Origin of the sequence: Streptomyces sp. NPDC058469, from assembly GCF_042721125.1 — a bacterium.
Classification (GTDB): domain Bacteria; phylum Actinomycetota; class Actinomycetes; order Streptomycetales; family Streptomycetaceae; genus Streptomyces.
The window spans coordinates 53538-111208 of sequence record NZ_JBHXME010000004.1 but is presented as its reverse complement, the minus strand read 5'-3'; the positions used below and the strand labels follow the sequence as shown (position 1 = coordinate 111208).

Sequence of the window (57671 nt, the reverse complement as noted above, 5' to 3'; positions counted from 1 at the left end):
CCCCGGAAGCATGACAGTTGTGCCAATGCGTCAGACCGGGCGTCGTGATGCAGCAGACTCATCCTCACGGCCTTCGTTCTGAATGTGTGTGTTCCTTGGTCGGAGCACATGTTCAGACGAAGGCCGCTTCCACGTACGGCAGTTACCGGACCGAGTGATCAAGTTCGACCTGCCATTCGACGCCGAACGTTAAAGATCAAGCTAGGGCACATGCCCAGCCGGGGCGGCATGACCGTTCGGCACTCCGAAGGGCAGCATCATCCACGAACTGGCGGAGCGGCACCCGCGCACAACCGACGTCCGTGAGCTGCAGGTCGCCGCTTTCAGGCCTTGTCTGCCCAGTACTCGGCCAACATCTCGCCAGGCCAAGCAGGCTCGTGAAGCGCGCCCCGCGGCCCCATCTCCTCGAAGTACGGCGACACGTCATAGATCTTCGTGCCGACCACGGCGTCCAGATCGGTGACGCGCAGCCTGAGCCCTTCGACCCCGAGCAACCGGGGGAAGCTCTGTGCCAGTTGGTTGGGGCGTCGATGGTTGCGATGCGCGAACGTGCCCGTCGCCGGCCACTGGGCGTTTCCGCGCGGGCTGCGGGCGTGGTACTCGACGTCACTGGGTGAGGCCAGATTGAAGTGCCACACCACCACCAGGTGGGAGAACTCCTCCAAGCCTTGCACGGAGTCGACGGGGAACTCGGATTCATCGAGCTGGATCACCGACTCGACCCCGCCCCAGTAGTCGTCGGCGACCTCGGGACGGCCTTCGACGACTTCTCCGATCGGGTTGATCTCCAACGCCATGCCCAGCCCTTCGTCTCCGCCTAAACGACGTCTGTGGTCAATCTACTTGTGCCAGGTACGAGGCCGCGCGAGCGTCGAGGATGCCTACTGTGGGTATGCCACGCCGTCGGTAGGGCGAGAGCAGTTGCCGCATGTCGACGACTGTCTGACGAGCCCGTCCTGAATAGATTCCGTCCTCCATCGCGTCCAAGACCTTGGTCCAGGTCGCACAGGCCTCTTCAACGCCACCGTGCGCGATCTGCGTCGCCCCCATGTATCCAAGGGTGACTGCGTGTGTACGCCGGAATGCCGCCCCGCGCGTACGCACCGAGCGCCGGAACTCCTTGACCGCTCGTTGATGGTCTCCGAGATCCCGCAGGGTGCAAGCGGTCTCGTGCGCCAGGGAGGCTTCGCCGAAGAAGAAGGTTCTGTCCGGCTCCCTGATCCCGTCGTGGGCATTCGACAGGTCGTCCTCAGCACGCAGCAGGGCGCGCGCTGCCTCCGACCTGTGGTCGTTCGCGGCGAGGGTACGTGCGTGCACCACACCAAGAAGCGCTCGTTCGCGGGGAGTCGCCGCATCGTACCGAGCGCCGTGCACCGAAGCCTGCGCGATCTGGAGAGCCTCGCGTCGAAACCCCAGGTCGAGTGCTTGATGCGCCATAGCGCGCAGGATGTGCCCGCTCAGCGGCGCGTCGCCCGATCTGGCAGCCAACTTCACCGCGGTGTTGAAGCGGCTGAGCGCAACGGCATGCTCACCGTTGTCGAAAGCCATCCAGGCCGACACGTAAGCCAGTTCCGCTGTTGCCGAGAACATCGCACGTCGCGTCTCGTCGTTGGTGAACCGACCCCGAAGGAAGCCAAGGGCTTCGTGTTTCAGGTACTCGTCGACCGCTCGTCGTCCATGTCCGCCCCCACGCCGCTGATCCATTCGGGAGAACGCGAGAGTCAGCTCTTGTACCGTTTCGACGTCTCCGCGGCCGACGCGTTTGCCGGTCGGGGGCTCCGGGACCGGCGACTGCGACATGGCGTCCCACCACGTCACGTCGGGCAGTATCAGGGCGGCTGCGGAGTACACCCCGCCTGTCAGTAGACGACGCCGGTCTGCGTCCACGCCACTCCCCAGGTCGCTCAGCGCGATCAACGGATCGACGCGCCAGTCCAGCGCCCCCTGCGCTGATGAGGTGGAAACTGTGAACCCAGCTTCCTGCGGCGTGATTTCACGCTTCAATCGACGGGACAGCGCCTGGCACAAGATAGCTGGCGCAATTCCAGTCGGTTGGGTGCCCCCCACCCACATGCTCACGTGGGAGCGTCCGATCTTGGAGTTTTCCCGAACTTCGCCGTTCAGCGTCTCAGTGGCGACCCGGTTGTACGCTGCGGCCGTCATGGCTCGGGACCAGCGAGCTTCCAACAACAGCGCGTCTAGACGTTCGTTCCTCTCGCGCGCCATCCTGCGCCCCCGCGACTGAAAGTGATCTTTGATCGGGTTGACCGATCTGCCGTTGTCTGCGTCCGGGATCAGTCAGTTGCTTCACGGTAGTGCTCAACTTCCCTCGCTTGCAGCCGAGGTGGCGAAATATCACCCTCAGCGTCCGTCGAGAGGCGCCGAGACGGACATCGTCGTGTACCGGGCGATGGCGTCGAATCACCGATCGCCGGCGGTCTCTCAGAGCTCAGGGAGCCGGTAGCACAAGCAACTCCCCTTGAGATATGGGGACTTGTTCTTTGCCCTCAACTGCGCCGTCTCTCAAGGCTCATGTAGCGCTGACCGCGACTTCCCTTGGCGATCTTTGACCACCTTGACCACCTCCAAGCCCTTGACCCCATGCCCATAACTCTGATTCCGCGGTTCGCTCAGTAGGCCCGACACCCGACGAGCGGGAGCACCCCCACATGAGTTCCTCTACTGGCAGTGCCGTCGTCACGCGCGATGTACGTTTGGGCGGCGTCGACTTGCAGCCGCGCAGCTCGATCGGCCTGCGATGAGTCCCGCCACGACCGTCGCCACGGTCTCTACAGAACTCGTGCAGCGGACCACCCAGGTCTTCGCGGTAACTTTCGCCCCCGACTACGCCCGTGTCCGCCCCATCCGCCAGATCACTACGGGCTACCTGCAGCTGTGGAAGGTACCCGAGTCGATCGAGGAGGACATCGCGCTCGCCGTCTCCGAACTCGTCACCAACGCGATCAAGCACGGCCGCGGAGACATCGGCCTGAAGGTCCTCTACGCCGCCGGAGAAGTACGAGTCGAGGTCACCGACGGAAACCCGACACCGGCGCAGCTCACCACTGCGGACGACGATGATGTCTCCGGCCGCGGCCTTCTCCTCGTCGCCGCTCTCGCGTGGAAATGGGGCGTCAGCGACAAGGGCAAGACAACGTGGTGCGTCTTCCAAATCCCTGCCTGGAGATCGTGATGGTCACCGTCACATGTGACGCTGCCACGGTGTCGAGTCAGCGGTACTCAACCGAAGATGCCACCGTGGGCACACTCCTCGTTGGCCTGCGCCGCTTCCTCGCAAACGAGGCGATCGACGACGAGTTGTGGGACGACCTGGATGCCGTACTCGGTGAGTTCACGCCCCCCGCCTCACACGAGATCGCAGCCATCACGGCGCGATTTCGCAGGGCAACCACCACGCTCGTGGAGATCGTGCCATCCCTCGTACGCCCCTACCCGCTCTGGCCGCTCCAACGTCTGATCTTTCTGAGCGCCGAACACCCTTCTCCTGAGTACGCCCGAGGACATCTCAACCGACTCGCCATGGGCATTCTCGACCTCCTGGAGCTGATGGGAGACGACGCTGTATGACGCGCACTCCCCTCGAAGAAGATGAGGGCAAGATCCTGGCCCTCGTCACGACAGCCCTGTCCTGGGACCCGCATGGCCCCGACCTCGGCCTTCCGGCCGTCGACGTCGCTCTGGACATGGCCAAGCAGTTCGCCCAACGCGGCAGGATCCTCGCCGACGATCTGTGCACCCGGTTCCTCAACATCCCCGCCGACTCGTGGGCCGGGGTCGGCGCACAGGCCACCCTTGGCGAAGCCGCCCGGCGCCTCAGCCTGAGGCCTTTGGTCCAGAGCGCCGCCCCGCGGTCGGCCGCGCACCGCGCACAGAATCTCGCACGCCTCGTCCAGGCGCTGTTCCGCGCGATAGATCAAGTAACCGATGAGCGGGCCCGGTCCACCCTTGTACGGACGTCGCTCCGGAGATGACGCTCCAGGGCGGGACTACGAGGTCGTCGATTTGGACGATCTTGCGCCCGCCGCTAGACGGCCGCCGGCGGTCTTGATCGCAGATCGGACCGCCGAGCGACGCTCCGCCGGCGCCCGAACCCTCATGCGCCGTCCGCCACGTCACCGTCGGCCCCGGGCGAGTCGACGAGAAGGGAGCCCGTCCGCCGATAGCCTCCCGGCCCGCCAGCACGTTCATGCCGGCCTCCGTCCCCAAAACACGTACGACCGAAGGAAGTTCATGACCAACGCGACCGTCGAGCCCGACGAGGCGACCCGTCTGCGGAACAGAGTGGTGAACGAGCTGTGCGCGGACGGCACGATCTCTTCTCCCGAGATCGAAGCCGTGCTGCGCAGGGTGCCGCGCCACGAGTTCACCCCGGACGCGACGCTGGAGAAGGCGTACGACACGTACGCCGCAGTGATCACCAAGACGGACGAGCACGGCATGCAGCTCAGTTCCGTCTCTGCCCCGCAGATCCAGGCCATGATGCTGGAGCAGGCTCGGCTGCTGCCTGGGATGAAGGTGCTGGAGATCGGCTCGGGCGGTCTGAACGCGGCCTACCTCGCCGAACTCGTGGGTCAGGACGGCGAAGTCGTCACGGTGGACATCGATCCCATCGTCACCGGACGCGCTCGTCGCCTCCTGGACGAGCACGGCTACGACCAGGTGCGCGTCGTCACCGCCGACGCGGCCGCGCCGATCCCGGACCTCTGCGCGGTGGATGTCGTCCTGGTGACGGTCGGAGCCTGGGACATCCCCCCGACCTGGATCTCGCAGCTCAAGCGGGGCGGCCGGCTCGTGGTGCCGCTCCGGATGCGAGGCCTGACCCGCTCCGTCGCCTTCACCCAGGTCACGGGCGAACACGGCGACTACCTGGAAAGCGAGTCGGCGCGCATCTGCGGCTTCGTCGCGATGCAGGGCTCGGCCGCCCACCGGGAAGAACTCCTGCTGGTCAACGGCACCCCGGAGATCGGCCTGAAGTTCGATGACGGCCTGCCGGCCGACCCGCACCGGCTGGACAACGCCGTCACGCATCCGCGCCATGAGCTGTGGACCGGCGTCACCGTCCGCCTCCAGGAACTCCTCGACACCCTCCAGATGACGATGGCGATCAGTCTGCCGGGCTTCTGCACGATGGCCGTCGACGAAGACCTGGACACGGGCCTGGTCGCTCCGACGAACAAGCGGTTCACCCTCGCTGCCGTCGAGGACGACACCTTCTGCTACCTCGTCACCCGCCGCACCGAGGACAACAAGCACGTCGAGTACGGCGTGCACGCTCTCGGTCCGAACGCGAAGCAGCTCGTCCACAAGGTCGCCGACGTGCTGCACGACTGGGAGGGCAACCGGCGCGGTGGCCCCAGCCCGGTCATCCGGGTCTATCCGGCCGGCACCTCCGACGACCGAATCCGGGCAGACCGGGTCATCGACAAGGTGCACAGCCGGATCTCGCTCTCCTGGCCCACGGCGTAACGCCAAGAGCCAGGCCGTCCCGCACCACCCGACGTAGAAGGAAGGGCACCATCATGACGAGCGCCACACTGGACCCGCCCGCCCCGCTGGCGGGCCTGGACGACGACTTCGCGCCCCTGAACGTGAAGGTCGTCGTCTCCGAGCACTCACTCGGCAAGCTCATGTGCGCCACCGGCGACGGCTGCGGAACCACCTGCGCGACGGGCGCCTCCGCCTGCAACTCCTTCGTGGAGGACCCTGCCTGATCCAGGCCAGTCTCTCGCCGGGGGTCGGGCGCATCACCGTGCCCGGCCCCCGGCCCTCCCCGTTCCGCGCGTCGCCTGAAGGAAGGGACCATGGCTCCCCGAGCAGTCGCCAACTACCAGTGGCAGGGCGCCGCGATGCTGCGCGCCACCACCAGCCCCGGACCGGCAGACGTACCCCGCACCCTCGACCTGGACGACGTGACCGTCACCCGCGGGTGGCTGAACCGCATCTGGCAGCGCGAAGAGGCGCGCAGCGCACTGGAGTTGGCCACCCCCGTCCTGTCTGCCGCCGTCGAGGCCGTCATCCAGGGCAAGCAGAGCGATCCCCGCCAGGTCCGTCGTACCGCGCTGTCGACCGCCTCCTACCTCCTGCGGTGGCAGCACCGTCCCACGCCGCTCGGCCTGTTCGCCGGCACCGCTCCTCTGACGGTCGGGCGCCGGGCGAGCGTGCGATGGCGAGACAAGCACCGTGTGGCGATCCGGCCCGACGCGGAGTGGGTCACCGACATCGTCCTGCGCCTCCAGCGCAGCCCTGAACTGATGAAGCGGATACCGCTGATCGCCAACAACGCCGCCCACGTTCGCGGCGACCGGCTTGTGGCGCCGGGCCCGCCGGCCGACGGCTACGCCCAACTCCTGGCCCCGGTCGAGATATCCGTGCGCAACGCCCGGCCGGTGGCCGCCGCCATGGACGCGGCCCGTACCCCCATCGCCTACCTCGTCCTCCACACCCACCTGCGCGACCGCTTCCCGCAGGCCACCGCAGATCGGATCGACGCGCTCCTCGGCAGCCTGATCGAACAGCAACTCCTCATCAGCAGCCTGTGGGCCCCGATGACCACGGTGGACGCCTTCCAGCACCTGTGTCGTGAGCTGGAGAAGTACGAGGCGGACACGGTGCCGGACATCCGGGACCTGGTCCATGCGCTGAACACGGTGCGCGAGGACGTTTCCGCCCACCAGCCCGTGCATTCGGGCCCCGGTGCGAGCGCCGTGGCAGCGCGGATGCGCGACCTCTCCCCGGTCACGCCGACGCCTCTGCTCATCGACACGGCCCTCGACTGCGAGGTGCAGCTCCCGCAGGCCGTGGTGGCGGAGGTGCAAGCGGCCGTCGCGGGCCTGTACCGGACCACGCCGCAGCCCTACGGCTACCAGCACTGGCGTGACTACCACCGTCGCTTCCGGGCTAGGTACGGAGTCGGTGCCCTGGTGCCGGTGATGGAGCTGGTGGCAGACAGCGGACTCGGGCTGCCCGCCGGGTACATCGGTTCCGACCGCGGCTCCGCTCCGAAGCTGCTCACCGACCGCGACGAGGTACTGCTCGGCATGGTGCAGCAGGTTCTCATGGACGGCCGGGACGAACTCCGGCTCACCGACGCGATGATCGATGCCTTGGAGAAGGCCGCCGGAAGTGACGAGCGGCAGTTCGTGCCTCGGGTGGAAGTCGCCTTCGAAGTACACGCGCCCAGCACCACGGCGCTCGCCCGCGGCGACTTCGACGTACTGCTGACCTCAGTCCCGCGCCCCGGCAGCAGCATGGCCGGCCGGTTCGCCCACGTACTGCCGCCCTTGCAGCAGGACGCACTCGCCACCACCTACCACGGTGCCCCTGGCGCGCTCCCCGCTCAGCTCGTTTTCCCTCCACTCCGCCGCCGCAACGAGAACGTCACCCGCACACCGCGGCTGCTGCCCCACGTGATCGAGCTGTCCGGCCACCAGACGACCGACGAGACGACGATCCCGCTCGCGGACATCGCCGTCACCGCCGACGCCCGCTCCTTCCACCTCGTGCAGATCTCCACCGGCAGCCATATCGACGTACGGGTTCTGCACGCCCTCGAAGGCGGCACTCAAACCCCGCCGCTGGCCCGCTTCCTCGCAGAGGTGGCCACCGCGCGGTACGCCGCCTACAAGCCGTTCCACTTCGGCGCCGCCGCCCGACTGCCCTTCCTGCCCCGGGTCCGCTACCGCCGCACCATCCTCACCCAGGCCCGCTGGCTGCTGACCGCCGACGACCTGCCCGGCCGGGCAGCCTCGACGGAGCAGTGGGACCAAGCCTTCGACGCCTGGCGAGACCGCCTCCGCGTCCCGGACCGCATCGCCATGATGGAGTACGACCAACGCCTCCCCCTGGACCTGACCCACTCGGTTCACCGCCGTGTGCTGCGCGCCGCTCTCGACAACCTCCGGCGTCTGGAACTCCGCGAGGTTCCCAACGGCGGCGCCCACGGCTGGATCGGACGGGCCCATGAGATATGGCTCTCCCTCGACCTACCCCAGCCCGAGAACACCGACGTGTCCCGACCGCGCCCCGCCACACCGACGGCAACCGGCCGGCATCTTCCCGGCGCCGGTGACGTTCTCCACGCGCAGCTCCACGCCCATGCGCGCCGCTACGACGAGATCCTGCACCGGTACCTGCCCCGGCTGCTCGCTGCATTCGGCGACACCCCGCCGACATGGTGGTTCACCCGGCACCGGGAGATGGCCCGCCCGGACGCCGACCAGCACCTCGATCTCACGCTGCACCTTCCGCAGAACGCGTACGGCACCGCGGCCGAACACGTCCACACGTGGGCGGAGACTCTTCACCAACTCGGCCTGGCGTCCGGGCTCGTCCTGGCCACCTACCAACCGCAGACCGGTCGCTTCGGCCATGGCGCGGCGATGGACGCCGCGCACCAGGTGTTCGCCGCGGACTCGGCCGCCGCTCTCGCGCAACTCCAACTCGCGGAGCGTACCGACGCCTTCGCCCCACAAGCGCTCGCAGCAGCCAGCTCCCTGAACCTCGTCACCCAGCTCACGCCTAGCGCCGCCGAAGCCGAGGAGTGGCTGGTACGCAACCTTCCCCAGGGCGAGGGACGGCTGGACCGGGCAATGCGCACACAAGTGCTCGAACTCGCCACATCTGAAGGGGAGTTCGCGCTCGCGGCCCTTCCCGGAGGCCGCCAGGTTGCCGAAGCGTGGTCGGCCCGCGCCGTCGCCCTGGACGTGTACCGGAACACCTTGGCGCAGGAGCGTGACCCGCTCACCGTCGCTCGATCACTGCTGCACCAGCATCATGTCCGCGCTCTGGGCATCAGCCCGAGCATCGAAGCGACGACGCTGCGACTCGTACGCAGCGCTGCCCTTCAGCACCGGATGGCAAGCCGATGACCGCGCCCACCGCGAGCGCCGTATCGCTCCTGGAGCAGTACGCCGACCATCTTGCAGACCCCTCTCCCTCGTCACCGGACGAGCCCTGGGCGGTGCAGTCCCTCGCCGACGGAGCCGCCGGGATCAGCCTGTTCCACATTGAGATGGCCGGCCGGTTCGGCGCCTCCTGGCACCCCGCCCACCGGTGGATCACCGCCGCTGCCTCCGGGCACATCACCGCGGCCGACACCACCGGCCTGTTCCTCGGCGCACCGGCCGTCGGCTTCCTCCTCACCACTGTCCCGCCAGCCTTTCAGCACCTGTACGCCCCAGCGCGCGGGACCCTCCACCAGCACATCACCGCGCTCACCCACCGCCGCGTGGATGCGGCACTTGCCCGGATCAGCAGCGGCGATCTGCCGACCTTCGCGGAGTACGACCTCTTCTACGGCCTCACCGGCATCGGGGCCTACCTCCTGCGTACCGATCCCGAGAGCGCTGCGCTGGAACGAGTCCTGGGGTATCTCGTCGCCCTAACTCGCCCACTCTCGCTGGGGCGCGGTGGCCTGCCCGGCTGGTGGGTTCGTCATGACCCGGCCCGCGGCAAATCGCCCCATTTCCCAGGCGGTCACGGCAACTTCGGGGCCGCGCACGGCATCACAGGGCCGCTCCTCCTCCTGACCCAAGCACTGCGCCACGGCATCATCGTCGACGGCCACCGGGAAGCCGTGCTGAGTATCTGCGACCACCTGGACACCTGGTGCCAGCACTCACCCTCCGGCCCGTGGTGGCCCGAGCACATCTCTCGCCGCGACTTCGAACTCGGACGCCCTCACCACGATGCCCCCGCACGGCCGAGTTGGTGCTACGGCACGGCAGGCATCGCGAGGGCCGGACAACTCGCCGGCATCGCCCAGCCCGCTCCTGACCTTCAGGCGTTCTACGAGGACGCCCTGTACCAGGCCATGACCGACCCCGTGCAACTCCGGCAGGTCACCGACACCGGACTGTGCCATGGGTGGGCAGGCATCTACCAAACCGCCGTCCGGGCTGCCTCCGACGCCCTTGACCTCCGCCTTCAGTCCCTCCCGCAACGCCTCGGTGACACCCTCGCCGCGCAAGCCCGGCCCGGCGACCTCCCGACGGCCGGCCTGATCAACGGCGATGCCGGCACCGCGCTCGCCCTCACGACCTTCGCCTCACAACAGGCGCCGAGCACTGGATGGGACGCATGTCTCTTGATCAACTGATTCACGCCGCCCCGAGCCCGACCCAGCGCGCGGTCCTCGCCGTCCTCACCGGCCAGCCGCTCACCGACGCCGCCACCCACTACCGGATCGACCCTGCGATCCTGTCCGACGCCGTCGTGGTCTACGACCAGGCCGGCCAGGAGGCCCTGGCCCGGCACGCCTCCATCACCGACTGGTGGCAGCTCTACCTCCACTTCACCGACTGGGCGAACGCCGACACCACCTTCACCACGTACGTCCTGCCCGTCCTGCAGGAGGCGCAGGCCGCGGGCACCATCGACGGCTGGTGGTACACCAGGAAGCATCCCTGCTGGCGCATGCGCCTTCACGTGCGCCCCGCGATCGGGACCAAGCTGGCCCTCGGCGACTGCTTCGCCCGCCTCGTCGCCGACGGGCACCTGCAACGCTGGTGGCCCGGCATCTATGAGCCGGAGACGGCAGCGTTCGGGGGTGAGGTCAGCATGACGGTCGCCCACGCTCTGTTCGTCACCGACAGCCGGGAGGCCCAACAGTTGCGGTACCGCAACTTGGCTGTAGGCCCAAGGGAGTTGTCCGTCCTGCTGTGCACGATCATGATGCGTGCCGCCGGCCTGGAGTGGTACGAGCAAGGAGACGTCTGGCATCGCGTCATCACTCACGAACACCGCTCAACCGTCAGCGATGTCCCGGCCGATCACCTCAGCGGCCGCGCTCAGGAGATCCGCCAGCTACTGCTCACAGACAGCGACGCCCTCCTACTCCGCGGCGGACTGCTGGAGCCGGTAGCCGAGTGGGCTTCCGCCTTCAGCGACACCGGCCGGGCGCTCGGCCGCGCCGTCCAGGACGGAACCCTCGACCGGGGGTTGCGGCAGATACTCGGTTACCACGTCATCTTCCACTGGAACCGGCTCGGCCTGTCTATGCGCGGGCAGAGCGTTCTGGCGTGGGCTGCAAGGTCCGCGATCCTGCATACCGACAGCGCCGTGTAGAGCGGCTAGAGGAACGACAACCGTCATCACAGCCGCGGCTCAGCCCGACTGGCTCCTACGGCTCTGTCAGTAGCTGATGCTTTCCTCGGAACGTCAATCGACGTTCCGAGGAGGCTCTTCCGTGACCGCTGGTTCCGCATCCGCCCCGACTCCGGCCCGCCGTCTCCGCCCACGCCTGTGGATCGGAACGGCCTGCGTGGCCGCGGGAGTTGTCCTCACAGCAGCAGCCCGCGTCTACGATGCAGGTGCCTTGATCATCCCGTCCGGACTGCTGATGGGGAGCGCCTACGTCGTAGCGAAGCCGTGGTTCGTAGCTCGGTCTGAGATCTGGCACCGAGTGATCACCTTCGTGCCCATGGTCCTGTATGTGCTGCTGCTCGGCGGAGTTGTGATCCTGGCAGCCGATGGACTGCCTGACGACCCGGTACCGGCAGGACTGGCCCTTCTGGGCGTGTGGATCTTCCATGTGTTCTGCGGTGTGCCAGAGCCGGCGGAGTTCGCCTACGAACGGCTGGCGGGACGCCTTACGTGGGCAGTGGTGCTCCAGGTGTTCTCGATGGCCTGCGGCACGGCCGGCATCGCTCTCTGTCTCACTCGCGGCCTGCCGGTCCCTGACCGTTTCGAACCGGTGGTCGTCGGTACGTCTCTGGGGCTGATCGTCGCGCTGTGCACCGCTTCGCTGAAGGTGTTCTCCCGAGGCCGCAGGCTCGCGACGCGCCTGGCGGGCGACGCTCGGGGAATGGCTCGGTGTCTGGAGAGGGTGTCGCGTGGTGGAGCTGCGGAAATGAGCAGTCGTCAGGAGGCGGCTGAAGACGCCTGGGACGCATTGGAGTTGACCCTGCGCAGCAAGATCGAGACCGGTTTTCATCTCTCCGGGACCTTCGTGATCCCCAACGAAGAGCGCCGGTCGCTGGAAGCCGCTGTGGTGGAAGCCATCGCTTCCCCGGGTTCCCGGTCGTACAAAGAGGCGATCGCAAAGCTGACCATGCTGCGGACGGCATGCCACGACAAGATCGACACGGCCGCGTGAATGTCCGAGGACCGGGATGAGACTCGGCCCACATCTTGCCGATAGTCCTTCGGGCGATTTCGCCGACGGACGCACGCGTGGCAGTTCAGCCTGGCCGATTGCGCTTCAGATCTCTGACTTTTGGAGGCAGCGGATCCCGTAGGCTTACGCCTGTGGGCCACCATCGCTTCCCAGCACAACCACCAGCGACGTTCGCGACGTTGGTGGACAGCGCGATGGGTATCGTTCGTCTGCACTTCCCCCAGCACACGCGAGCGTCTTCGACAGGGAAGACACCAGTCGTCTGGCACACCGCACTGAGGGAACAGCGCTTGGTGCTGACAAACAGCTACCGCGGCGCCGTTCTCGCCATCAACTCGTGGCTCCGCCGAGATTTTCTCCACGCTGGTGACTGGGCGACACCTGGAGATCCGGCAAGAGAACTGACTCTCTCACTGCTGAGGACAGCGGAAAACACAAACGGTCGGCCGTCCATTACGGGAGGGCTGCACTACGGATTGAAGACCCAGCCCTCGTCGGGCTCAACCTGGTTCGTTGACGGGCAGCACCGACTGTCCGCGCTGAGAGAGAGCCGTCACCCGGGCGAAGGGAAGACGGCACACTTCTTGCGAATGGCCACCGACGGCCTGGCGCTGCAGCTCGATCGACTCGCACGAGCCACCGAGGCTTCCAACGCCGAAAAAGTCTCACGCATCATCCGCGACGCACGTGCGTTGGCAGATTTCCTGCTAGAGCTAACCCTGTATGTACTCAGCGGCTTCGCCCGCTACTTCGGCCATTTCGCCGCGCCGCCTCCTACCGACACTTCCCCATGTGGTGTCCTCCGGCTGACCGTGCCGGTCATCCCACGAGCTCCAGGGTCAGGGCCGTTCTTCAGCCCTACTGACTTCGCCCTCGTCGCGTAACAACTCGTCGCGGGGGGCGCCAAGACCCGCATGAGGTTGTTCGTGAACTCTGCCCTGCTGCTTGCGTACTTTGGCCTGACCCTTCCGGTACTGGCCTCGTGGTACTTCGACAAGGCGCGTCGCTCCATCCGTCGTCTTCGGTCGTGGACGGCCCAGCTCAAAGTGAGGCTCATGGCCGCGCTCCGCCGTCGACTCTGGCGGTTCCTCTCGGATCACCCCGCAGAGGAGAACGAGGATGTGCCGCAGGCCGTACCACTACGCCCGGGTACCTGAACTCAGGCCAAAATGCGGTGAGGGCTGCCCTGTTCAAGGCAGCCCTCACACCGCGGAATGTCCAGTCGATCGGCCACTCTCCGACTGACACTGGTGGGAGGACCGGACGGGACAGAGCCACACGGCTACGTCTACGCGGCCAGGCCGTGACGCTCGCTTCCGCCACCGATCTGATCCCCATCGCCCTGAGGGCGTTCGAGCCCCAGCAGATTCAGCAGGTCGGCCGTCACCACGCGGTAGGCGTTTCCGAGCCTCAGCACCCTGACCGGGTACGCCCCCTGCTTGGCGAGTCCATAACCGGTGGATCGACCGATCATCAGCGCCCGATTCGACGTGTCGAGGTCGATCACGGCAGGAAGACCAAGCAGCTCATCGCTCGTCAGCCCTCGTGCCTCACAGGACGAGTTGGATGCCGTCATGATGCCCTCCATAGAATTTCCCGCGCCACAGCGACACCCCAGATGTATCACGGAGTTGCAGCAGCACCTTTTGTGTGCCTAAAGTCTCACCATGACACCTGATCAATGGTCGACGGCGTTCACCGCTCGGATCGCTCAGCGCGTGCGGGAATCACGCAAGGCCGCCGGCCTGACCATGGCCGAGGTCGCCCAGGGGTGTGCCGACCGCGGCTTGCCGGAGTTCACCGAGCACTCGATGAAGAACCTGGAGTCAGGACGCAAGACAAGCGTCACCGTGGCGGAGGTCGTCGTGCTGGCTGACGTCCTGGGCGTCCCGCCGGTGACTCTCCTCTTCCCGCTCGGATCCTCGGCCACGGTGGACGTCCTTCCCGGCCGCGAAGTCTCCACCTGGGATGCGGTCGCCTGGTTCACCGGCGAGTCGCCCTTGGCCGAGCCCGCCCCCGAAGGCTCCGCTCGGGACGTCCTCGACCTCTTCCGTCAGCACGGTGATCTGGTGGCTGCCGCGATGTCCTCCTACGCCCTGGCCAGGGAGAGGCGACGGGCGGCCAGCACCACCCTGGACCGAGCCCGCAGAGCCACCCTCCTACAGCGCACCGAGGGCTACGAGGAGCACGCCTTCGAAGACGCCCAAGAGCTACGCGCCTACCGGAAGCGGATGTGCCAGCGCGGCCTCACCCCTCCGCCCCTTCCCGACGAACTCGCCTTCGTCGCCCAGCCCGACATGGCCACCGACGCAGAGGAGAGTGAGTGAAGAACGGCACCATAACCCGGCGGTGCCGGTGCACTGCCCCCGAGACTGGCAAGGACCTCGGGGCGTCGTGCCCGAAGTTCCAGTCACGACGACACGGGACCTACGGCGTCTTCCAGGAGCTGGACCCCGCTCAGGACGGTCGGCGTCGGCGGTTTCGTCGCGGTGGCTTCGAGACCTCCGCCAAGGCCAAGGAAGAGCTGGACAAGGTCCGTGCACTCATGGCCATCCCCGAAGAGGACGACGCCTGGGGCAAGACGCAGATCAGCGATCTGTTGGAGGCGTGCGTCCAGGACAAGTCCCCGCTGCCGGACTACGACGAGACCCGCCGCCGGTTCCAGACCGGGCAGGCCTTGAACTCCAAGGTCACCGTCGAGGAGTGGCTGGACACCTGGCTGGCCGGACGCAAGCGCCTGCGCAGGGGCGGAGTTGCGCGTTACGAGTGCGATATCCGCATCCACCTCAAGCCCCATCTCGGGCACCTTCGCCTCGACAAGCTCCGGGTCCACCACATCGACACGATGTTCGACACCATCAACGAGCGGAACATCGAGATCCAGGAGCAGAACGCCCAGCGTCGGGCGGTTGCCGCCGAGCTGAAGGCCACACCGAACAAGGGGGCTGAGAATCGGGTGCGACGGAAGTGGTTCCGTGCCCAGCTCGACGCGATGCCGCCGTTCCGCCGGATCACCGGTCTGAACACCCAGCCCCACATTCGCGACACGCTCCGGGCTGCGCTGAACGTCGCCATCGCCCAGCAGGTGATGCCTGCCTTCAACCCCGCCGCTCACGTTGAGCTGCTGCCGGGGACAAAGCCGAAGGCACTGATCTGGACCGACGAGCGCATCGCTCGATGGCTGGAGACCGGCGAGAAGCCGTCGCCAGTCATGGTCTGGACCCCGGAGCAGACTGCAGTCTTCCTTGACTTTGTCTCTGCGGACCGGCTGTACATGCTCTGGCGGCTCATCGCCTTCCGAGGCACCCGCCGTGGAGAAGCCTGCGGTGTCCGCTGGGAGGACCACTCCGGGAAGGCTCGCTCCCTGTCCATCGCCACCCAACTCGTCCAAGACGGCTGGGAGGTTCACGAGGGTGCTCCGAAGACCGACAGCGGCATCCGCCTGATTGCCCTCGACGACGACACCAACGAGGGCCTCATCAGCCACAAGGACCGCCAGCAGCGGGAGTGCGAGGCGTGGGGCGAGGGCTGGCAGAACACCGGGCGCATCTTTACCCAGGAGGATGGCTCACTTCTCCACCCCGGCAAGGTCAGTGATCTCTTCGAGCGCCTCACCAAGGCCGCCGGCCTGCCCCCCATCCGCCTCCACGACCTTCGCCACGTCGCTGCGACCCTGATGCTCGCGGCGGGGGCCGATATCAAGGTCGTCTCCGAGACCCTTGGCCACTCCGACACCCGGGTCACGCGGGACATCTACCAATCCGTCCTCGACGACCTCGCTCGCGACGCCGCCGAGAAGGTCGTACAACTCGTACCGCACACGCGTAAGCCGCTGGAGGCAGTCCGCGACGACGAGCCGAAGTCGAGCACTGCTCCCCGGCGGCCACGGATGGTGCCGCCGCACAAGGGCGACACATCTCAGCAGAATCGTTCCGCCTGACAAGAGACGGAAAAGGAGCCCCGGTCAGCGTGAATCTGACCGGGGCTCCAGCATGTACGTCGCCGAGTGCCGAACTCCTTCGTCGGGCAACCCGGCGTTCGCCAAGCCCCGTCACCGCCTACGGGTGCTGAAGTCTTCGGTCGTCCCTCCGTTCCTCAGCACCGCTGAGCGCAGCTCGTACGGCTGCGCCGGATACGTGTTGGAGCCTCGCCGGACGAAATACTCCAGCGGCTTGTCGCGAGCGCCTGGCGTCACCAGACCGTAGGGCGGGCTCTGCCCCGGCTGCACGTCGAGGACCAGGATCAGCTTCCCGTCGGGCCGGTATTCCTTGATCTCGAACTCCGGTGTCGGCTGCACCATGGCCCTCAGCAGGTTCCCGAGCTCGTCGCGCATCTGGGTACTGGGTTTGTCCTCGGCGATGCCGGTAATCGTGACCTCGTCGCGGTCGATGCCGAAGACAATGGATCCCCCGCTGCCTATGGCGAACGCGGCCACCGTCTTCAGGGTGCGGCGGGCATCCCGGTTGGGAAGCATCTGCTTGAACTCTAGTCGGGGCCCTTCCCCCGAAGCGATCAGCGCTTCGACCGCAGCCACGGGATCAACTGGCAGGTCGATCTCAACGCCCGCCCGCCCCGCCTGATTCGTCCAGACGGAGGAAGGATCGATGGAGCGGTAGTCGAGCCAGTCCGTCCCACGCTTCAACCACAACCAGGCGTGAGTCGGCAGACCGTTGGCCAGTGCGATGGTGATGGGGCCAGCGGCATCGAGTCGCCGGACCGTCCGTTCCTCCACCCCGTACAGCTCCAGGTCGGTCCCCTGCACGGCATCGCCTTCGACGGACACCGTCAGTTCGGTCGCGGTGATGTGCACGCCGGCGATCCAGGCGGCCCGGTCAGCGATACGCACCTTGGCCAGATCGCTCGAAGGACTGCTTCGTCCTGCAAGTGAGAAATCCCCCTCGAAGAACGCTCGCCAGGCGCTGTCCGGCTCCGGGAACGAAGGGGCACCTCCGGCCCCGACGAGCATCATGTGGGGAAGCTGACGATCCGTCTGGTCGAACGGCGAAAGGGCGTACTCGACGACTGGAAACGTCAGCTGTGGCCGATCGAGGCGCGAGTACCCCGGGCGACGCTCCACGGTGACCGTACTCGCCGCGCCCGGACTCCATACACTCAGGGAACCGACCGTCATAGCGTTGCAGGCGCTGTCCGAGTAAAGCAGAGCCAGATCGGCCGCGGCGACACGGCCGGCAACGAAGGCGTACCGCTCGTACATCCACTCGGTCTCAACCCAGCCGGGCGGCTCCGCACCCACCAGCACCCAGCAGTCGTGAAGGACCCAGCACTTCCCTTGACGCAGGGCGAGCAACCGCACGTACGCGTCCCTGTCATCCTCGCTGATCGAGCGGACGACTTCGTCGAGCTGAACGCGAGCGCCCACGTCGACTTCCCTCCTGTGAGCGCACTGCGATCACGAATAGTTCCTCGGTAGCGCCCCTGACTGATTCTTCATCAGCCGACGTCGCAGCTCCTCCGGTTTATGGGAACCCCCCAAGCCGACCGGCGCCCGAACCCTCGCCTGGTACTCGTCGGCCGTCTCCGGCCTGGCCGTCCAACTCCCCATGGCGTGAACGCGTGCTGTCCACCGCTCTGCACGCTCGCTGCACGCCTGTCCACCGGTTGTCCACCGGGAGCGATCTTGGTGTCTACGAAGCACCCGCAGAGGCGATTCACCAAGGTATCGAAATAGCAAAAGGCCCAGGTCAGAAGGGTATGACCTGGGCCTTGAAAGGAGCCCCCTGTCGGATTCGAACCGACGACCTACGCATTACAAGTCCGGGCAGGATCTTGCTGGATGCTGCTGGACGGTTCTTCCATGTGCGAAACCACCAGGTCAGGACAGATTCGCCATGGGGGCCGGTCCACGTCAGGACAGCTCCTGCCGCACTGTCCGCTCACGCATCGCTCACGCACACCGGAGGACGTGACGGTTGCTCGACCTCTTGGAACCCTCGGAGACATCCGTCCATCGGGGCTGCCGGATATGAATCGAGCAGACTCAATCGCGATCGGTTTGATTCGGTCAGATGCGTTCACGGCATCAACTGGCCATCCTCGTAAGACATAAGATGATGCGCCTGGGGTGCCTGATGCCCAGGTCAATGTCTGGGGCCAGGCGCTGGTCGGAATGCTGCTGCCCAGGCGTGAGGGAACGGAGCGGCAGAGAACGGTGTACCTGCACAGCTTCACTGCGTGTGGATTCCGATCCCTCAAGGATGTCCGCGACATCCCCGTCAGTACGCCTACCATCCTCGCCGGGCAGAACGACGGCGGTAAGACCGCGGTGCTCGCCGCGCTGGCCTTCCTCGTGGGTGCCGAGCAGTTTGCCGAGCATGACCGTATGTACGAACTCGGTTCGTCCGTCGAGGCAGCCGACGGCTTGACCTCTCTCTCAAGGTGCTCAACCACCTGGGTGGAGGGACTGTTCACCCTCGATCCTTGGGAGCAGGAGGCGTTCGGGCTGCCTGTGGAGGAGTTGCGCGTACGGCGGCGGGCCACGGCTGGCGAAACGCCGGTGCTGGAGTGCTGGGCGCCGCTTGCTGATGACGAACGGTTGCGTGATCCTTCCCAGTTGACCGTCGCCGAGGTGCGAGCACTGGCCAAGGAACTGCTCCCTGAGTTGACGTCCATCAAACGCGTCGACATCGAACCCGCCCTGCGCGCTTACGGCACGGCACACGCGTCCACGTCCGGATGGGTACTGGCACCGAAGGAGATGGAACGTCGTCTACCCCGGCTTATGCCGTTCGACGGCAAGTCGGCTGATCCTGACGGGTCCGTAAGGACGGCGTTGATGGGCCGCTACCAGGCTCACATGGCAGATCCCACGCTTCAAGGACGCCTGCAGCAGATCGAGGACGGGATCAGGGAGCGCCTCCAGGACGACGCCCAGTCTCTGTGCGCGCATATCCAGAGTCGCTGCGACGATCTCACCGACGTGTACGTCGAGCCCGAGGTCTCCTTCTCGCATGGCCTTCGAGGCGCGCCGCTGCGAATCGCCCGCACAAAGGGCGAGGCCGTCGGTCTGGAGCGATCCGGGCTGGGCAGTGCACGCCGTATCTCCCTGGCGATCTGGGAGTGGACCAGCCGACTACTCAAGAGCGAGGAACTCGGCGAGGTTGACCCCGCCGTCGAGCCTGAGGCTGTCGAGGACGCTCCGCCGCCGGTGCAAACGATCGTGATCTACGACGAGCCGGACACGCATCTCGACTACGGCTACCAACGCAAGATCATGCAGCTCATCCGTGACCAGAGTGCGCTGCCCCATGTAAATGTCATCGTCGCCACTCATTCCATGAACTTGATCGACGATGTCGACATCGCCGACGTCGTGCATCTGCGGCTGGAGAACGGCCGGACCCTCATGGAGCGGTTGGGGTCCGACGCCCACGACGAGATCGACGGTCATCTGGGGCGGATCGCTGCTGCGGTTGGTCTGCGCAACTCCGTTCTCCTGCACGAGCGCTGCTTCCTGGCTGTCGAAGGCGACACCGAGCAGCGTGTGATCCCTACACTGTTCCGGCTGTCCGAGGGACAGTCATTGCAGTCGGCCGGCATCGCCTTGTGGGCATGCTTCAACAACGAGGGTGCGTTGCACCTAGCCCACTACCTGGTCGAGCACGGTCGAACCGTGATGCTCATGGTCGACGCCGACAGCCGTTCTCTGCCCAAAGGGTTGTTCAAGGAAGCCCGCCTCCAGCAGTTCTTCGGCAGCGCTTTCAACGAAGTGGTCCGCTTCGTAGGAGAACCGGACTCCTTCAATGAGTTGGAAGAGTTGTTCTCCGATGGCCTGTGGGCTGCGGCCGCCAACGATCTCTGGCCTAAGGATGAACCATGGACGGCAGCCGACTTCGCTGCTCAGCACCCTGGTAAGAAATTCAGCAAGGAAGTGCTGAACATGCTCCGGGACGGCAGTCCGGATGGGCCCAGCGGTAAGCCCGACATGATGTTCGGGCTGGTGAGCACCCTCACCAGCCCTGATCAGGTGCCCGCACAGTTGCGGGAAATCTTCAGTCAGCTCAGAAAGCTGGCCGCAGGGTAAAGGCGCTCCGGCGCGGCCTGGCTGGACCAGTGCCGCCAGCCTGCCTTCGTCTCGCAAGCATGCGCTCCTTGCGCTGCTCCGGCGTCGGCGGTTCCCACCTGTGCCAGCCCACCGGCGGCTTCCACCGCTGGGCATGCCCCCGAGCCTCAAGCCCACACCAACGGCAGCCACTCGGAGCAGGTATGTGCTGGCCAAAGGCATTGCCATCGTCAGTCATGAGTTTCCCTCCCCACCAAGGATTCTTCCCCACGGCACTGACATCACCCCTGCCATCACATAGTTCCATTTCACGCTAAAATGGAAGAAGCGGGTCGGCCACTCGCAAGTTCTTTACCTGATGAGACGGGCCGTGTGTGTGGCCTTGTGCTGAGGTGCCGGGCCACGCACGTGCGCTGAAGTACGGGCGGACCGATCGGAGCCGCCACCGGCGTGCCGAGCCGCGTTGCCACAGCAGGTCGTCATCAAAGGATCAGGACGATCGAGGGAGTTGCGAGTCGTCGGAGTAATACACCAGCTCATGGGGAGGGGCGACGCTGTGCAGCGTTTTCTCCGGGCGCACTATCGGGCGCCGTGTGCTCACCGCAGAGCCGGTGACAGCGTGTGCCGTCACAAGGATGCGGTCACTGATGACGTTCGTTAGACGAGTTCGTGCTCCTTCCAGTCCAGCGCCTGGACCGTCTCTAGGGGCCAACGACGATCCCTGTCCCTGTTGGGACGCCGAGCCTCAGCCTCCTGCACGTACTGCTCGTGCCAGCGGACCTGTTCCCGGTGGAGCGCGGGGCGGGACAAGCGGCCTACGGCGGGGTGGCAGGCCGCGATGACCTGCGCGAGGACGAGCGTCGCCTCGGCGTCGCAGGAGGGATCACCGGGGCGTTCATGCGGGATGCCGTACCACTCGGCGACCGTTTCCAGGGCGCGTCCGCCGGAGCGGAAGGGCTCGGCGTGCCGGTCCAGAACGAGTGGGTCGCAGATCGGTGACATGCCGTTGGCCAAGCGATCGGACAGCGGTGTGAGTCCGTGCCGGAGCAGTTCACTCTCCAACGTGGTCAGCACGAATTGGGCGTACCAGACCACCATCGGTTCCTTGGTTGCCAACTGCCCCACAAGCAGGGTCGTCAATTCCTCCAGGGCCTCGGTGGCAGGCGTTCCGTGGGCACGGGCACGCTCCACTGAAATGCCGTGATTCTTGCGAGGCGTGACGGACAGCGGGCCGGGGCCAGGATCGATGAGCCAGAACCGATTCGTTCCGTCAGTGGTGCGTACCGCTGCGCCGAGAATGCGGTCGACACCGTAACGGTTGCCGGTGGTTGCGATGTCCAGGGCCATAAGGCGGCGTCGGTGCCAGCCCGGATGGTGCCGGCGTGGTGGTGGAGCAGGCTCACGGACATGTTCACGGTGGTAGACGTCCCATCCACCGAAGCCGGTGTTCACGAGTACCCCCAGCCCAGCCGGAACGACCGAGCCGCAGGTCTCGCACTCCCCCTCTCTCTGATTGGGGCGTATCGCGGACATGTCAGACGTGGTGCCGTCCGGATCGAGTGTCGGGGCGTGAGCCGGGTGATAGGTCACCCAGCCACCCCACACACTCCGGAGCAGAACCCCGGCCTCTGCCGGAACGTCTGCGCCGCACCGGGCACAGCGGCCCGCGTATTGGTTCGTCCGTACCGGGCTGTTCACTGCCTCGCCTCGATGAAGATCAGACTCCGCGGCAGAGCAGGGTGGGTGTTCTCGTCGCCCAACACCGGTGCCTCAGTCATCGGCTGCGGTAAGAGCTGTGCCGCACGTTCGGGGGAAAGGTCCCACTGCAGGGCGACCATGATCAGGAATTCCATCTCCTGGAAGTCGTCGGTCGGTTGGCCGGTGGCGCCTTCAGCAATGGCGACGGCGAGATTTGGTACGCCCGGGTCTCGGACCGCTGTGCCCGTGTCGATTTCGCTCTGCACCCGGAGGGTCAGGGTGCCGAGGAAGTCCACGATCTTACTGATGACCAGGTCTCCGGGACGGAGTTCCGTGATGATGCGATGTGTCTCCTGGAATAGCGTCGCGGCCTCGTCGGCGACGCTCTGGTGCAGTGGAGCGATATCCCGCAAGGTCGCCAGGTGCGCCAGACCAGAGAGGCATTGGAGAGCCTGATGGACGTCGATGACCGCGTTGGTGAGCGGGGTCGGGTGGGCCTCAGGGAGGGCCGCACTCCAGGTGTCGAAGAGGTCGACTCCCGGCCACAATGTGGTCTGGAGCTGCTGGGTCAGGAGGCGGACCGGTCTGCCGTCGATGAGGGGCATGAGGAGGACGGGTCCCCGGTATCCCTGCGACACATAATCGTGGTGCATCAAGGCGCTTAGTTCGTCCACCGCCGCTGACCATCCGATGACGTCATCGAGGTACACGCCCACCGCCGACTCAACAGCTGGCCATTCCATCGCGTTCGGATCGGCGGGAGGGCGGGTGAAGAGCTGAACGGAGAGTCCCTCGGCCTCAGCGTCGGCTTGGAGCTGTTGCTGTGCGGCGGGCGCTCTGGCGTCGGCGGCGGTGCGGGCAACGTCCGCGGCCCGGGCGAGAGCGAGGCCGGACGGCCCTGATCGTGCCGCGGTCCTGATGGCCTGTAGGCCGAGGGTGCCCCACGTAAGCTCAGCGAGAACGGCGTGAAGGTCGGTGAGAGCCTTCGTCAACTGGTCCAGGACAGCTGGCGGTTCTTGGTCGACGAGGTGCCATTGCTCCTGGTCCCGCACGCCCAACGCGCTATTCCTCAGCGAGTCTCGGACGTACCCGGCGAGTGATCTGTACTCCTCGGGATCGACGATCCGTCGTGTCAGATTGTCCGCGATCCCGTGTGCGAGCGATTGCAAGTGGTCCGCTCCGCCACCCGGGACCGCGTCATCGGCAGGCAGCGAGGACAGGTGGGTATTGTCCATGGGCAGTGTCAGCGCGGTGGCCTGCTTATACAGGTCGGCCTGCACCGTCTTGAGCAAGGCGACGTCCCGGGGCTGGCTGCGTCCGGTGAGCCAGACTCGGGTCAGATCAATCAAGTACTTGTACAGCTCGGGGAGCAGGGCGCTTGCCGCAGCGGTCCTGCTGGTCCGGTCAGTGGTGCCGGCCAGGGTGGTGGCGATCAGGCTCTGCGCGCGAGTCCATGCCACCTGGGTGGGTGAGCGATCGTACTGACGCTCCAGACGGCTGATCCCAGCTGTGAAGTCACCGAAGGTTTGGGGAATGCCACCGGGCAGAAGGCTCTGAACGTCCACGCTCTCGCAGTGAGTGAGGCAGCGCAGCAGGATCCGCCCGAAGGTCCGGATCGCTTGTTCCGCCTCCGGCTGAGCCCGATCGGACACGTGCAGAAGACGGGCGTACGCAACCTGTCGGCCTTCCCGCTCTACGACGGATACCTCGTACAACCACGGAAAGTGGGCTCTCAGTCTCGTCAGAACAGCCTCCTCTCCGCCCACGAGTTCCAGCAGGCTGTTCGCCAGATCCAACGACACGGCTCGCGCCGCTGTGAGAAGGTCCCCCAGCGACTCAATCGATGAACCGGTCAGCAGTCGGCCGAACGGCGAATCCGCGAGTGTTGGAGCCCAGTTCGTAAGATCCAGGTCTGTTCCTGTCAGGACGGCCAGGACCCTCTGTGTCTCGGTCGGTTCCGTACACTGGGCGAGAAGTTGGGCCAACTGGGCCGTCCCGAGCCGTTCCACCAGGGTGTCGCGCAGCGGCGAGCTCAGCGGAAGGTACGCGCGGATCTCGGCTGTGGCCGCCGCGATCTCGGGTTGCAGGTCGAGGAGCGGATCCCCGTCGAGCAGCGCGAGCTGCAGAAGGGTTCGACGGTGGGCGAGCGCTACTTGATGCCGGTCGAGGATCTGCTTCCAGTCGGTGGCGCAACGGGTGAAATCGACCAGTCGGAGCGCCTGGAGGACGCCGGTGACCGCAGCCGTTCCGTGCCTTTGTCCAACTTCGACAACAATCTGGTCCAGTACGACGGCATCGAGGTCGGGGCACTCCGTGAGGACGCCGGCCACGAACGGCTGGAGTTGTTCGTCCGTCAGCATCCGTATGACCGCGACGACAGTTTCGTCGAGTACGGGTGGCGGTACCGCGTGTACGGCATCCGCCAATCTGCCCGAGCGCAGTTGGTGGAGCCCGGACAGATGCCCGAGCCGCTCGTGAACGAGGTGCTCGTGGACCAGACGCGAGAGCGCGGCGCGGAGTTCCACGTCCTCAATGCCGAGTTGTCGCTGGAGCGCCCGTACCGGCAGATCGGTGCCCCATCGATGGGCCACCGAGATCCTGGCCAGAATGTCGAGTTCTGTCTGTCGTCCTTCGACTACCCGCCGGTCGACCTGCTCCGACAGAACGTCCGAGAGCCGCCTTCCTTTGGTGAGAAGGTGAGTGAACTCCAGAGTCAGACCGTCGGCTGCCTCGTATGCCTCCCGCCAGTGCGGTGTCGTCGTGGCACCGGAGGCGGTCAGCCCGGTGTGGATCTCCTTCGCGACGTCCTCGTCAAGTGTCACCGCGATCTGCGTACACCTGGCCCGGCTCCGCAGGGGCAGCAAGTCCTCACTGCGGACAGAACCCAACAGCAGGACTCCGGGAATCGGGGCGAGTTCTCGCTGAAGGGCGTCCCAAGCCTCGGCCGAGCCGATCCCGATGCCGTCCACCACGAATCCGACCGGCGAGCGCGTCGAGGGTTTCAACGCTCTTGCCAGCCGCACCAACGCGGCGATGTCCCCGTCTCGGAGACGCCTGATCCGATACCAGAGCACATGCCTGGTCACGTAGGCGGCCGTCCACATGACAGTCGACTTGCCCACTCCCGACGGGCCGACAATGAGGATGCTCTCTTCGCGGTCGATCGCCGTCACCACCTGGCCGGTCAGAGCCTGCCTGGGTGCGGGCAGGCCGGCTGCGATGTGGCCGGGCTGCACGTCGATGCCTTCGTAGAAGCCGGTTGGCAGAAGCGGTCGGTCGAAGTCCACCGGCTCGCAGGCCCCTGACGACAAGGCTTCTTCGAGTGGCTCGCGATCGATGGTTTCCACGACCTCCTGAGCGATGCGCTCGATGCTCGTTCGCGTGAGCCCGGCCGCCTCACCCAGACTTGCCTCTGCGTTGGCATCCGCTTGGCTTGCCACCTCGTCGCGTAGGGCCAGCACAATAGGTTCGGCGGCCCCAGGAAGCAGCCCGAAGCGCTGTACCACCGCGGCCCGGGTTTCCTCTGCCGCAGCGCCCCATGGCAGCACGTAGAGGCTGACAGCCTCGCACCAGGCGTCGATCTCGTCCCTGTCCAGACCGGCGTGTGCAGCCTTCGTGGCGAATTCCCGCAGCACGGGATGGCCTGTTGGGAGAGCGCTCAACGGACGATCCCAGTGGGTGAACAGCTCTCCTGCCACCGGCCGTTCGAGAATGAGGATCGCGCGATCAGTCACTCCCGCCGCTGCCCGCTTGGCATGCGCCTTGGCCATGGCGACGAGGTGCCCGGCCACATCAGCAGCGGTGAAATCACCGACCCGTTCCTGACGTGATTTTACTTGGACATGCCAGGGTGTCGGGCCCTCGCAAGAGAGGTCTTCAAACCCCTCCGGGACAATGCGATCGATGGCGAGCCGGCCGGACAGGACCCGGCCGCACAGCCATGCTCCGACGGCATCCTGGTAGTGAAACCCTCGACCGGCTCGTGCCCCCGATCGTGTCTGCGTCCACAGGGATTCAGCGGGTCCACTGGTCGGATCGCCTCGTCGTACAGGTACGACGGGCCGCCCTCGTCGCCCTTTATTCCTACTGGCCATCTAGGAAGCATGGCAGTTCGGTCTGACAGGCGAGGTGACCTGTCCAGACAGCTCTGCTGCGACACCTCGGAAGCGGAGAATTTCAGGCGGGCGCATCAAGAGGTACCAGCGTCTCCGGTGGCGCAGCACTGCGGCGGCGCGGAACCCAGGAGGAGCCACTGGCGTCCCAACCCTTCCAGTCGCTGAAGGGCGGTGTGAGCGGATGCGATTGCTCGGTATCCGCGGGTTGACCTCTCCACGACCGCGAGATGCGGTGATGCCAGAAAGTCGAGTGCGCTCGTCACCTCGTTAGCGTCCGCGCGTTCCCTACACCGTGCCAGCGCATCGTCTGACTCACGCGCCCCGCTAGTGCTGTCGTACCCCCCACCTGCATCCCCGCCAAACGGGTTCTCGTCATCAGCACGATGCAATGCTTAGACCTCCACGGCACTGCTGCGGTGGCCCCGTCGTTATCCGGCAACCAACCCTGCTCGCAGCCTCCACAGTGATCCTTGCCGTGTTGGTAGCCCAGGCTTGCCGTGATGCCCTTTCAGCAGCAGAGGCACGGACACCACGGAAGGTTCAGGCATATGCGTTTGCGGCAGTGGCAAGATGACGGACTACGGCGGTTCTTGGGGGTGAGCCGAGACTTTCTGGTAGTGGCCACTCCAGGGGCAGGCAAGACCGCGTTTGCCCTGCTCGCGGCGCAGGCCATGATGGATCGGGGTGAGATTGGTTGGATTACCGTCGTTGTTCCAACCGATCATCTGAAAGGGCAGTGGGCTAAAGCCGCCGCCCGCCAGGGAATCAAACTCAATCCCGTCTTCACCAACGCGAAGAAGAGAACAGCACCGGACTACGACGGCGTGGTTACGACCTACCAGTCTGTCGCAGCTGATCCAGGCGTCTGGGATGGAATGTCCAACCAGCCGAGTCGTCCATGCCTGGTCATTCTGGACGAGGTACACCATGCTGGAGACTCTGAACACCTAGCTTGGGGTCCGGCACTTCTTACGGCATTCGGTGGCGTGCACCGGCGACTCATGCTGTCCGGTACTCCCTTCCGAACTGACGCAAAACCCATCCCATTTCTGCGCTATGACGAGGAACGGCGTGTAATTCCCGATATCAACTATGACTATGGCATGGCTCTGCAGGACCAAGAAGTGGTTCGCCCGGTGGTCTTTCCGGCCTTGGACGGCGAAGCCAGGTGGCGTCTTGCGTCCGAACATGCAGTGTCGAGGAAGCTCTCCGAGACCGATCCCAGGACTATCTCTCATGCCCTGTCTGCAGCGCTTGACCCCGGTAAGGATTGGATTCCGTCGGTTCTGCGTCGGGCCAACGACGAGCTGTCACTGATTCGGCAAGACACCCCTGACATCGGCGGTCTGGTTCTGGCGAGTAATCGTCAGCATGCCCGCGCGTATGCCGAGATCCTCCAGGAAATTACCGACGAATCAGCCACAGTCGTTATCTCGGATGCCCCCAGTGCATCCAAAAGAATTTTCGAGTTCGCAGCCAACTCCTCCCGCTGGATCGTTGCAGTGCAGATGGTTGCTGAGGGTGTCGATATCCCGCGATTGGGCGTGATCGTGTATGCGACCCGCACTCGAACAGAGCTGTTCTTCCGTCAGGTCGTCGGCCGGTGTATCCGTCGACGAGGTGATGACGATGAGCTATGCGCACGTGTATTCATTCCCACAATCCAGCCGCTCCTTGACCCGGCCGCACGGATTGAACTGACTGTGCAACACGTGCTACGCGATGAAGAGGACAGGGTTAGAACTCGCCAGGCCGTAGGAGAATCTGCGGCTGCCAGCGAAAATCCACCTCCTGCATTGCCGCGCCGGCTTGAGGTGATTGGCTCATCACAGTCCGTGCATCCGTACACCATTAATAGTGGTGAGACATTTGGTGAAGGAATCCTTCTGAACGCGCGGCGTCTAGGCCGGGAAGCCGGGCTTCCTGCTAGTGCTGAACCTTCTGCCATCGTCCGTCTCATGCGTTTGGCAGGTAACCGAATCGGCGATGGCAGGCCCTGGCCCGTTGTTAAGGAGCAAACGCTCGCCGAGCGCAAGAAAGAGCTAAGGGCCGTGGTGAACCGTAAAGTTGGACACCTGGCCGTCCTGACTCGGCAGCCTCACCGGAATATTCACCTTCGTCTGCATAGCGAATTCGGGGAGGGTAACATTGAGCAGGCAACGCTGGACACGCTTAACGAGCGGCTGATTCTCCTTGACGGCTGGATCGACGAGGCAAAGTCGCCAGGTGGCCAGCAAGGAGAAATCTGGCCTTCAACGTAAGCATCATCCGAGGAGCATGCTACTGAGCTTAAACATGAGTTGTCGTAGCTGCTGACAGGGTCCGATCCTTGCAGCGCATCGTTTAAGCGAAGGCGAGTGAGCGGAATGCGTTGCGAACCCGGGTCAGTGGTTCGCGATCCCGGCTGTATAAGACAGAAATGGATCACTCAAGCAGTGGATGAACAAAGGTCACGGCATGAGTGACCTCTCCACTCTCCGAAACCTCCTCAGAGAACACGAACCTACTCTGCATGCTGCCGTCCACTGCCGGCGAAGAAGGGGATTCTTTCACCCCTGACCATCGATCGAATCCAGGGGCCTTCTGGGCAGCAACTTCATTAATCACCGCACCGAGGTTCAAGGAGGGAGCGCTGTCGACCCAGGTCTCAGTCCACCCTCCTTGAGGGAAGTCTCTCGGATCTCCAGAGCGTAGGTGCTGGCGCATCGACTCCAATACACAATCCTCGACAGTGCGAGCAGCCTCCCGATTCGGAACGAGGCACCGATCAATCAGGACACCGCCCCGGGATATGTGGGCAGCGACGCGGTCATACACCCTCGGCTCGCTATGCGTGATTCCGACCTTGATCAGCCCAAGGGGTGGAAAGTGGATCAGATATACCCAGTGAGGGAGATCCGGGTCGATCCCCTCTGTGCACCGCAAGCAAGGAGGGGCGCCAGCAGCGAGCGCGCAGATGGAGACCTTCCTGCTCGCACCACAGTCGGGCTCAGCACAGTGCGCAGAGACTGGATCCGATAGCTTCGCATACCCGTCGTGCTCTCGAATCAATCCGTACTTGCCATAGAACTCGTTTTGCCAACCAGTGAACTTTGACGTGAAGCATGCATGGCAATGCGTCCATGGCTTACTCCTACTCGAAAGTATGTGGACGGCGTTGAAGGTGTTCGGGGCAGCACAGAGTACGCACATGACATCGATCGACTCCCAAACTTCCCCGATACGGCTGACCATTTGACTCTCGGGAAGCGTCTTCCCAGACCCGTCCACCATCTCAAAACCTGCTTCGCGGACCATTCGGGCCACGTCCCTCTGGTCCATCAGCCAGTGCTCTGGGTCCCGCGCCAGACCGTCCTCATACATGCGGCGACCGACGCACCAGTTGCAGAGTTCAATACTTCGCGACTGGATCTCCTTGTACGGAATCGCCCCGGGCCTGCCACAGGTCTGGCACCGGTAGTTCCTCGGGGCCCCAGGAGATACAAAGGTCCCCTCTGGATCTACCTTGAGCGCACGGTAGATCGCATCGATACACTCAACACAGCGTCCTGGCTTGCCTTTGCGATTGGCACTCTCATTCTTGCCACACCTGGAACAGGGTCGGACTGCCATGGGACCCCCTTCAGCACGATTGCCTCTACGAGGCTACGGGCGGGCACTGACAACAGGCCGGGGTAGCCATCCTCACCTCTCAGCGATCCCTTCACCGCGCGTGGTCAGCTCAAAGGGGGCATCGCGGACGGATGACCTTGTCGGTGGACTACCGCCCCGGACCTACCCAAGCCTCCCGACGCCTACGCACACCAGGCCATCTGACGTGCATTTTTCATGATGCATAGGGCCCAATGATGTGGGCGACCTTCAGGGACTCCGGCTTCAAGGTCAGGTCAGTCTCCTCGTACAACTCGCGCACCACAGTCTCAGTGATGGGCTCGCCGGGTTCGCTCTTGCCGACGGGCAGGTCCCACATGCCCTGGGCGAACTTGGCGTTCTCACTGCGCTGGAGGAGGACGACGCGGTTGGTGGCTTTGTCGTGGACGATGACGGCGGCGACCAGCAGGATCATGGATTCGAGGAGGGCTTTGGGCTGGTCGTCGGTTTTCCACTGAGCCACGGCTGGTGTCCCTTCGTCGCTCGCAGCCAGTTGTGAGGCGCGGTCCGCCTCAGAATGGCTGACTGATCTCTTCATCCTCGTGACCTCAACCTCCGTGTAACTACTTGCAGTTGGAGTCGCCTTCGAACCGGCGGCGTGAGTCGGTCCTCTGTCTCAGTCGAAGGCGAGCTCGCGGAAGGCGTTGCGAATCTCCGTGAGGGGCTGGCGGTCGCGGGTGTAGTAGAGCTTGTTGGTCAGCAGTGCGGCCCAGCGCCCCTGGTCGGGTGAGATCCACATGCCGGTTCCGGTGAAGCCGTAGTGCACCCAGACATCCTGGGTCGGCTTGGTACCAGGAGCCGGGTGCCAGAACAGGCCGCGTACGGGCTCCAGTTCACCGGTCTGGATCGTCAGCGACTCAGTCGCCCAGGTCGACCCGAAGCCGGCCTGCTCAGATGCAGAGGTGCCACCCAGCATGTACCGCAGGAAAGCGGCGAGATCGTCGAGGACGGTGAAGGCGCCGGCGATGCCGCACACGCCGCCCAGGAGTCGTGCAGAGAAGTCGTGAGCGACGCCTTTGAGGTGAGTGTCGGTGTCCTGGTCGAGTTCGGTCGGCGCACACCGTGCGGCGATCTCGGAGGGCAGCGGCCCGAACCGGGTGGTGTTCATACCGAGCGGCTGCCAGATCCGCACCGTGGCAAGTTGGTCGAGGCGCTGGCCCGAGAGGTGTTCGGCGAGGAAGCCGAGGATGAGGGCAGCCCGGTCGGTGTACTCGACAGCCTCTCCGGGCTGGCGGTGCAGTGCTTCCCTCAGTACGCCGTCGCGGATGTCCTGCGGGTCGCTGCCGTAGAGGTTCTTCAGTTGGGCCCGCAGGGGGACGCCGGCCATGTGGGTCAGCAGCTGGCGGGCGGTTACCGATCCGAGCGCCTGGCCTTCGACCTCGGGCCAAAAGGTGCCCAGAGGAGAGTCGAGGTCGAGCTTGCCTTCTTCCCAGAGGGAACCGATGGAGGACCACACGGCGAGGATCTTGGTGAGGCTGGCAGCGTCGAAGACGGTGTCGGGCCGCATCGGCACGTCCGGTTGCTCGGGGTCGAGGACCCCTGTGGTGCCGTGAACATGAGTTCCGGCGGCGTCTCCGACGGCCCATACAGCGCCGGGGTAGACCTTGTCGCGGACGCCTTCACTCAGGAGCTGTTCGATGCGGTCGGTGCGGTACGTCATGGTCTCCCTGTTCGCAGTGGGCATCCCGTCGGTCAGCGTAGTGACGAGGGTGGGATGAGTGGAGGAACGGCGTGCTGAGCTGCCCTCATGGCAGGCCGGTTACCTCCTGTGCCGAACGGTCCCGTTTCTGAACCTGCTCAGGAGAGTTGGTGGCCGAGGTCGATGAGGGCTTGCGCGGAAGTCGAGAGCGGGTAACGGGTGGCGTTCGCGTAGCCCGCCTGCCGCAGCGCGGAGAGCAGGCCGGGAGAGGTTCGCAGCCGATCCAGATCGCGGGCGAGGGCGGCCGAGTTGGTGAAGTCGGTGGCTACGCCGGTCGCGGCGAGGGCCTCGCTGAGGCCCGGTACGGGTTGGTAGAGGACGGGCAGCCCACAGGCTTGGGCCTCCAGCGCGACCAAGCCCATGGCCTCCAAGGTGGTGGACGGCATGACCAGTACGTCGTGCTCGGCGAACGTCTTCCACAGTTGTGGACGGCGTAGCCACCCGAGGTAATGGGCCCTCACGCCAGCCCGTTGCAACAGCGGGGCCAGGGCGTGGAATTGGGCCCGGGGCGCGGCGATGCTCAGCTCGACACCTGGCACAGGGGCCAGGCTCTTGATCAGGGCCGCCACGCCCTTCTCGGCGGTCAGCCGTCCTGCGTACAGCAGTCGTAAGTGGCTGGTAGAGACGCGGGTTGGCCGGGGCGGCGGAGCGGTGAGTAGGTGGTCGGGGATGCCCCAGGGGATGTGGGTGATCTTCCGACGGTCGATCTGCGGCGCGAGCTTGAGCAAGCGGTCGGCCATTGCCTCTGTCGGTACGACGATGGCGTCGGCGGCTCTCGCGGTCTCGCGCAGGACGCGGAGTTGATCGCGATGGGCCTCGGCGAAGATCAGGTCGGTGCCGTGGACCAGAGCGATGCGGGGATGCAGAGGCAGGGCTCGGATCAGGGCTGGGGTGGCGCCGAAGGTCAGGTGCTGAAGGTGCAGGACGCCGATCTGGGTTGGGTCGATCGCGGCCGTGAGCGCCCTGCGTAGGGCTGTGACATAGCTGCCGAAGGCCGGGCCTTCCAGGCACTTGCCGACCACGGGCAGCAGGTCGAGCCCAGCGGGGAGAAGACGCCTCGGGTTGGACGAGCCGAGCATGAACGCCCGTGCGGGGATGAGGGGGCACTCGCCCGTGTAGAGGTCGAGGAAGAGTTCGACGCTGCCGCCCGGACTTCCGGCGGGCAGGTCCAGCAGGGTGGCGGCCAGTGGCCCGGCGGCTGGGCGGGGACTCACAGGACTCCTCCGGGGATCTCCTCGTAGAGGCGGGAGATGTCGATGCCGTCCGTATCCGCGTACTTGGAAAGCTGCTGCTGGTAGCTGGTCGGCGTGCCGAAGGCGGTGAGGAAGACGAGCTTGCCGAAGGTCATCCCCGGATAGACCCGGACGGGCTTGGCGGCGCGGATCTCCAACGTCCAGCGAATGGCGTGGCCTTGGTGGCCGAGCGGGGCGGAGACATGGACCCAGATGCCGAGGGTGCCAATGGTCCGATCGCCGTTGAGCATCTGCGCGTACGTCTCCGAACCGGTCTTCTCCAGCGTGACACCGAGGTAGAGCACCTCTGGCTTGAGCACCAAGCCCGTTGCGGGGATGACCTGTTCGACGAACGCGGTGGGGGCGGCGGCGTCCAGTTCACCGGCGCAGACGCGAAGAGTGTCGCCGAGCCGCCAGTCGTAGGCGTTCGGGGAGAGACGGGTGGGATCGTACGGCTCGATCGTGATCTCGCCAGCCTGAAGGGCGGCTCTGATCGCGGGGCGGGTCAGGATCACGAGGCGACTGCCTTCACCGGAGCGACGTCCCGCCAGTACCTCGACGGCTGCGGACCTGTGGCGGCCTGGTACTTGCCTTGGTAGGGGTCGATTTCACCGGTAGAGACGAAGAACATGATCTGCGCGATCTTCATGCCGGCGTACACCCGTAGCGGACGGACTGGCGAGAGCATCAGCGTCCACTGGCCGTGGAAGCCGATGTCGCCGATGGGGGCGGTGATTTCGACGAAGAGGCCGAGCCTGCCGACCGAGGAGCGGCCGAACAGCAGCGGTACGAAGGAGTTGGAGCCGACCTGTTCGAGGGTGTGCCCGAGGTACAACTCGCCGGGTTGGAGCACGTGTCCGTCCGTCCCGATTTCCATCTCACGCGTGAGGTTGGGGCGGTAGGAGTCGATCACGGCGTCGGCGTAGGTCAGCAGGGTGGGGCCGAGGCGGACGTTGTAGCTGTTGGGGTTGACCTGCTCCAGCTCGAAGGGGTCGATGGTCAGGCGACCGTCGCGGGCAGCGGCGGTGATCTCGGGGCCGGTGAGAATCACTGCTCGCCTCCCTCGGTGGCGCCGCCGGGCAAGGTGGCGGCCAGGACGCGGCGTACTGCTTGGCTGAGCCGGAGCCCGACTTGATGTGTTCGGCCGCCCAGATGGCTGTCGGCGAGGTAGTCCGTCGTCAGCACGCTGTTCATCGCCGACGGAAGAGGCGTGGGAGCGATGACCAACGGGCCCACGCATTCAGCGAGTTGCGTGAGCAGCTTGTCGTGGTCCTGGGCGTGCTCGTCAGGAAGGACGGCGTGGACGAGCTGGTTGTCGAAGGGCTCGATGGCCAACAGGTCGCCGAGGGTGAGCACTTCGCCGAGCGGTACGGAACGGAGCGCGGTCTCGTTGAGGATCACCGCGTCTGCGCCGAGGCCGAAGTGGAGTCGACCGGCGATCTCTCGCAGCAGACGGCTTCGGTCCAACTCCCCATTGCGGTGGGGCTCGTTCACGGTTCCGAGCGGACTCGCCAGCTTCCGGCTGAAGAGGGAGATCTTCTCCCGCACCGTGGCGAGGTCTCCGGGAACTGCGGTGGCGTTGGGAAAGGTGCATGTGCGGGCGGCCCAGCCGCTGCCGCCCGGTTCTGCGGTGGCGTAGCCGACGCCGAGTTCGCGTCCCTTGACGACCAAGGTGTTGCCGATGCGCACAGGGCCGTAGGTGTCGCTGTGGCAATGGCCGGCGAAGATGACGTCCGCGAACGGGCAGGCGGCGGCCAGCTTCAGGTCCTCCTCGAAGCCTGAGTGGGACAACACGATCCAGGCGTCGGCTCGGTGGTGATTCTCCAGCATCACCTCGCGCAGGGCGTGAGCCGGGTTGGTGACGTGATGGCCGTTGCGATCGCGGGTGGGGATCGTGTTGAACGCCTGGGGGCCGATCACCGCCGTGATGGCGACCCGTTGGCCGCCGATCCGCTTGATGCGCGCGCGGTCGAAGAGCGGTTTGCCGTTGGTGTCGGAGGCGTTGGCGCACACGGTCATCTCGTGCAGCCCTGGTTCGAAGTAGTGCGGCCAGCCGTGATTTCCCGGCGCGAGCAGGTCGTACAGGCTGGTGAGAATCTCGCGCTCGATCCGCCCCTTGCCGAAGCGGTAGTAGCCGCTCCCTTCGAAGAAGTCGCCGCAGTCCACGATCAGGCTCTCGGCCCTGGCGGTGTGGAGGTGGGTGAGCATCGGCGTGGCCACGTCGAAGGCCGAGTGGACGTCGGTCGTAGCGATGATCTTCTGTAAGCGTCGGCTCATGGGGTGACCTCGCAGATGTCGGCGCCAAGGGCGTGCAGTTTGGTGGGCAAGTCGGCGTGTCCTCGACGGAGTTGGTCGAGGCCGCCCAGCGTGGTGACACCGCGTGCGGTGAGGCCGGCGATGAGCAGGGCCGAGCCTGTGCGGATGTCGGTGGCCTCCACTCCGGTCCCGGTCAACTGCTGCGGGCCGGTGAGACGGCACTTGGTGGGCGACAGGTCGTGGATCTCGGCGCCGAGGCGGGCGAATTGGGGCAGTAGGTTGCCGTGGCGGCCGGGGTTGATGGTGTCGGAGAAGAGATGGGTGCCAGGGCGAGTGAGGGACAAGGCCATCAAGGACGGTTCGAAGTCGGCGTCCAGGCCGCCGGGGGCGAGGGAGGCGACGGCTCGTAGCGGCCGACTGGTGGTCCGGGTGTCGTGGGCTTGGATGGTCAGTACGTCGTCGTCGGTGCTCGCCGGCACACCGAGCTGCCGCAGAGCACTGACCAGGGGAACGACATCGTCGCCGCGTACGCCGCAGATACGTGCCTCGCCGCCCGTCACTGCGACGGCACAGGCCAGCGTGCCTGCCTCGATCTTGTCGCCGGGCACCTTCCAGGCGATGGTCTCCGTGGGAGCGGATGGGGGCGGCGCGAGCGAAAGAAGAGACTCGCCGGCCCGGCACTGCCATCCGGCCAGCCGTAGCGCCTCTACGACGCTGAGGACTTCCGGCGAGAGGTTGGGCCCTCCCAGCCGCAGTGGCCGTCCGGCCACAACGGCGCGCAGGACGGCGGCGATGGTCGCGCCTCGGGAGCGGAAGGGCAGCACGATCGAAACCGTTCCGGTCAGTCCGGCGACTGCTTCCACGAGGTAGCCCCGGTCGTCGACGGTCGTACGGTCGCCGAAGCGCTCGTAGACCGTGAAGTGTTGTTCCATGCCGCGTTCGCCGATCCGGCATCCGCCTGGCCAGGGAAGTCGGGCTCGTCCGTATGCACCTAGCAGCGCTGGTACGAGGTAGTACGAGGCTCGGATACGTGCGGCGGTCTCGGGGTCGGGCCCCGCTTGCGGGCTGTCGCTGGGCAGGATGACCGCGGTGTGCGGATCGGAGACGGGGCGGGCCGTGTGCCAGCCGGACTGCTGGAGCAGGGTGAACATCGTTTCGACGTCGGTGTTCGCCGGGACGTTGCCCAGGTGCACTGGGCGGTGCATGGCCGCGGCGGCGGCCAGAAGTGGCAGGGCCGCGTTCTTGGACCCGTCGACTGTCACGGACCCGGTGAGAGGGGTGCCAGGTCGGATGGCGACCACTTCGGCGGCGATTGGGGGGATCCGTACGGCTGTCAACCGTCAACTCCTTTGCAGGGGAAGGCATCGTGAGGGCTGGTCCGGGCCGCTGACCTTGAACTCGGCCCAGCACCGCTTGCCGGACGGCAGCGGGTCGATCCCGTGGCGGTCCGCGAGGGCGGCGACGATGAACAGGCCCCGTCCGCCTTCCTCGTCCACGTCCGGCAGTCCGACCTGTGGGGCCTTGGAGCTGGCATCGGTCACCTCGATCAGCAGGCGTTCGTCGTTCAGGCGAGCGCCGGCCGAGATAGGGCCGTGGCCCGCGTGCCGTACCGCGTTGGCGAGCAACTCCGCGGCGACCAGCTCCGCTGTCTCCAGGAGTTCCTGATCGAGAGAGGCGTCCCAGGCCCGTATCCCGATGGCGAGTTGCTGGCGCGCGGAGCTGGCGGCAGCAGGTGTGCCGTGAACGGGGAAATGGATCTGATGCGCTTCCATGAGCGGCCTCCTGGATCGGTGTGGCAGCTCCACGCAACCGCTTCGGAGGCAAGCTGGACCACGCCGTGTGCCGTCGCTGCATCACTTATGCAGGAGCTGCATCGCGGTCAATTGCCGCTCGGTTACGCTCGGTTGAGCAGGCAGGATCGGCGACGGCGGAAGGGGCCGTGGCAGATGGCCGAAGCACACAGCGAAGCAAGACGGATCGGTGAAGCGATCCGTCAGGCACGGGTGTTACAGCGGCGCTCGCAGAAGGATGTTGCCGCCGCGCTCGGCTACCACCAGTCCAAGGTGAGCCGTCTGGAGAGCGGACGCGGCACGGAGGACATCCGCGTCCTGCGCGCCGTAGCCCAGGAACTCGGCATCGCGCCGCACCAGTTGGGCCTCGCCGCTTTCCCCGATGCCTCCGCCGCCGATTCCGAGACAGAAGACATGCACCGCCGTACCTTCCTCGCCGCAAGCATCGCGGCGCTCGCAACCCCGGCTGCCTGGGCCGCCGCTCACAACGACCTGGTCCAGGCGCTCCTACCCGGCTTGAGCCCGGCGAGTACCGGCACCGTCATGGACACGACGGTTCTCCGCGAACGGGTCGGAACGGCCCGCAGGCTCTTCTACACCTGCAACTACACGGAGCTGGAACGCATCCTGCCCAGCTTGATCGCCGATCTTCGGACGGCCTCCGCCGGCACGCTGGACAGCGACGTGCTGTCCGCACTCCTGGCCACGGCCTATCAGACCTCAACCAGCCTGCTGCTGAAACAGCACGACCATGGCAACGCCTGGCTCGCGGTCGGTCGTGCAATGGCCGAGGCCGAACGCTCCGGTGACCCGGTGGTCCTCGCCTCCAGCGTCCGCGTGCAGGCCCACGTCCTGGCCCGCGAGAAGCACACCACCCAGGCCGTCACCCTCGTCCGGCATACGGCCGACCAGCTCACCGGCTCCTACGACCGCCGCTCCCCGAAGTACCTCGCGGCCGTAGGGCTGTTGCTGCTGCGGGGCGTGACTGCGGCCAGCGGCGGTGGCGACCGCGCGGCCACCGAGGAGTTCCTCGTCGAAGCCAAAGAGGTTGCCCAGTACGTCTCCCTCGACCGTCCCGACGCCTGGGCCAACTTCAGCCCCACCAACGTCGCCCTCCACGAGCTCAGCGCTCTGGTGGCCTTCGGCGACGCGGGCCTCGCCCTGCAAGCGGCCCGCCCGCTCATGCGCCGGCACATCCCCGTGCCCGAACGGCGGGCGGCCCTGTGGGTGGAGACGGCCCGCGCCTACAGCCAGCAGGGCCGCCTCTCCGACGGCTATCAGGCCCTGCGGATCGCCGAGACCTGCGCCGCCCAGGACGTCCGCCGCCCCGCGGTGCGCGACCTTGTCGCCGACATGGCCGCCCGCGACCGCCGTCGTACCCTGCCCGAACTGCACCACTTCAGCCGCCAACTGGGAGTCCCTGCGTGACCGAGCCGACCGCTCCGGAGAAGAAGCCCTTCCTGTATGTCGTCGTGTGCGCGTGCGGCATCGCCGACGACGTCGGCAAGCTGATCACCGCAGCGCAGGAACGGCACTGGGACGTCGGTGTCGTCGCCACCCCACAGGGGCTGGGCTTCCTCGACGCCGAGGCGGTCGAGGCCCAGACCGGCTACCCGATCCGCTCGGCCTGGCGAACGCCTGGCGAGGCCCGACCGCTGCCGCCTGCGGATGCCATCGCCGTTGTCCCGGCGACCTTCAACACGGTCAACAAGTGGGCTGCCGGCATCTCTGACACCCTCGCCCTGGGCATCCTCTGCGAGGCATACGGCATGGATATCCCCACGGCCGTACTGCCGTACTTGAACATGGCCCAGGCCGCCCACCCCGCGTACCAGCAGAGCCTGGCTCGGCTGCAGGAGATGGGCGTCCTGATCGGCAGCTACGAGCCCCACCGGCCCAAGGCCGGCGGCGGAGCAGACCGCTTCCGCTGGGAGGAAGCCTTGGATCTGCTGGAGCCCCGGCTCTCCCGGTAACCGCAACCAGGGGTGATCAGGACCCAGGCAGTAGTGCCATAACGGTGGACTGGACGAGTTGGGCTGCGGCCAAGAGGTTGGGGAATCCGCCGCAGCGCTCGACGAGGTTCTGGAGCATGTAGCGCAGGGTGCCGGGGTCTCGTTCGGGCTCGTCCAGGCGCGGGGTGATCATGGCTAGGTCGCGCAGGGCGGCGTCCACCTCGGGGTACTGGCCGCGTAGTTCTTCCAGGCGCCGTCGAAGGTCGTCGATGCTCTCGCGAGCCTTGTCCACGGCTTCGTTGGTGATGTTGTTGGTCTGGCTGACGTTCTGCGAGAACGCAGCGGCTTGGGCGGGTCCGGTCATGTTGCCGGTGTTGATGATGCCGAAGTTGGGTCCATTGGGGGCCGGGTCGGGCTGGCGGCGAATGGCCATGTGAGGCTCCTGGTGAGGGCGCGGGTCAGTTCTTCTGGGAGGGGTTCTGGGAGAACGGGGCAGCCTGTGCGGGGCCGATCATGGTGCCGCCGTTCATGACGCCGAAGTTGTAGATCGCAGTGGCCTGTTGCTGGTAGGCGGCGATGTCGACGTTGTGGTCGCGCAGGAAGATCTCGGTGGAGTCGAAGACGCGGCGCTGCATCATCTGCACGTAGTAACGAGCGTCGTCATTGGTGTGCATGTCCTCGATCCAGCGCACGCTGTAGACCTCGCGGAGGCTGACCGGCCCGCTGCCCGTGTCCAGTTCGGGGCGTTTGCGGGCCGTGCGGCGTATGAGCCGGTCGAGGCCGATGTAGATGTCGCCGAGAGCGTTGAATGCGGTGCGGCCTAGCCATCTCAGGCTCCGCGGGTCGGCGGGCTTGAGACCGGCGACCTTCGGGTTGAGCGGGGCCATGATGTGCGGCCGGACGGTGACGCGCAGAAAGCCGCCCTGGTAAGCGAGGTGAACCAGGACGGCGGCGATGAGTTCGCCGTTCCAGGCGGTGACCCGGGCCCAGATATAGCGGCGGGCGATCTCCTCAACGGGCTTGTCGCCAATGTTGTCCTCGGCGAGGGCGTGCAGGGTGCGCCAGGCGTTGTCGTCGATCTGGTCCCAGCGCTTGTAGTGGATGCCGGCGATGCCGATGACCTCCATGCGCGGGATGGGGTGATCGCGGTGATGGGCGGGTGCCGGGTCGTCCAGTCGGCGCGCGACATGGGTGTGCAGCTGGGCCACGGTGAAGTGCTTCAGCGGCTTGCGGGCCACTGGCTTGTTGTGCTGAGACAGGGCATCCAGAACGGCTTTTGCCACCTCGGCCATGTCGGGCTGGCCTTGGCGCTGTGCCGGCGAACCGAATCCCGAAGGCAGCCCGGTGTCGTCATCTCCCGCATCCTGGTTTTCGGGGGCCGGTTCGACGTCGATGCCGATGACTGCAGGCGGCCATGCCTGAAGACCCGCTCCGAGAAAGCGGTCCCGATCGCCGCTGTCGCGGCGCTCGCGGAGATACGGCAGAGCGTGCGCCTGAACGGCTGTCGGAGCCGCATGCAACTCACCAGCCAACAAGGCGTTGAGGCGCGTCTGTGCCAGGTAGCGCTCGACCAGGTACACGCCCCACACCCCGACGACCAAGGTGAGGGCGGCCCATCCCACCGTCAGACTGCCGGCGATAGCCTGCCAGACGACAACCGCGACCACCGCAGCGACGGCCCATCGCCGTTTCCGCATATGTCGTATGGCGCGGTCCGAGGCTTCCACCACGGGTTCCTGGTGGAAGCCGTACACCGGCACCGGCCGCTTCGACTTCTTGATCCTCCGCCGAACCCAGACCGCGTAGTCCTCACCCACCACGACCGACGGCGGTACCGGCTCGGAGGAACCGGCGGCCTTCTCCGCCTCCTTGGGAGGAAAGAGCCACCGCAGCCGCTTCTTTACGGCTGCTTTCAACTTCTTCCAGAGTCGGGCCAGTTCGGCGCGCAACACGGCCAGCCAGTCCGTACGGGCGAAGGCCGCAGCGCTTAACCGGCGGGTGACTCCCTCGGTATAGACCCCATGTTTGATCACTTCCCGCGCATCAGCCGCAGTCCCCAACGGCACCGCTGGTGCCGAAAAGACAGACTGATGCTCCCCGTAGGACAAGTCCCCCACCCCCGTGTCTCCGATGCCCCACCGCGACACCTGAATACGGCGGACGCAGAGGGGCATCGTCCTCGCGCATGGCAAGCGCTGCCATACCGCAAACCCGCACAAGCAGCGCACTGGGGCATTCGGATCGAACAATGACCGAAAGGCGCCTCCGTGTTGTGGGGATACCGACGGCACAGGTGGCGTTCCGCCGGAACCCGGGTATCGGGCCTCACCGGGAGCGCCCCCGTGCCTGTGCTGGGTGTTGCGGGGCTGGAGCGACTGCTGTCATCGGAACCGAAGCGCCGGTGTGCTGTGCGGCGGTGCTGCGGGCCTGTGCTGCTCGGGCTCGTGGGCTGGGTACCGACCGTGCGCTGAGGCGTTGGATGCGCCACGTCAGGACCCGTGCAAGGGAGTCGGCGTCGTCCAGGGCGCGTTGGTCGGCGGCCTGGTGGAGGAGCTGCTGCGGATCGTGGCCGGCTGCCTCGGCCTCGGCGAGGACGGCGGTGAGCGCGCCGAAGGCGGGGTCTTCGACGACTTGCTCGGCATGGTCGGGGACAGCTCGGCGCAGATAGTAGATGTGCCGGTCCACAGTCTGCTGCGGTGGTCGGCGTTGGACGAGGGCAGCCAGCGGTACGGCGGCTGCTTGGTTGTAGGCGGCCTGGAGGTGGACCAGGGTTTGGTGGGCGGCGGCGACCTGCTGGTCGTGGTGGCGGAGTTGGTGCCAGCGGGCAGCGGCAATGACGACGAGGATCGCGGCGTCGAGGAACATCGCCAGGGCGGCGCCGTCCTTTGGGGCGGGCTCTCGGAGCATCGCGCGTACGGCGCCGCGCAGGGCTCGGGCGTGGTGGTGATCGGCGCGGATGCGGGAGCGGGTGGCGCGTTCGAACGCGGTGGCCGCTTCTCGGAGTTGGTGGCGCACAGTTTGGGGTGTGACGAGGGGAAGGGCGTCGAGAGCTTCGCCGAAGGCGGCGAGGTGACCTTGGGAGGCTTGGTCGTCGGGTTGGTCGAAGTGGTGGGGGATGCGTTCGGCTGCGGCGGTGGCCTGGTGCCAGGGGTTGGGCCTGCGCCTGCCCGCCTGTCCGGTGGGCTGCGGTCCCATGCTCGCCAGGCGTTCTTGGATCTTGGGGAGGGACAGGTCCGGGGCGAGTTTGGAGCCGGAGTACCAGATGGGGCCCTGGGCGTCGTCCGCGATGGCGACCTTGTATCCCCGTACGTCGCCTGAGGGGAAGTGCACGACCTCGACGAGCACGCCGTCGAGGTGGCCGAGCAGGTCGACGAACTCCTCGATGGCGGAAGCGGCCGCCACGGCGGTGCGGACGGTAGTGCGCAGGCGTTCGCGGGCGGTCTTGTCGTGGCCGGCGCGGCGGGCCTTCTCCTGTTCGGCGCGGGTGGGGCGTTCGGCGGCGGTGCGATCTCCGCGGACGACCTGGAAGAGACCGTATTCCTTCTCGATGGCGGCGAGTTCGTGGTCGGCGGTGAGGTAGTCGTTCCAGTGGCGTGCGGTGCGCAGGTCGGCGCGGACCTTGGTGGCGGCGATGTGGATGTGGTCCGGCGCGTGGCGGACGGCGACCCAGCGGCATCCGTCCGGATCGCCCTCGGGTGCGATGCCAGTGGCCGCGACGACGCGGCGGGCGATGTGGGCCCACTCCTCGTCGCTGAGGTGGCGGTCGGATTTGGCGGCCCGGATCGAGCAGTGCCACGTGTGCTTCTCGGGCGCGCGGCCTAGTCGCCGGGCCTGTTTGACATGCAGGTCGAGGTCGGCCACAAGGAGCCTCTTAGCAGCGCCGAAGTCGTCGGTGCGGCCAGGGTCGGGGGCGAAGCCGTCCCAGGAGGCGACCAGGTGGGGGTCGGTGTGGTCCTTGGCCTTCTTCGTGTCGAACAGGTACCGGATCAGACCGGCTGTGTCCTTGCCGCCGCTGATCTTCGCGATCATCGGGCGGGCTTCTTGGCGACGGCCTGCTTCGCGGCAGACGCAATGTGGCGGACGGTGGCGCCTACTGCGTCCAAGGTGGGTTCTACCTGGGCCAGCACGGCGTTGTCCCCAGGGTGTGGATGGCCGCCGGAGTGGAGTTTCTTGGCGATCTGGTTGATGTTGTGGCCAATCCTGGCGACCTCCCTGCGCAGGGCGGTCAGTTCGTCGATGTAGTCGTCGAGCGGCGTGCGCTGGCCGGGCAGGGCGAGGTCGCCGTGAAGGTGGGCCATGACAACGGCGCCGACGTAGTGGGCGCCGGCGATGTTCAGGGACCGGGCCTTGGCGAGGATCGCGGTCTTCTCGTCGGTGCTGTAGCGCACGTCGACGCGCTCTTTGCGCTGGACGGGTTCACGCTGACGGCGGCGGGCGACGCGGTGCAGCGCGGCGGCATCAGCTGCTCGCGTCAACGGATCGGCGGCGGTCTCGACGAGCTTGTCCTCCCCGGGCACCCCCTGGTGCCCGAGCTCCTCCGCCACCCCCGGGGCGGAGGCACCCTCGTTGGACCGACCCTTGGACGGTCCAACGGGATACCTTGCTGGCTGGGGTGCGGTGGTGGTCATCTCCCGCTGAGTAGTGGGGAGTTCGTAGCCCGGGTCATGCATGAGGGAGTTCTCCGTGGCGCGTTTGTGGGGCGGGAAGCTGTGGACTCAGAAGGCGCGGGCAGGTGCCCTGTCGCGTTCGGCCTGCCGCTGAGAGGCGGACTCGTCGAGTTCGGTCTGCAAGGCGTCCTTGACCTTTTCCGCGTCGGCCCTGCCGATGGACAGGCCCGTGCCCCGTATCGCCGCTTCGATGTGGCGGCGCGAAGCACGGCCTCCCCGTCCGAGTGGCGCGGTGCGGGCGATGGCGAGGAACTCCTCGGAGACCGTGCCGGACTCTTGGTCTTCCGGCTCGTCCGAAGGATGCGGAGGCGCCGGCAGATTGGTGGCAGCCTGCGCCATGTCGGTGTGCCGGTCCGCCACTTGGAGAGCGGCTGGCTCCGGCTGACCGGCACTGTCTTCCGCAAGTTCGACGATCTGGATGCCGTTGTGGCTGCGGTCGGCAGAGTTGTGGCGTTGCGCGGCGCCGGAGGGCTCGGCAACGAGTTGGTGGATCTGCCGCATCAGGACACCGAAGGCCAGCAGCGCGGCGGTGGGGGGGACCGCCGCGACCACGTAGTCGAGCATGGGCACAGTGCCGGTGCTACCCGTGCCGCTGACGCCCGCCACGTTGAGTGCGATGGAGCCGACCGATCCGGTGGCGGTGAGGGCGATGGCCCACCCGTCGGTCGCTTGGCGCAAACCGGCGCGGAGCATGAGCAGTTCGCCCGCGACGATGAACGCGTCCAGGGTCGCTGGCCAGGCCCACTGGCGGGCCGGGGAGTTCCTGAGCCCGTGTTGTCCGGCGACCTCGGCGAGATGCGCGTACGAGAGCCAGAACCCGCCGGCCGTGAGGGCCACGATGACCAACCCTGCTGCGATGAGCGTGAACCGCTCGGCGGCCTGCTTGGTCGTGGTCGGTCCTCCCTCGTCGAGGCGGTCGTCTCGGTTGCTGGAGGTGGAGAGGTTCGTCAAGCGGGGTGCTCCTGGGCGTTGGCGGTGTAGTCCGTCTTTGCCGTCTTGGCCGTTGCAAGCGCAGGTCAGGGCAGGTACGGCACGAGGTTTGGTCTGCCGTCCCGGCCGATGCCGGAGGCGTTCTCCGACCAGTTCGGCCGGGACGGCGTGGTGGTGGTGGGCCGTCCCGGCGGCTGACACCCTGACCTGCGGCGATACGGCGGGGACGCGCGGGACGGCACAAGACGGATCGGGATGTGGTCCTGGCCCCGCAACGCGGCCCTCATGATCGCGTTGCCGTCTTGCCCCCGGTTGCCGTCTTGTCTTCATGCCATTTGACCTGCGGGATCACGGCACGGACGGCAGGGACGGCCGCCCGGGGGATGCGGGGCTCAGCCCGAGGCGGGGACGGTAGGCCCGGCGTCCACCGGGTGGACGGTGGGGCAGTAGCGCCGCCAGGCGTCGAGGAACTTGTTGCGCATGTAGCCCTTGCGCTGGGTTCCGTCGGCGAGGCGGACGTTGCCGGGCTTGATGACGTACGGGCTGAGCATCCGTGCCAGTTCGCGGGAGTCCAGCCCGTTGCGCCCCCACTCCGCCCACGGGGCCTCTGCGTCCTGGCGCAGGTGGTAGAGCAGCTCGTCCGTGGAGAGGCTGTCCGCCTCGCGCTGGGCGGCGAAGACCCGGCGGATGTCGGCGAGGACCCGGGCACCGCCGGGTCGCTCCTCCTCCGCTTCGACCTCTGTGGCCACCATCCGCGCACACGCCTCGCGAGCGCGCCGGGGCCAGGACCCGGCGGCCAGGTCGGCGACGATGACCAAGGGCTCCCAGGTGTCAGCCGCCCGGTCTTCCACCGGCATGACCGGCTCCAGTTCCGCTGCCTCGTCCAGCAACGGCCTGGCCCAGGCAGCGATGCGGTCCCGCAGATCGTGCAGGGCCGGGATATCGCGGCGGGAGCGGAAGGGCTTGACCTTCTCGCCCTCGGCCCGGCGCCGCATGCGGATCACGATGGCCCGGTCCATGATCGTGTCGGGCAGGTCGCCGATGCCCGCGATGGCCGCCATGGCGAAGGTCGCGAAGCGGTGCGGGGTGTGGTCGTTTCCCACGACCCGGGTGACGTACCGGTTGCGCTGGTGGCCGGCGTTGAGCAGGCCGCGCATCTCCTCGTTCTTCTCGGCCACCTTCGGGGTGCCGAAGATGGTGTCCGCCTCGTCCACCAGGAGTGTGGGCGGGTTCTCCTCGGTGATCGACCGGAAGATGGCCGCCGGTGTGGTGTTGATGGTGATCATCGGCTCGTGGACCGTCTCGGTCAGCGCGTCCAGCAATCGCGACTTGCCGCACCTCTTCGCCGGTCCCACCACCGCCAGACGGGGCGCGTGCTGCCACGCGGGCTGGAGATGCGTCGCCGCCACCCACAGCGTGACCGCGTCCAGGGCCTCCGGAGAGGGCAGGATCACGAACTTCGCTATCTGCGAACGCAGTTCGTCCAGCAGCGCCGAGCCGAGCGTCGGCTCGGGATCCGGCACCACCTCCTCGGCGGACTGATCCGCCGAAGTGGCGTCAGATGCACCCTCGTTGGCGGTCGGCGGGGCTTCGCCGGTGTGGTGGCCGAGCTGGCCGGGGATGGTGACGGGCGGCCACGAGGGCTTGTCGGAGTCGGAATAGGGCTCGGCTCCCGCATGTTCCACGGGGCAGCTCCTTTTCTGGCGGTGGCGGGCGTGTGCGCCTTGGCCGCCGGGTTGGTTCTTCACGGGCCGGTTGGGGTTGCTCGGGCCTCCGGCGTTGCACCGCCGGGGGCCCATCCCCATCTCGCGGGCACCAGGCCATCGCGAGGGAACACGGACCGTACGTCCACACCCGGCAACAGTCCAGCGTTTCTGTGTCAGCTCAGCGCAGAACGGTTTGCTACGGTGCTGCGCCATCACGCCGCCAGACCCAGCAGATCGAGCAGGTCCGCGGTCACGACCCGGTAGGCGTTGCCGAGCCGCAGCACCTTGCATGGGTACTCGCCCCGCTTCGCCAGCTCATAGCCCTTGCTCCGCCCGAGCCCGAGAGCGCGGTTGCCAGTGTCCAGGTCAACCGACACGGGGAGGGCGAGAAGCTCCTCCCGGCTCATCCCCTTCGAGTCCTTCATCCGTCCGGCCGTCGCGTCTTCGCGCATGCAGGGCGCCCCTTTTCGGTACAGCCCTCGGCGAACGTGCTCCTCACGTCCGGCTCCAGGCGTCTACCAACCATCATCGGGAAGCTAATGTGTCTACATGACACAACGCGGTGTGGATGCTGATGAGGACGACGTTCCCGAGTGGGAGGACCGGGTCAAGGCCAACGTGGCGGGCGAAGTCCGGCGCAGAAGAAAGGAGATGGGATTGAGCGCACAGGACCTGGCCGACGCGTGCGAGCAGCTAGGGCATCCCATCCCGCGCAACGTGATCGCCAACATGGAGTCCGGCCGCCGGGCCAGCCTGCCCCTGGTGGACGTCATGGTCCTGGCCGCCGCCCTGGAGACGTACCCGGTCTGCCTGATCTTCCCGGTCGGCTACGTCGACCGAACCCAGGAACTCCCCTTCCAGGAACTCGTGCCCACCTGGGACGCCCTGCGGCGCTTCACCGGCGACGAGGACATTCCCTTGCACGACGCGGGGCTGGTCCCCGACTTCGAAGTGCACGACAACCTCGTACGCACCGCTCTGGCCGCCCTCGAAGAAGCGGAACAGGCACGGTTCGCAGCCAAAACGGCAAGCAACCGCGCCCAGGAGGAGGAAGCCGAGCGCAGGCGGACCAAGTACTCCGACGAGGCCATCTCCGCCAAGTACAAACTGCGCTACCTCCGTCGCGACCTCCGCGACGAAGGTGCCACCCCGCCCCATCTCCCACCCGCCCTGGCGGACGTCGACCCGCCCGAACCCGACCCCAACACCACCCCGGAGGAACGCCTTTGAAGGGCTCCACCTACCGCCGCTGCTCCTGCCGCGACCCCAAGACCGGCAAGGAACTCGGTACGTCCTGCCCCAAGCGCAACAGCAGGAACCACTGCACCTACTCCATACGCCAGGAGCTGCCACCCCGCGAGGACGGCAGCCGACGCTCCTTCGCCCGCGGCGGGTACCCCAGCCTCAAGGCGGCCCAGGCCGATCTCGACCACGTACGCGCCCTCATGGCGCTCGCCGAGTCGGACGACCCTGAAGGCGTCCAGCTGATCGCCGAGATGCTGTCCGAGGTCAGCCGCGACAAGCTGCCGCTCCCCGACGTGGAGGAGACCCGGCGTCGCCTCAATGCCGGCCAAGACCTCGTCGGCAGCCTCACCGTGAGCGAGTGGCTGGACAGGTGGCTCGCGGGCAAGCGCATCCGGAAGTCGGGCGTCAGCCGCTACGAGACCGACGTCCGCGTCCACCTCAAGCCCCACATCGGCGACCGGCGCCTCGACCGACTGCGCGTCAGCCACCTCAGCGAGATGTTCACCGCCATCACCGACGCCAACGCCGAGATCCTGGAGCAGAACGCCCAACGGCGTGCGGCGGTAGAGGAGTTGGCGTCCGTGCCGTGGAAGGGCCTGGGGAACCGGGCGCGCCGCAAGGCCATGAAGACGGCCATCGACGCGATGCCGCCCTTCCGCCGCGTCACCGGGCCGTCCACGCGCCAGCACGTCAAGGCCACGCTCCGCGCCGCCCTGAACGAGGCGATCGGCCAGCAGATCATCACGTTCAACCCGGCGTCCCACGTCGAGATCGACCCCGTCCGCAAGCCGAAGGCTCTCGTGTGGACGGACGAGCGGGTCGCCCGGTGGCAGCAGACCGGCGAGAAGCCCTCCCCCGTCATGGTCTGGACGCCCGAACAGACCGGCGCGTTCCTCGACTTCGTCGCCGCAGACCGGCTCTACGCCATGTGGCACCTGGTCGCCTTCCGCGGCCTGCGTCGCGGCGAGGCATGCGGCCAGCCCTGGTCAGAGACCAACCTCGACCGACACTCCCTCACCGTCACCGGCCAACTCGTCCAGGACGGGTGGGACGTCGAAGCGTCCGAGCCGAAGACCGACAGCGGCTTCCGCGTCGTGGCCCTGGACGACGACACGGTCAGCGTCCTGGAGCGGCACCGCAAGCAGCAGGAAGCGGACCGCGCGGAGTGGGGACCGGCCTGGGTCGACACCGGTCTCGTCTTCACCCAGGAAGACGGCTCCTGGCTGCACCCCGGCAAGGTGACCGACCTCTTCGAACGGCTCGTCGCCGCCTCCGGCCTCCCGCCGATCCGGCTGCACGACCTGCGCCACGGCGCGGCCACGCTCATGCTCGCCGCCGGTATCGACGTGAAGATCGTGTCGGACACTCTCGGGCACAGCGACACCCGCATCACGCGGGACATCTACCAGAGCGTTTTCCCCCACGTGGGCAAGAGCGCCGCTGAGGCCACCGCCAAGCTGGTTCCGCTTCAGCGCAAAACGGCGGCCGAGAAGGCCGCACGCAAGGCGGAGAAGGTTCGGAAGAAGGCCAAGCGCGCCCAGAAAGTCGGGGACGAGAACAAGTACCGGCTGAAGAAGCCCAAGAAGTAGGACCCAACGCCTCCGCGCGCCCCAGCGCCCCGTCGGCTGGCGAAGCGCCAGCAGGGCTGGCCGTATTCATCGGCTCACTCACGCAGCTGACTCAACGGCGCCGACGACGGGCGCTGTTGCGGGCAGATTGGGGCTGTTCCTTGCCGGTGAGTATCCCGGCGGTGAGCAGTCGGCCTTCACGAACACTCCGCGTGATCTGCTGCCGAACCAGCTCTGTACTCACTCCGGCAGTACCAATCATACCTGTCTCCACTAGCCGGGTGAACATGGTGTTGTCCAAATAACTCGGAACGTTGGAGTAGCCAAAGCGCAGCGCTTTGTCCCTGCCATCCCTCAGTCGCGGGTCGGTGCGCAGTTGCTGGAAGTGCTGGCGGGAAAAATACATTCCCGGCACCATGATGTTCGCCTGCGGGATCAGCCCTTCGGGCGGGCACAACTTGATCCAGCTCGGATCGGGACTCAGCCTGTGGTCATCGGTCGTTCGGCGGAGACCGGCAGCATAGGCGTCCACGTCTTCCATGCGTTTCAGTTCGTCGGCCAGCTTGCGATCGCTATCCGGGTAGTAGTAGCCGCCCACCTTGTTCAGCTTCTTGTACTGAACGAGGACGAGGCTTCCACGGCTTTGGTGGTAATACAGAAGGTCAGCGCCGGAATTTCCCTCAACGGCGGTGCGGTTCACGTTGGCGATCAACAGCGACTGGTCGTCCTGCCGGAACTGTCGCCAAGCGACGTGCCCAGTGCGCTCACCAATCCAGCCCAGAAACATCTCGGCATCGTGCCCGATGTGGTGATCTTCGATCGCGATGTCGTGCTGCGGGGCTGCTTGGCCTCCATCGGCTGACGCTGCCCCGGTCCGGCTCAGGAGGTCGAGATACGCCGGAGGAGGCCGGTCGTCGTACAGTTCCTCGGCCGGCGGATCCCACCGGGCGAGCTGAGGGATGGACATCCCTGCCATACGTCCAATTCCCAGGACTGCGTCGCGCTGGGTCGCCAAGGCTTCTCCTGCAGTCGAGCGCACTGTGTAGCCGTCAAGCGTCGCTCGGAGTCGGCGAATCACATCGCTTGCATCAGGCCGCAACTCGACCAAGGCGGCGAGGAGAGCGTTGCCCGTCGCCTCGGTCTGCTGCCCTTCATCAATCAGGTGCCTGTCATGCCGCGCAGCCAAGCGCGCTGTGACTTCCTTCAGCATCACAGGCTGTGAAAGCGCGCTGACATGGGAGATCTCCAGCTTCTGCTCCAAGTCGGCGACTTGGCGCAGTCGCTTAGTGTGTCCGAGTCTGGTCACATACAAGAGACCATGTCTGTCGGGAGTGGCGATCAAGGTCAGGTGACTGCCCTTGGTCCAGAACTCCCTGGGCCGGGTGGCCGTCCATGTCCACTCACGACGTCCGGAGGCCGGGAACAAGCCCTCTTGCCATTCGATATGTGCTGTCTCGGACTCCGTGCACCTGATGATCGCGACCATGCCGATCATTCTGGCCGCCGAACTCACTTGCTGTCGGTGTTCAGGCAAGAAACGCCCCTGCGGGAGCAGCATCCCCTGAGTGCCACCCAGCAAGCACTGGCGCGACGGCTTGAGTTCCAACCGGAGCCAATTGGTCGAGAAGCCACAGGGCGTTGGTAGTTCCCTCCGCTCACGCATCGCTCACGCAAGCCGTCCCACGGCACCCCAGCCGTGCGACGCGTCACGCCCCGAGCAACACAAAAGGCCAGGTCACGGGCTATGTGACCTGGCCTTCGAAGGAGCCCCCTGTCGGATTCGAACCGACGACCTACGCATTACAAGTGCGTTGCTCTGGCCAACTGAGCTAAGGAGGCCTGCGCGATGCGTGCGTACCCGAGACGTGCGCGATCACGTGCCCGTGCAGTGTACCCAGGTCCCCGCCGCGCCCTGTCGAAAATTTCCTCGAAGTTCACATGGACCCAGGTACTGACAGACCAGGCAAACGCCAGGTACCGTCCTGACCCAGTTCACTCGCGTGGACTACACCACCACCTTCCTACAACGGATCGTCCGGCACGTTCCTGCCGGTAGAAGGGGGCCCTTCATCATGGCCACTGTTTCGTTCGACAAGGCGACCCGGATCTACCCGGGCACCGAGAAGCCCGCCGTCGATGGTCTGGAGATCGAGGTCGGGGACGGCGAGTTCCTCGTCCTCGTCGGTCCGTCCGGCTGTGGCAAGTCCACCTCGCTCCGCATGCTCGCGGGGCTCGAGGACGTCAACGCCGGCGCCATCCGCATCGGTGACCGCGACGTCACGCACCTGCCGCCGAAGGACCGGGACATCGCCATGGTGTTCCAGAACTACGCGCTGTACCCGCACATGACGGTCGCCGACAACATGGGCTTCGCGCTCAAGATCGCCGGCGTCAACAAGGCCGAGATCCGCCAGAAGGTGGAGGACGCGGCGAAGATCCTCGACCTCACGGACTACCTCGCCCGCAAGCCGAAGGCGCTCTCCGGCGGTCAGCGCCAGCGTGTGGCGATGGGTCGCGCCATCGTGCGTGAGCCCCAGGTCTTCCTCATGGACGAGCCGCTGTCGAACCTCGACGCCAAGCTCCGTGTCTCCACCCGTACGCAGATCGCGTCGCTGCAGCGCCGCCTCGGCATCACCACCGTCTACGTCACCCACGACCAGGTCGAGGCCATGACGATGGGCGACCGGGTCGCCGTACTGAAGGACGGTCTGCTCCAGCAGGTCGACTCGCCCCGCAACATGTACGACCGTCCCAAGAACCTCTTCGTGGCCGGATTCATCGGCTCCCCCGCCATGAACCTGATCGAGGTCCCGATCACCGACGGCGGCGTGAAGTTCGGCAACTCGGTCGTCCCGGTCAACCGCGACGCCCTCAAGGCCGCCTCCGACAAGGGTGACCGTACGGTGACCGTCGGCGTCCGCCCCGAGCACTTCGACATCGAGGAGCACAACGGCGAGGCCGCGAAGTCCCTCACCAAGGACACCGAGGACGCCCCGGCGGGTCTCGCGGTCTCCGTGAACGTCGTCGAGGAACTGGGCGCCGACGGCTACGTCTACGGCAGCGCCAAGGTCGACGACAACCTCACGGACCTCGTCGTCCGCGTCAGCGGCCGCTCGGTGCCGGAGAAGGGCGCCACGCTTCACGTGGTCCCGCGTCCGGGCGAGATCCACGTGTTCTCGACCTCCACGGGCGAGCGACTCACCGACTGATCAAACGTTCGCAGGAAGGGCCCCGCGGTTCGCCGCGGGGCCCTTTCCGTTGTGACGGCTGCCGGACCGTCGCCTGACCGTGTCGACAAATACCCCGGCAGACCGGTCATTTCGAGCAGCGTTCGTCAACGCCCTACCCAATTCGAGGCACCAATCCATCCCCCGAATTGGTGACTAAATGTCGCCAAATCATTACCGGACGCTACCCTCACACGCGTGAAGCACTCCAATAACCAACAGCCGCGACGCGGCCGGGGCCCCGCCCGCCGGGTCGGCCGCACGCTCGCCCTCGTCCTGCCCGTCATGATGGTGCTCTCCGGGACCCTCGCGGTCACCCGGGTCAACTGGTCGGGGAGCCCCTCCAGTTCGATGCTCACCGCCACGGACGTCACGGCGGCCGGAGCCTCCTCCAAGGCCGCCGCACGCGCCCCGCAGGACATCCTGCGCGACCAGCTCATGACCGAGCTCCAGGACAAGAACCCCGGCGTCGTCCTGACGCACCTCCAGGAGGCGGTGAACGGCCACCCGTCGCTCGCCACGCACTGCACCTCCATCGCCCGCGCACTGGGCCGCGCCGCGGTCCGTATCTACGGCGCGGCACGCGCCCAGTCCTACGCCCGCCCCGTGTGCGACACCTCGTTCGCCTCCGGGGTCATGGCCGCGCACAGCTGACCGGTGCCGGAGCCCGGAGGAGGAGGTCGGAGTAGGAGGTCGGTAACGGCTGATTAAGGAACGGTTGCAGCCGGAGGACGCGGTGGGGCCGCCACGTACAGTTCGGGTCATGACCGATCCGAACGCCGCGTCGCGCCCCACCCAAGCCGTGATCCTGGCCGGTGGCCAGGGGTCCCGGCTGCGCCCGTACACCGACGACCGGCCCAAGCCGATGGTCGAGATCCCCGGCACGGGGACGCCGATCATCGGCCACCAGCTCGTCTGGCTCGCCGAGGAGGGCATCACCGACGTGGTGGTCAGCTGCGGGCATCTCGCCGAGGTGCTGCAGGCCTGGCTGAAGACGGCCGACCTGCCCCTCGGCGTGACCACGGTCGTCGAGACGGAGCCCCTGGGCCGCGGCGGCGGCCTCAAGTACGCCGCCGCGCACCTGCCCCGCCCGGACAAGGCCTGGTACGCCACCAACGGTGACATCTGGACCCGCTTCTCGCTGCGCGACATGGCGGACTTCCACACGGAGCGCGACGCGGTCGCGACGCTGGCTCTGGCGCGGCCTCGGATTCCCTGGGGGGCCGTGCAGACGGACGGCTTCGGGCACGTCACGGACTTCATCGAGTCGCCGCCGACGCAGTACGCGATCAATGCGGGGGTGTACGTCTTCTCGCCCGAGTTCGCGGGGTTGTTGCCGGAGCGCGGGGATCACGAGCGGACGACGTTCCCCCACCTTGCGCGTGAGTTGCGGTTGGCCGGGTTCCCGATTCCGCAGGGGGCTTACTGGCGGGCCATTGATACCGCGAAGGATCTGACCGAGGCCGCAAAGGAGTTGGCGGCGCTCGGTCGTTAGCTGCGGGTCCGCTGTGGCTGGTCGCGCCCCGCGGCGGAGCCGCCAATGCCACAGCCCCGCGCCCCTGGGGCGACTGAGAGGGCCTGCACTGAAAAGTGCAGGCCCTCTCTCTGTGTGTCAGCCGGTGGGCGACTGCTTCAACAAGCCGCCCACCGGCCCAGTTACCCCAACAGGCCGCCCACCAGGCCCGGCTGGCCGGAGGAGGAGGAACCCCCGGTGCTGGAGCCGCCGCTGGAGCCGGTGCCGCCGCTGGTGCCGCCGCCGGTCGGGGAGCCGGAGGAGGTGCTGGGGGCCTGGCCGGCCGGGGAGGACTGCTGGGGCTGGGTGCGGCCCGCGGTGCCCTGGGTCTGGCTGGGGGCGCCGCCGGTGGCCGTACCGGAGGAGGAGTGGGTCGCGCCAGGGGTCGTCGCGGCGCCCGAGGGCTTGGCCGAAGTCGCGTGCCGGGACGGTGACTTGGACGCCCTGGGGCTGCTGCTGTGGCTCTTGGTCGGTTCTCCGGGGAGCGGGGTGCCCGGCAGTTCGTTGCGCGGGGCCTCGCCGGGGCCGGGGACGACCACGCGGCTGGAGTCGCGGACCGCGCCGCCGAGCAGGGAGCCGACGAGCAGGGTGAGGCCGATGGAGACGGCCGTGACGAGGGCGCCGCGGCGCAGGACGTAGCGGCGCAACTCCCAGATGTCGGCGCGGGGTCCGAGGCGGCGCCAGGCGCTGCCCGCGAGGCGGCCGTCGATGGAGTAGACGGGGGCGCCCGCGATGACCAGCGGGGACCAGGCGGCGAGATAGATGATGTCGGGCGCGTCGTAGGCCGGGACGGTCTTCCAGCTGACCGTGACGATCAGTGCCGCCGAGAGCAGCGCGCCGAAGATCGCGGCGACCCGCTGCCACAGGCCCAGGATCGTGAGGACGCCCACGATGACCTGGGCGAAGGCGATGACGAGCCCGGAGCCGACCGGGTGCTGGAGGGCGAACTGCCGTAGGGGCTCGGCGACTTCCCACGGGTGCAGGGTGTTGAGCCACTTGACCATGGAGCCGCGCTTGCCGCCGTCGAAGTAGACGGGGTCGCACAGCTTGCCCATGCCGGCGTAGATGGAGATGAAGCCGAGGAAGATGCGGAGCGGGAGAAGGACGACCCCGAGATTCATCCGGCGGCCGGGGTAATAGGCGTGCCGTACGGGCTCGTTGGGGTTGCGCCTGGTGCGGCGCTCGCGTTCCGCCCCCTCGAAGTCCTCGAACTCCGGGTCCGCGTAGGCGGGTTCGTCGTAGGCGCTGCCCACCGTCCGCATGGGCGGCAGGAGTCGGGTCTCGCCGGTGTCGTGATCGCCGCCGCGCTGGGCACCGACGACCGGGGTCTCGATGGTCTGCGCGCTCAGGTCGCCGTCGTAACCACCGCTGTCGATACGGGGGATGACCTGCGTGGCTCCGGCGTCGCCGACCGGTTCGTCGCCGTGGCGGACGCCCGTGCCGCGCACGGCCTGGAGCAGCCGGTGGGCGCCGGTGTCGTCCGGGGCGGACTTGCCGCTCCAGACGACGGGCCGGCGACGCGCGCCGCCGGCGGGGATCCGGCCGGGGACCTCGGTGGCGCTCAGGTGCCGTGCGATCCGCGGCGACGGGGAACGCGTCGAGGCGCCCAACTGCACGCGGAAGCTCGCATGATTGACGATGATCTGCGCCGGATCGCTCGGCACCTTCACCATGCTCAGCGCGGGAGCGTCGTCGAAGCCCGACGGGCCGTCCCCCGTGGGTGTGCGGGGTGTTCTGGTGTCCACACTCATCTAACCGAGTGACGTGTGTTTAGGACACTGCTTTGACTCGCCGGAAGTGTCCGGACCGCGTCAAGCGTGTGCCCGGCGCCCAGATTGCCCCGAGTGGGGGACGGTGCCGAACGCCCGTTCAGGAACGCTTGCGTGCCGCCTCGTAGAGCACAATGCCCGCCGCCACACCGGCGTTGAGGGACTCCCCGCCGCCGGGCATCGGGATCCGGACCCTGAAGTCGCAGGTCTCGCCCACGAGTCGGGACAGGCCCTTGCCCTCGCTGCCGATCACGATGACCACCGGGCCTTCCAGCGCGGCGAGTTCACCGACCTCGGTGTCACCGTCGGCGGCCAGGCCGACGATCGCGAGGCCCGCCTTCTTGTACGCCTCCAGGGCGCGCGTCAGGTTGGTGGCGCGGGCGACGGGCGTACGGGCGGCGGCGCCCGCGGACGTCTTCCAGGCGCCGGCGGTCATGCCGGCCGCGCGCCGCTCGGGCACGAGGACACCGTGCCCGCCGAAGGCGGCTGCGGAGCGGACGATCGCGCCGAGGTTGCGCGGGTCGGTCACCCCGTCGAGGGCGACGATCAGCGGGTCCTCGCCCTTGTCGTAGGCCGCGTTGGCGAGGTCCTCGGCGTGCGCGTACTCGTACGGCGGGACCTGGAGGACCATGCCCTGGTGGTTGAGGCCGTTCGTCATGCGGTCCAGCTCGGGGCGCGGGGCCTCCATGAGGTGGACGCCGCCGCGCTCGGCGACGAGCTGGAGCGCCTCGCGCACCCGCTCGTCGTTGTCGATGAACTGCTGGACGTAGAGCGTGACCGCCGGGACGCCCTCGCGCAGCGCCTCGACGACCGGGTTGCGGCCGACGACCATCTCGGACGTGCCCTTGCCGCCGCGGCCGCGCGGCGCGGGACGGCGCTGGACCTGCTTGGCCTTGGCGTTGGCGACGCGGTTCTTCTTGTGGCCCTTGCGCACCTCGGCGGGCGGGGTGGGGCCCTTGCCTTCGAGACCCCTGCGCCGCTGGCCGCCACTGCCGACCTGCGCGCCCTTCTTGCCGGACATGCGGCGGTTGTTGGCTGCCATGACCTACCTGTCTGTGTGACCCGTCTGGGGGTGTGGTGAATACGTACGTCTATGCAGTGTGCCGCCCGGGAGGCCGGGCGGCACAGTCGATCTTCGTTGACCGGGGTGGGGTTCAGCGTGGGCCGAGGGTCCAGCGCGGGCCCTGCGGGCCGTCCTCGATGTTGAGGCCGGACTGGTTGAGCTGGTCGCGGATGCCGTCGGCGGTGGCCCAGTCCTTACGGCCCCGGGCGGCCTCGCGCTGGTCGAGGACCATCCGGACCAGGGTGTCCACGACACCGTGCAGGTCCTCGCCGCGGTCACCGCCCTCGCCGACCCAGTGCGGGTCCAGCGGGTCGAGTCCGAGCACCCCGAGCATGGCGCGCACCTCGGCGAGACGCGCTACGGCGGCTTCCTTGTCGTCGGCGGCCAGCGCGCTGTTGCCCTGCCGGACCGTGGTGTGGACGACGGCGAGGGCCTGCGGGACGCCCAGGTCGTCGTCCATCGCCTCGGCGAACGCCGGCGGCACCTCGGCCGCGGGCTCGACGACTCCCCCGGCCTTTTCCACGACCCGCTGCACGAAGCCCTCGATCCGCGCGAACGCGGACTCGGCCTCGCGCAGGGCCTCCTCGCTGTACTCGATCATCGAGCGGTAGTGCGGGGTGCCGAGGTAGTAGCGCAGGACGATGGGCCGCCAGCGCTTGACCATCTCGGAGACGAGGACGCTGTTGCCGAGCGACTTCGACATCTTCTCGCCGCTCATGGTGACCCAGGCGTTGTGCACCCAGTACTGCGCGAAGTCGTCGCCGTAGGCCTTCGCCTGGGCGATCTCGTTCTCGTGGTGCGGGAAGATCAGGTCGAGGCCGCCGCCGTGGATGTCGAAGGCGGGGCCCAGGTACTTGTGCGCCATCGCCGAGCACTCCAGGTGCCAGCCGGGGCGGCCGCGACCCCACGGGGTCTCCCAGTCGGGCTCGCCCGGCTTGGTCGCCTTCCACATCGCGAAGTCGCGCGGGTCGCGTTTCCCGGTGATGCCTTCCTCGGTGGGCTGGCGCAGGTCGTCGATGTCCTGGTTCGACAGCTGCAGATAGTCCGGGTACGAGCGCACGTCGAAGTAGACGCTGCCGTCGGCCTCGTACGCGTGACCGCGCTCGATGAGCCCGCGCATCATCTCGATCATCTCGGGGACATGGCCGGTCGCGCGCGGTTCGTACGTCGGCGGGAGGCAGCCGAGTGCCTGGTAGCCGTCGTTGAACGCGCGCTCGTTCTCGTAGCCGATGGACCACCAAGGGCGGCCCTGGTCACGGGACTTGGCGATGATCTTGTCGTCGATGTCCGTGACGTTGCGGATGAACGTGACGTCGTAGCGGCGGTATTCGAACCAGCGGCGGAGGATGTCGAAGTTCAGGCCCGAGCGGATGTGGCCGATGTGAGGGGCGGCCTGCACGGTGGCACCACACAGGTAGATCGAGACACAGCCCG

General features: G+C 66.8%; 46 protein-coding genes, 1 tRNA gene and 1 pseudogene (2 of these 48 cut by a window edge). 21 read left to right on the top strand and 27 right to left on the bottom strand.

What is annotated here, in order from left to right:
- From ACFWP5_RS04105 to ACFWP5_RS04095, 3 genes are all read right to left on the bottom strand, one after another.
- Positions 1–62: the beginning of an NF041680 family putative transposase gene (locus tag ACFWP5_RS04105; RefSeq protein ID WP_384149825.1), read on the bottom strand. It extends 1396 nt beyond the left edge of the window; only the first 62 of its 1458 coding nucleotides appear in the window; its start codon is at positions 60–62; its stop codon lies off the left edge, out of view.
- 261 nt (positions 63–323) lie between these two features.
- Positions 324–797 (bottom strand): TrmO family methyltransferase, encoded by a 474-nt coding sequence (locus ACFWP5_RS04100; protein ID WP_384149822.1) that lies wholly within the window; start codon positions 795–797, stop codon positions 324–326.
- 37 nt (positions 798–834) lie between these two features.
- Positions 835–2163 carry a Tat pathway signal protein gene (locus ACFWP5_RS04095; protein ID WP_384149819.1) on the bottom strand — a complete coding sequence of 443 codons (1329 nt, stop codon included), beginning with the start codon at positions 2161–2163 and terminating at the stop codon, positions 835–837.
- Between the two features lie 595 nt (positions 2164–2758).
- Here ACFWP5_RS04095 and ACFWP5_RS04090 point away from each other — a divergent pair.
- The 10 genes from ACFWP5_RS04090 (at position 2759) to ACFWP5_RS04045 (ending at position 13020) form a co-directional block, all read left to right on the top strand.
- Positions 2759–3193, top strand: a complete 435-nt coding sequence (locus ACFWP5_RS04090; protein ID WP_384149816.1) for an ATP-binding protein — start codon at positions 2759–2761, stop codon at positions 3191–3193.
- A 65-nt stretch (positions 3194–3258) separates the two neighbouring features.
- Positions 3259–3588, top strand: a complete 330-nt coding sequence (locus tag ACFWP5_RS04085) for a DUF6415 family natural product biosynthesis protein (RefSeq protein ID WP_384149813.1) — start codon at positions 3259–3261, stop codon at positions 3586–3588.
- Positions 3585–3992, top strand: coding sequence for a hypothetical protein (locus ACFWP5_RS04080; RefSeq protein ID WP_384149810.1), 408 nt, complete (start codon positions 3585–3587; stop codon positions 3990–3992). Before ACFWP5_RS04085 ends, ACFWP5_RS04080 begins: the two co-directional genes overlap by 4 nt.
- A 259-nt stretch (positions 3993–4251) precedes the next feature.
- Positions 4252–5487 carry a methyltransferase, FxLD system gene (fxlM, locus tag ACFWP5_RS04075; RefSeq protein WP_384149807.1) on the top strand — a complete coding sequence of 412 codons (1236 nt, stop codon included), beginning with the start codon at positions 4252–4254 and terminating at the stop codon, positions 5485–5487.
- A gap of 53 nt (positions 5488–5540) precedes the next feature.
- Entirely contained in the window at positions 5541–5732 is a 192-nt protein-coding gene (locus ACFWP5_RS04070; protein WP_384149804.1) for an FxLD family lanthipeptide, read from the top strand.
- A 90-nt stretch (positions 5733–5822) separates the two neighbouring features.
- Positions 5823–8888, top strand: coding sequence for a lantibiotic dehydratase (locus ACFWP5_RS04065; RefSeq protein WP_384149801.1), 3066 nt, complete (start codon positions 5823–5825; stop codon positions 8886–8888).
- Positions 8885–10117 (top strand): lanthionine synthetase C family protein, encoded by a 1233-nt coding sequence (locus ACFWP5_RS04060; protein WP_384149798.1) that lies wholly within the window; start codon positions 8885–8887, stop codon positions 10115–10117. The genes ACFWP5_RS04065 and ACFWP5_RS04060 overlap by 4 nt, the downstream gene beginning before the upstream one ends.
- Positions 10099–11085: a thiopeptide-type bacteriocin biosynthesis protein gene (locus ACFWP5_RS04055; protein WP_384149795.1), complete on the top strand. Its 987-nt coding sequence runs from the start codon at positions 10099–10101 to the stop codon at positions 11083–11085. Before ACFWP5_RS04060 ends, ACFWP5_RS04055 begins: the two co-directional genes overlap by 19 nt.
- Before the next feature lie 250 nt (positions 11086–11335).
- The gene (locus ACFWP5_RS04050; RefSeq protein ID WP_384149792.1) at positions 11336–12115 is read left to right on the top strand and encodes a hypothetical protein; all 780 of its coding nucleotides are present in this window, start codon (positions 11336–11338) and stop codon (positions 12113–12115) included.
- Between the two features lie 611 nt (positions 12116–12726).
- A complete protein-coding gene (locus ACFWP5_RS04045) occupies positions 12727–13020 on the top strand; it encodes a hypothetical protein (protein WP_384149790.1) in 294 nt (97 codons plus the stop codon).
- 404 nt (positions 13021–13424) lie between these two features.
- Here the strand turns inward: ACFWP5_RS04045 and ACFWP5_RS04040 are convergent, their stop codons facing one another.
- Positions 13425–13712 (bottom strand): hypothetical protein, encoded by a 288-nt coding sequence (locus ACFWP5_RS04040; protein ID WP_384149787.1) that lies wholly within the window; start codon positions 13710–13712, stop codon positions 13425–13427.
- Positions 13713–13803: 91 nt separating this feature from the next.
- Here ACFWP5_RS04040 and ACFWP5_RS04035 point away from each other — a divergent pair, with 91 nt between their 5' ends.
- Both ACFWP5_RS04035 and ACFWP5_RS04030 read left to right on the top strand, forming a co-directional pair.
- Positions 13804–14463: a helix-turn-helix domain-containing protein gene (locus tag ACFWP5_RS04035; RefSeq protein ID WP_384149784.1), complete on the top strand. Its 660-nt coding sequence runs from the start codon at positions 13804–13806 to the stop codon at positions 14461–14463.
- Complete coding sequence (locus ACFWP5_RS04030) at positions 14460–16076, top strand: tyrosine-type recombinase/integrase (RefSeq protein WP_384149781.1); 1617 nt, start codon at positions 14460–14462, stop codon at positions 16074–16076. The genes ACFWP5_RS04035 and ACFWP5_RS04030 overlap by 4 nt, the downstream gene beginning before the upstream one ends.
- Positions 16077–16187: 111 nt before the next feature.
- Here the strand turns inward: ACFWP5_RS04030 and ACFWP5_RS04025 are convergent, their stop codons facing one another.
- Positions 16188–17516 carry a helix-turn-helix domain-containing protein gene (locus tag ACFWP5_RS04025; protein ID WP_384149779.1) on the bottom strand — a complete coding sequence of 443 codons (1329 nt, stop codon included), beginning with the start codon at positions 17514–17516 and terminating at the stop codon, positions 16188–16190.
- Positions 17517–18305: 789 nt separating this feature from the next.
- Here ACFWP5_RS04025 and ACFWP5_RS04020 point away from each other — a divergent pair.
- Complete coding sequence (locus ACFWP5_RS04020; RefSeq protein WP_384150071.1) at positions 18306–20177, top strand: ATP-dependent endonuclease; 1872 nt, start codon at positions 18306–18308, stop codon at positions 20175–20177.
- Between the two features lie 636 nt (positions 20178–20813).
- On the opposite strand, the gene ACFWP5_RS04015 is transcribed toward ACFWP5_RS04020, so the two are convergent.
- Positions 20814–21347 (bottom strand): hypothetical protein, encoded by a 534-nt coding sequence (locus ACFWP5_RS04015; RefSeq protein ID WP_384149776.1) that lies wholly within the window; start codon positions 21345–21347, stop codon positions 20814–20816.
- 503 nt (positions 21348–21850) lie between these two features.
- Positions 21851–25624, bottom strand: a complete 3774-nt coding sequence (locus ACFWP5_RS04010; protein ID WP_384149772.1) for a hypothetical protein — start codon at positions 25622–25624, stop codon at positions 21851–21853.
- Between the two features lie 845 nt (positions 25625–26469).
- Here ACFWP5_RS04010 and ACFWP5_RS04005 point away from each other — a divergent pair.
- On the top strand, positions 26470–28230 hold the full coding sequence (locus ACFWP5_RS04005; protein WP_383640520.1) for a DEAD/DEAH box helicase: 1761 nt from the start codon (positions 26470–26472) through the stop codon (positions 28228–28230).
- A 1583-nt stretch (positions 28231–29813) separates the two neighbouring features.
- Here the strand turns inward: ACFWP5_RS04005 and ACFWP5_RS04000 are convergent.
- The 8 genes and pseudogenes from ACFWP5_RS04000 to ACFWP5_RS03965 all read right to left on the bottom strand — a co-directional run.
- Positions 29814–30083 (bottom strand): annotated as a pseudogene (locus ACFWP5_RS04000) (NUDIX domain-containing protein); the annotation flags it as partial.
- A gap of 153 nt (positions 30084–30236) precedes the next feature.
- On the bottom strand, positions 30237–31280 hold the full coding sequence (locus ACFWP5_RS03995; protein ID WP_384150068.1) for a serine hydrolase domain-containing protein: 1044 nt from the start codon (positions 31278–31280) through the stop codon (positions 30237–30239).
- 137 nt (positions 31281–31417) lie between these two features.
- Positions 31418–32533 (bottom strand): glycosyltransferase family 4 protein, encoded by a 1116-nt coding sequence (locus ACFWP5_RS03990; protein WP_384149769.1) that lies wholly within the window; start codon positions 32531–32533, stop codon positions 31418–31420.
- Positions 32530–33066, bottom strand: coding sequence for a deoxycytidine triphosphate deaminase (locus ACFWP5_RS03985; RefSeq protein WP_384149766.1), 537 nt, complete (start codon positions 33064–33066; stop codon positions 32530–32532). Before ACFWP5_RS03985 ends, ACFWP5_RS03990 begins: the two co-directional genes overlap by 4 nt.
- Positions 33063–33602: a dCTP deaminase gene (dcd, locus tag ACFWP5_RS03980; RefSeq protein WP_384149763.1), complete on the bottom strand. Its 540-nt coding sequence runs from the start codon at positions 33600–33602 to the stop codon at positions 33063–33065. The genes ACFWP5_RS03985 and dcd overlap by 4 nt, the downstream gene beginning before the upstream one ends.
- Positions 33599–34828, bottom strand: coding sequence for a bifunctional metallophosphatase/5'-nucleotidase (locus ACFWP5_RS03975; RefSeq protein WP_384149760.1), 1230 nt, complete (start codon positions 34826–34828; stop codon positions 33599–33601). Before ACFWP5_RS03975 ends, dcd begins: the two co-directional genes overlap by 4 nt.
- A complete protein-coding gene (locus ACFWP5_RS03970) occupies positions 34825–36108 on the bottom strand; it encodes a UDP-N-acetylglucosamine 1-carboxyvinyltransferase (protein WP_384150065.1) in 1284 nt (427 codons plus the stop codon). Before ACFWP5_RS03970 ends, ACFWP5_RS03975 begins: the two co-directional genes overlap by 4 nt.
- 39 nt (positions 36109–36147) lie before the next feature.
- Complete coding sequence (locus ACFWP5_RS03965; protein WP_352183483.1) at positions 36148–36579, bottom strand: ATP-binding protein; 432 nt, start codon at positions 36577–36579, stop codon at positions 36148–36150.
- A gap of 174 nt (positions 36580–36753) precedes the next feature.
- Between ACFWP5_RS03965 and ACFWP5_RS03960 the strand changes: the two genes are divergently transcribed.
- Positions 36754–38025, top strand: a complete 1272-nt coding sequence (locus ACFWP5_RS03960) for a helix-turn-helix domain-containing protein (RefSeq protein WP_384149756.1) — start codon at positions 36754–36756, stop codon at positions 38023–38025.
- Positions 38022–38570 (top strand): flavoprotein, encoded by a 549-nt coding sequence (locus ACFWP5_RS03955; RefSeq protein WP_384149753.1) that lies wholly within the window; start codon positions 38022–38024, stop codon positions 38568–38570. The genes ACFWP5_RS03960 and ACFWP5_RS03955 overlap by 4 nt, the downstream gene beginning before the upstream one ends.
- A 16-nt stretch (positions 38571–38586) precedes the next feature.
- Here the strand turns inward: ACFWP5_RS03955 and ACFWP5_RS03950 are convergent, their stop codons facing one another.
- The 7 genes from ACFWP5_RS03950 to ACFWP5_RS03920 form a co-directional block, all read right to left on the bottom strand.
- Positions 38587–38982, bottom strand: coding sequence for a hypothetical protein (locus ACFWP5_RS03950; RefSeq protein ID WP_384149750.1), 396 nt, complete (start codon positions 38980–38982; stop codon positions 38587–38589).
- A 25-nt stretch (positions 38983–39007) separates the two neighbouring features.
- Entirely contained in the window at positions 39008–40657 is a 1650-nt protein-coding gene (locus ACFWP5_RS03945; RefSeq protein ID WP_384149747.1) for a hypothetical protein, read from the bottom strand.
- A gap of 217 nt (positions 40658–40874) precedes the next feature.
- Positions 40875–42578, bottom strand: a complete 1704-nt coding sequence (locus ACFWP5_RS03940; protein ID WP_384149744.1) for a relaxase/mobilization nuclease domain-containing protein — start codon at positions 42576–42578, stop codon at positions 40875–40877.
- Positions 42575–43219: a MobC family plasmid mobilization relaxosome protein gene (locus ACFWP5_RS03935; protein ID WP_384149741.1), complete on the bottom strand. Its 645-nt coding sequence runs from the start codon at positions 43217–43219 to the stop codon at positions 42575–42577. Before ACFWP5_RS03935 ends, ACFWP5_RS03940 begins: the two co-directional genes overlap by 4 nt.
- A gap of 45 nt (positions 43220–43264) precedes the next feature.
- Positions 43265–44167 (bottom strand): DUF2637 domain-containing protein, encoded by a 903-nt coding sequence (locus ACFWP5_RS03930; protein WP_384149738.1) that lies wholly within the window; start codon positions 44165–44167, stop codon positions 43265–43267.
- A 371-nt stretch (positions 44168–44538) separates the two neighbouring features.
- Entirely contained in the window at positions 44539–45831 is a 1293-nt protein-coding gene (locus tag ACFWP5_RS03925; protein ID WP_384149735.1) for a DUF3631 domain-containing protein, read from the bottom strand.
- Between the two features lie 233 nt (positions 45832–46064).
- Entirely contained in the window at positions 46065–46304 is a 240-nt protein-coding gene (locus ACFWP5_RS03920) for a hypothetical protein (protein WP_201054394.1), read from the bottom strand.
- A gap of 97 nt (positions 46305–46401) precedes the next feature.
- On the opposite strand from ACFWP5_RS03920, the gene ACFWP5_RS03915 reads away from it, so the two are divergent.
- Positions 46402–47082 (top strand): transcriptional regulator, encoded by a 681-nt coding sequence (locus tag ACFWP5_RS03915; RefSeq protein WP_384149732.1) that lies wholly within the window; start codon positions 46402–46404, stop codon positions 47080–47082.
- Positions 47079–48686: a tyrosine recombinase XerC gene (xerC, locus tag ACFWP5_RS03910; protein ID WP_384149729.1), complete on the top strand. Its 1608-nt coding sequence runs from the start codon at positions 47079–47081 to the stop codon at positions 48684–48686. Before ACFWP5_RS03915 ends, xerC begins: the two co-directional genes overlap by 4 nt.
- Before the next feature lie 91 nt (positions 48687–48777).
- Here xerC and ACFWP5_RS03905 read toward each other — a convergent pair whose 3' ends face one another.
- Both ACFWP5_RS03905 and ACFWP5_RS03900 read right to left on the bottom strand, forming a co-directional pair.
- Positions 48778–50151, bottom strand: coding sequence for a hypothetical protein (locus ACFWP5_RS03905; RefSeq protein ID WP_384149726.1), 1374 nt, complete (start codon positions 50149–50151; stop codon positions 48778–48780).
- Positions 50152–50430: 279 nt separating this feature from the next.
- Positions 50431–50504, bottom strand: a tRNA-Thr gene (locus ACFWP5_RS03900).
- A 233-nt stretch (positions 50505–50737) separates the two neighbouring features.
- Here ACFWP5_RS03900 and ACFWP5_RS03895 point away from each other — a divergent pair.
- The 3 genes from ACFWP5_RS03895 (at position 50738) to ACFWP5_RS03885 (ending at position 53387) form a co-directional block, all read left to right on the top strand.
- Positions 50738–51874 (top strand): ABC transporter ATP-binding protein, encoded by a 1137-nt coding sequence (locus ACFWP5_RS03895; protein WP_384149723.1) that lies wholly within the window; start codon positions 50738–50740, stop codon positions 51872–51874.
- 216 nt (positions 51875–52090) lie between these two features.
- Positions 52091–52546 carry a hypothetical protein gene (locus ACFWP5_RS03890; RefSeq protein ID WP_384149721.1) on the top strand — a complete coding sequence of 152 codons (456 nt, stop codon included), beginning with the start codon at positions 52091–52093 and terminating at the stop codon, positions 52544–52546.
- A 109-nt stretch (positions 52547–52655) separates the two neighbouring features.
- Positions 52656–53387, top strand: coding sequence for an NDP-sugar synthase (locus tag ACFWP5_RS03885; protein ID WP_384149718.1), 732 nt, complete (start codon positions 52656–52658; stop codon positions 53385–53387).
- A gap of 161 nt (positions 53388–53548) precedes the next feature.
- Here the strand turns inward: ACFWP5_RS03885 and ACFWP5_RS03880 are convergent, their stop codons facing one another.
- From ACFWP5_RS03880 to cysS, 3 genes are all read right to left on the bottom strand, one after another.
- Positions 53549–55156, bottom strand: coding sequence for a DoxX family membrane protein (locus ACFWP5_RS03880; RefSeq protein ID WP_384149715.1), 1608 nt, complete (start codon positions 55154–55156; stop codon positions 53549–53551).
- 118 nt (positions 55157–55274) lie between these two features.
- Positions 55275–56216, bottom strand: a complete 942-nt coding sequence (gene rlmB / locus ACFWP5_RS03875) for a 23S rRNA (guanosine(2251)-2'-O)-methyltransferase RlmB (RefSeq protein WP_384149712.1) — start codon at positions 56214–56216, stop codon at positions 55275–55277.
- Positions 56217–56328: 112 nt separating this feature from the next.
- A protein-coding gene (gene cysS, locus ACFWP5_RS03870) for a cysteine--tRNA ligase (RefSeq protein WP_384149709.1) crosses the window boundary here: on the bottom strand, positions 56329–57671 show its 3' portion. The gene runs 61 nt beyond the window's last position; the window shows 1343 of its 1404 coding nt (coding positions 62–1404); its start codon lies beyond the right edge, outside the window — the gene reads right to left on this strand; its stop codon occupies positions 56329–56331.

Excerpts from the sequence above, each read along its gene's own strand:
- ACFWP5_RS04100 (WP_384149822.1), bottom strand. The coding sequence starts at position 797 with ATGGCGTTGGAGATCAACCCGATCGGAGAAGTCGTCGAAGGCCGTCCC.
- ACFWP5_RS04095 (WP_384149819.1), bottom strand. The coding sequence starts at position 2,163 with ATGACGGCCGCAGCGTACAACCGGGTCGCCACTGAGACGCTGAACGGC.
- ACFWP5_RS04090 (WP_384149816.1), top strand. The coding sequence starts at position 2,759 with ATGAGTCCCGCCACGACCGTCGCCACGGTCTCTACAGAACTCGTGCAG.
- ACFWP5_RS04080 (WP_384149810.1), top strand. The coding sequence starts at position 3,585 with ATGACGCGCACTCCCCTCGAAGAAGATGAGGGCAAGATCCTGGCCCTC.
- fxlM (WP_384149807.1), top strand. The coding sequence starts at position 4,252 with ATGACCAACGCGACCGTCGAGCCCGACGAGGCGACCCGTCTGCGGAAC.
- ACFWP5_RS04070 (WP_384149804.1), top strand. The coding sequence starts at position 5,541 with ATGACGAGCGCCACACTGGACCCGCCCGCCCCGCTGGCGGGCCTGGAC.
- ACFWP5_RS04065 (WP_384149801.1), top strand. The coding sequence starts at position 5,823 with ATGGCTCCCCGAGCAGTCGCCAACTACCAGTGGCAGGGCGCCGCGATG.
- ACFWP5_RS04060 (WP_384149798.1), top strand. The coding sequence starts at position 8,885 with ATGACCGCGCCCACCGCGAGCGCCGTATCGCTCCTGGAGCAGTACGCC.
- ACFWP5_RS04055 (WP_384149795.1), top strand. The coding sequence starts at position 10,099 with ATGTCTCTTGATCAACTGATTCACGCCGCCCCGAGCCCGACCCAGCGC.
- ACFWP5_RS04045 (WP_384149790.1), top strand. The coding sequence starts at position 12,727 with ATGGCCACCGACGGCCTGGCGCTGCAGCTCGATCGACTCGCACGAGCC.
- ACFWP5_RS04040 (WP_384149787.1), bottom strand. The coding sequence starts at position 13,712 with ATGACGGCATCCAACTCGTCCTGTGAGGCACGAGGGCTGACGAGCGAT.
- ACFWP5_RS04035 (WP_384149784.1), top strand. The coding sequence starts at position 13,804 with ATGACACCTGATCAATGGTCGACGGCGTTCACCGCTCGGATCGCTCAG.
- ACFWP5_RS04010 (WP_384149772.1), bottom strand. The coding sequence starts at position 25,624 with ATGGCCAAGGCGCATGCCAAGCGGGCAGCGGCGGGAGTGACTGATCGC.
- ACFWP5_RS04005 (WP_383640520.1), top strand. The coding sequence starts at position 26,470 with ATGCCCTTTCAGCAGCAGAGGCACGGACACCACGGAAGGTTCAGGCAT.
- ACFWP5_RS03995 (WP_384150068.1), bottom strand. The coding sequence starts at position 31,280 with ATGACGTACCGCACCGACCGCATCGAACAGCTCCTGAGTGAAGGCGTC.
- ACFWP5_RS03975 (WP_384149760.1), bottom strand. The coding sequence starts at position 34,828 with ATGAGCCGACGCTTACAGAAGATCATCGCTACGACCGACGTCCACTCG.
- ACFWP5_RS03965 (WP_352183483.1), bottom strand. The coding sequence starts at position 36,579 with ATGGAAGCGCATCAGATCCATTTCCCCGTTCACGGCACACCTGCTGCC.
- ACFWP5_RS03960 (WP_384149756.1), top strand. The coding sequence starts at position 36,754 with ATGGCCGAAGCACACAGCGAAGCAAGACGGATCGGTGAAGCGATCCGT.
- ACFWP5_RS03950 (WP_384149750.1), bottom strand. The coding sequence starts at position 38,982 with ATGGCCATTCGCCGCCAGCCCGACCCGGCCCCCAATGGACCCAACTTC.
- ACFWP5_RS03940 (WP_384149744.1), bottom strand. The coding sequence starts at position 42,578 with ATGATCGCGAAGATCAGCGGCGGCAAGGACACAGCCGGTCTGATCCGG.
- ACFWP5_RS03935 (WP_384149741.1), bottom strand. The coding sequence starts at position 43,219 with ATGCATGACCCGGGCTACGAACTCCCCACTACTCAGCGGGAGATGACC.
- ACFWP5_RS03920 (WP_201054394.1), bottom strand. The coding sequence starts at position 46,304 with ATGCGCGAAGACGCGACGGCCGGACGGATGAAGGACTCGAAGGGGATG.
- ACFWP5_RS03915 (WP_384149732.1), top strand. The coding sequence starts at position 46,402 with ATGACACAACGCGGTGTGGATGCTGATGAGGACGACGTTCCCGAGTGG.
- ACFWP5_RS03905 (WP_384149726.1), bottom strand. The coding sequence starts at position 50,151 with ATGGTCGCGATCATCAGGTGCACGGAGTCCGAGACAGCACATATCGAA.
- ACFWP5_RS03895 (WP_384149723.1), top strand. The coding sequence starts at position 50,738 with ATGGCCACTGTTTCGTTCGACAAGGCGACCCGGATCTACCCGGGCACC.
- ACFWP5_RS03885 (WP_384149718.1), top strand. The coding sequence starts at position 52,656 with ATGACCGATCCGAACGCCGCGTCGCGCCCCACCCAAGCCGTGATCCTG.
- ACFWP5_RS03880 (WP_384149715.1), bottom strand. The coding sequence starts at position 55,156 with ATGAGTGTGGACACCAGAACACCCCGCACACCCACGGGGGACGGCCCG.
- rlmB (WP_384149712.1), bottom strand. The coding sequence starts at position 56,216 with ATGGCAGCCAACAACCGCCGCATGTCCGGCAAGAAGGGCGCGCAGGTC.